Origin of the sequence: Acinetobacter septicus (assembly GCF_019355975.1) — a bacterium.
GTDB lineage: Bacteria > Pseudomonadota > Gammaproteobacteria > Pseudomonadales > Moraxellaceae > Acinetobacter > Acinetobacter ursingii.
The window spans coordinates 1208486-1266156 of record NZ_CP079898.1 but is presented as its reverse complement, the minus strand read 5'-3'; the positions used below and the strand labels follow the sequence as shown (position 1 = coordinate 1266156).

44 protein-coding genes and 3 pseudogenes (2 of these 47 running past the window's edge) are annotated in these 57671 nt (G+C 39.0%); 25 read left to right on the top strand and 22 right to left on the bottom strand.

Features of this window, described 5'->3' with window-relative positions:
* The 15 genes and pseudogenes from tnpC (I6L31_RS06065) to I6L31_RS06005 all read right to left on the bottom strand — a co-directional run.
* Positions 1-1111, bottom strand: the 5' portion of a protein-coding gene (tnpC, locus tag I6L31_RS06065; RefSeq protein ID WP_035271574.1) for an IS66 family transposase. Its footprint begins 473 nt before the window's first position; 1111 of the gene's 1584 nt are visible here — the first part of the coding sequence; the start codon lies at positions 1109-1111; its stop codon lies beyond the left edge, outside the window.
* Between the two features lie 74 nt (positions 1112-1185).
* The gene (gene tnpB, locus I6L31_RS06060; protein WP_005001008.1) at positions 1186-1521 is read right to left on the bottom strand and encodes an IS66 family insertion sequence element accessory protein TnpB; all 336 of its coding nucleotides are present in this window, start codon (positions 1519-1521) and stop codon (positions 1186-1188) included.
* Entirely contained in the window at positions 1518-1979 is a 462-nt protein-coding gene (tnpA, locus tag I6L31_RS06055; protein ID WP_005001013.1) for an IS66-like element accessory protein TnpA, read from the bottom strand. Before tnpA (I6L31_RS06055) ends, tnpB (I6L31_RS06060) begins: the two co-directional genes overlap by 4 nt.
* Positions 1980-2519: 540 nt before the next feature.
* Positions 2520-4217 carry a DUF2326 domain-containing protein gene (locus I6L31_RS06050; protein ID WP_000924974.1) on the bottom strand — a complete coding sequence of 566 codons (1698 nt, stop codon included), beginning with the start codon at positions 4215-4217 and terminating at the stop codon, positions 2520-2522.
* Complete coding sequence (locus I6L31_RS18495) at positions 4208-4444, bottom strand: ABC-three component system middle component 6 (RefSeq protein ID WP_000586128.1); 237 nt, start codon at positions 4442-4444, stop codon at positions 4208-4210. Before I6L31_RS18495 ends, I6L31_RS06050 begins: the two co-directional genes overlap by 10 nt.
* Positions 4441-5028: a hypothetical protein gene (locus tag I6L31_RS06045; protein WP_000372883.1), complete on the bottom strand. Its 588-nt coding sequence runs from the start codon at positions 5026-5028 to the stop codon at positions 4441-4443. Before I6L31_RS06045 ends, I6L31_RS18495 begins: the two co-directional genes overlap by 4 nt.
* Entirely contained in the window at positions 5015-5257 is a 243-nt protein-coding gene (locus I6L31_RS06040) for a hypothetical protein (RefSeq protein ID WP_000104011.1), read from the bottom strand. Before I6L31_RS06040 ends, I6L31_RS06045 begins: the two co-directional genes overlap by 14 nt.
* 135 nt (positions 5258-5392) lie before the next feature.
* The gene (locus tag I6L31_RS06035; protein WP_000642242.1) at positions 5393-7351 is read right to left on the bottom strand and encodes a hypothetical protein; all 1959 of its coding nucleotides are present in this window, start codon (positions 7349-7351) and stop codon (positions 5393-5395) included.
* 99 nt (positions 7352-7450) lie between these two features.
* Positions 7451-7852: pseudogene (locus I6L31_RS18545) on the bottom strand (TniQ family protein); the annotation flags it as partial.
* 15 nt (positions 7853-7867) lie between these two features.
* On the bottom strand, positions 7868-8881 hold the full coding sequence (locus tag I6L31_RS06030) for a TniB family NTP-binding protein (protein WP_001281162.1): 1014 nt from the start codon (positions 8879-8881) through the stop codon (positions 7868-7870).
* A complete protein-coding gene (locus tag I6L31_RS06025) occupies positions 8874-10925 on the bottom strand; it encodes a Mu transposase C-terminal domain-containing protein (protein WP_000100555.1) in 2052 nt (683 codons plus the stop codon). The genes I6L31_RS06030 and I6L31_RS06025 overlap by 8 nt, the downstream gene beginning before the upstream one ends.
* Positions 10922-11584: a TnsA endonuclease N-terminal domain-containing protein gene (locus tag I6L31_RS06020; protein WP_001052041.1), complete on the bottom strand. Its 663-nt coding sequence runs from the start codon at positions 11582-11584 to the stop codon at positions 10922-10924. Before I6L31_RS06020 ends, I6L31_RS06025 begins: the two co-directional genes overlap by 4 nt.
* 387 nt (positions 11585-11971) lie before the next feature.
* On the bottom strand, positions 11972-15157 hold the full coding sequence (locus tag I6L31_RS06015; protein WP_000615758.1) for a type ISP restriction/modification enzyme: 3186 nt from the start codon (positions 15155-15157) through the stop codon (positions 11972-11974).
* A gap of 100 nt (positions 15158-15257) precedes the next feature.
* Positions 15258-16169 (bottom strand): DUF6236 family protein, encoded by a 912-nt coding sequence (locus I6L31_RS06010; protein WP_000503872.1) that lies wholly within the window; start codon positions 16167-16169, stop codon positions 15258-15260.
* Between the two features lie 179 nt (positions 16170-16348).
* Positions 16349-18976, bottom strand: coding sequence for an AAA family ATPase (locus tag I6L31_RS06005; protein ID WP_000251195.1), 2628 nt, complete (start codon positions 18974-18976; stop codon positions 16349-16351).
* A 204-nt stretch (positions 18977-19180) separates the two neighbouring features.
* Between I6L31_RS06005 and I6L31_RS06000 the strand changes: the two genes are divergently transcribed.
* A protein-coding gene (locus I6L31_RS06000) for an IS4-like element ISAba1 family transposase (protein WP_100607965.1) occupies positions 19181-20271 on the top strand; the annotation gives its coding sequence in 2 pieces (ribosomal slippage) (positions 19181-19721 and positions 19721-20271; 1092 coding nt in all).
* Positions 20272-20310: 39 nt separating this feature from the next.
* Here the strand turns inward: I6L31_RS06000 and I6L31_RS05995 are convergent.
* Positions 20311-21336 carry an IS30-like element ISAba125 family transposase gene (locus I6L31_RS05995; RefSeq protein ID WP_171492998.1) on the bottom strand — a complete coding sequence of 342 codons (1026 nt, stop codon included), beginning with the start codon at positions 21334-21336 and terminating at the stop codon, positions 20311-20313.
* Positions 21337-21392: 56 nt separating this feature from the next.
* Here I6L31_RS05995 and I6L31_RS05990 point away from each other — a divergent pair.
* The 5 genes and pseudogenes from I6L31_RS05990 to tnpC (I6L31_RS05970) all read left to right on the top strand — a co-directional run.
* Positions 21393-21653, top strand: a pseudogene (locus I6L31_RS05990) (integrase core domain-containing protein); the annotation flags it as partial.
* Positions 21654-21734: 81 nt separating this feature from the next.
* The gene (locus tag I6L31_RS05985; RefSeq protein WP_000693745.1) at positions 21735-23690 is read left to right on the top strand and encodes an alkyl/aryl-sulfatase; all 1956 of its coding nucleotides are present in this window, start codon (positions 21735-21737) and stop codon (positions 23688-23690) included.
* A 251-nt stretch (positions 23691-23941) separates the two neighbouring features.
* Positions 23942-24403: an IS66-like element accessory protein TnpA gene (gene tnpA, locus I6L31_RS05980; protein ID WP_005001013.1), complete on the top strand. Its 462-nt coding sequence runs from the start codon at positions 23942-23944 to the stop codon at positions 24401-24403.
* Positions 24400-24735, top strand: coding sequence for an IS66 family insertion sequence element accessory protein TnpB (gene tnpB, locus I6L31_RS05975; protein WP_005001008.1), 336 nt, complete (start codon positions 24400-24402; stop codon positions 24733-24735). Before tnpA (I6L31_RS05980) ends, tnpB (I6L31_RS05975) begins: the two co-directional genes overlap by 4 nt.
* Before the next feature lie 74 nt (positions 24736-24809).
* Positions 24810-26393, top strand: coding sequence for an IS66 family transposase (tnpC, locus tag I6L31_RS05970; protein WP_035271574.1), 1584 nt, complete (start codon positions 24810-24812; stop codon positions 26391-26393).
* A 691-nt stretch (positions 26394-27084) separates the two neighbouring features.
* On the opposite strand, the gene I6L31_RS05965 is transcribed toward tnpC (I6L31_RS05970), so the two are convergent.
* The 3 genes from I6L31_RS05965 to I6L31_RS05955 form a co-directional block, all read right to left on the bottom strand.
* A complete protein-coding gene (locus I6L31_RS05965) occupies positions 27085-28368 on the bottom strand; it encodes a ribonucleotide-diphosphate reductase subunit beta (RefSeq protein WP_004987419.1) in 1284 nt (427 codons plus the stop codon).
* A gap of 141 nt (positions 28369-28509) precedes the next feature.
* The gene (locus tag I6L31_RS05960) at positions 28510-28641 is read right to left on the bottom strand and encodes a preprotein translocase subunit YajC (protein WP_171063255.1); all 132 of its coding nucleotides are present in this window, start codon (positions 28639-28641) and stop codon (positions 28510-28512) included.
* A gap of 57 nt (positions 28642-28698) precedes the next feature.
* Entirely contained in the window at positions 28699-31524 is a 2826-nt protein-coding gene (locus I6L31_RS05955) for a ribonucleoside-diphosphate reductase subunit alpha (protein WP_005005227.1), read from the bottom strand.
* 547 nt (positions 31525-32071) lie between these two features.
* On the opposite strand from I6L31_RS05955, the gene bfmR reads away from it, so the two are divergent.
* Positions 32072-32788: a response regulator transcription factor BfmR gene (gene bfmR, locus I6L31_RS05950; RefSeq protein WP_005005226.1), complete on the top strand. Its 717-nt coding sequence runs from the start codon at positions 32072-32074 to the stop codon at positions 32786-32788.
* A 42-nt stretch (positions 32789-32830) separates the two neighbouring features.
* Positions 32831-34492: a sensor histidine kinase BfmS gene (bfmS, locus tag I6L31_RS05945; protein ID WP_005005224.1), complete on the top strand. Its 1662-nt coding sequence runs from the start codon at positions 32831-32833 to the stop codon at positions 34490-34492.
* 31 nt (positions 34493-34523) lie between these two features.
* On the opposite strand, the gene I6L31_RS05940 is transcribed toward bfmS, so the two are convergent.
* Entirely contained in the window at positions 34524-34880 is a 357-nt protein-coding gene (locus tag I6L31_RS05940) for a hypothetical protein (RefSeq protein ID WP_004987409.1), read from the bottom strand.
* A gap of 683 nt (positions 34881-35563) precedes the next feature.
* Between I6L31_RS05940 and ndhC the strand changes: the two genes are divergently transcribed.
* From ndhC to I6L31_RS05860, 16 genes are all read left to right on the top strand, one after another.
* Entirely contained in the window at positions 35564-36115 is a 552-nt protein-coding gene (gene ndhC, locus I6L31_RS05935) for an NADH-quinone oxidoreductase subunit A (RefSeq protein ID WP_004987406.1), read from the top strand.
* 6 nt (positions 36116-36121) lie between these two features.
* Positions 36122-36799, top strand: a complete 678-nt coding sequence (locus tag I6L31_RS05930; protein ID WP_004987404.1) for a NuoB/complex I 20 kDa subunit family protein — start codon at positions 36122-36124, stop codon at positions 36797-36799.
* A gap of 87 nt (positions 36800-36886) precedes the next feature.
* The gene (gene nuoC / locus I6L31_RS05925; RefSeq protein ID WP_004987402.1) at positions 36887-38674 is read left to right on the top strand and encodes an NADH-quinone oxidoreductase subunit C/D; all 1788 of its coding nucleotides are present in this window, start codon (positions 36887-36889) and stop codon (positions 38672-38674) included.
* 12 nt (positions 38675-38686) lie between these two features.
* Entirely contained in the window at positions 38687-39196 is a 510-nt protein-coding gene (gene nuoE / locus I6L31_RS05920) for an NADH-quinone oxidoreductase subunit NuoE (protein ID WP_004987397.1), read from the top strand.
* A complete protein-coding gene (gene nuoF, locus I6L31_RS05915) occupies positions 39193-40524 on the top strand; it encodes an NADH-quinone oxidoreductase subunit NuoF (protein ID WP_005005223.1) in 1332 nt (443 codons plus the stop codon). Before nuoE ends, nuoF begins: the two co-directional genes overlap by 4 nt.
* A gap of 11 nt (positions 40525-40535) precedes the next feature.
* Positions 40536-43217 carry an NADH-quinone oxidoreductase subunit NuoG gene (nuoG, locus tag I6L31_RS05910; protein WP_005005222.1) on the top strand — a complete coding sequence of 894 codons (2682 nt, stop codon included), beginning with the start codon at positions 40536-40538 and terminating at the stop codon, positions 43215-43217.
* A gap of 3 nt (positions 43218-43220) precedes the next feature.
* Positions 43221-44237, top strand: coding sequence for an NADH-quinone oxidoreductase subunit NuoH (gene nuoH, locus I6L31_RS05905; RefSeq protein WP_004987391.1), 1017 nt, complete (start codon positions 43221-43223; stop codon positions 44235-44237).
* 18 nt (positions 44238-44255) lie between these two features.
* Positions 44256-44798: an NADH-quinone oxidoreductase subunit NuoI gene (nuoI, locus tag I6L31_RS05900; RefSeq protein WP_004987388.1), complete on the top strand. Its 543-nt coding sequence runs from the start codon at positions 44256-44258 to the stop codon at positions 44796-44798.
* The gene (gene nuoJ / locus I6L31_RS05895; RefSeq protein ID WP_171063253.1) at positions 44798-45313 is read left to right on the top strand and encodes an NADH-quinone oxidoreductase subunit J; all 516 of its coding nucleotides are present in this window, start codon (positions 44798-44800) and stop codon (positions 45311-45313) included. The genes nuoI and nuoJ overlap by 1 nt, the downstream gene beginning before the upstream one ends.
* Positions 45314-45315: 2 nt before the next feature.
* Positions 45316-45624 carry an NADH-quinone oxidoreductase subunit NuoK gene (gene nuoK / locus I6L31_RS05890; RefSeq protein WP_004987386.1) on the top strand — a complete coding sequence of 103 codons (309 nt, stop codon included), beginning with the start codon at positions 45316-45318 and terminating at the stop codon, positions 45622-45624.
* A complete protein-coding gene (nuoL, locus tag I6L31_RS05885; protein ID WP_005005221.1) occupies positions 45621-47516 on the top strand; it encodes an NADH-quinone oxidoreductase subunit L in 1896 nt (631 codons plus the stop codon). The genes nuoK and nuoL overlap by 4 nt, the downstream gene beginning before the upstream one ends.
* Before the next feature lies 1 nt (position 47517).
* The gene (gene nuoM / locus I6L31_RS05880; RefSeq protein WP_004987384.1) at positions 47518-49125 is read left to right on the top strand and encodes an NADH-quinone oxidoreductase subunit M; all 1608 of its coding nucleotides are present in this window, start codon (positions 47518-47520) and stop codon (positions 49123-49125) included.
* 3 nt (positions 49126-49128) lie between these two features.
* Positions 49129-50625, top strand: coding sequence for an NADH-quinone oxidoreductase subunit NuoN (gene nuoN / locus I6L31_RS05875; RefSeq protein ID WP_004987382.1), 1497 nt, complete (start codon positions 49129-49131; stop codon positions 50623-50625).
* A gap of 106 nt (positions 50626-50731) precedes the next feature.
* Positions 50732-51367 (top strand): uracil phosphoribosyltransferase, encoded by a 636-nt coding sequence (upp, locus tag I6L31_RS05870; RefSeq protein ID WP_004987377.1) that lies wholly within the window; start codon positions 50732-50734, stop codon positions 51365-51367.
* A gap of 262 nt (positions 51368-51629) precedes the next feature.
* Positions 51630-53861, top strand: coding sequence for a TonB-dependent siderophore receptor (locus I6L31_RS05865; RefSeq protein ID WP_004987374.1), 2232 nt, complete (start codon positions 51630-51632; stop codon positions 53859-53861).
* Positions 53862-53999: 138 nt separating this feature from the next.
* Complete coding sequence (locus I6L31_RS05860; protein WP_005005220.1) at positions 54000-55979, top strand: TonB-dependent receptor; 1980 nt, start codon at positions 54000-54002, stop codon at positions 55977-55979.
* Between the two features lie 31 nt (positions 55980-56010).
* On the opposite strand, the gene I6L31_RS05855 is transcribed toward I6L31_RS05860, so the two are convergent.
* Positions 56011-57143 (bottom strand): IS3 family transposase gene (locus I6L31_RS05855; RefSeq protein ID WP_223235881.1). Its coding sequence is split into 2 segments (ribosomal slippage): positions 56011-56891 and positions 56891-57143, totalling 1134 coding nucleotides; the frame shifts between segments, so codons are not numbered across the junction.
* A gap of 86 nt (positions 57144-57229) precedes the next feature.
* On the opposite strand from I6L31_RS05855, the pseudogene I6L31_RS05850 reads away from it, so the two are divergent.
* Positions 57230-57424 (top strand): annotated as a pseudogene (locus I6L31_RS05850) (hypothetical protein); the annotation flags it as partial.
* A gap of 62 nt (positions 57425-57486) precedes the next feature.
* On the opposite strand, the gene gigC reads toward I6L31_RS05850, so the two are convergent.
* Positions 57487-57671 carry the final stretch of a LysR family transcriptional regulator GigC gene (gene gigC / locus I6L31_RS05845; RefSeq protein WP_004987367.1) on the bottom strand. Its footprint extends 703 nt past the window's final position, so only the last 185 of its 888 coding nucleotides appear in the window; its start codon lies off the right edge, out of view; the stop codon is at positions 57487-57489.

The window sequence follows — 57671 nt, the reverse complement described above, 5'->3', positions numbered from 1 at the left end:
TCTGAATCATCAGTAATGCCTGTTCAGCGATCTGACTTTTCCCAGTCACATGTAGCTCATGGAATTTACGACGTGCATGCGCCATGCAGCCCACCTCAATGACCTGGCCTGATTTAAAGCGTGCTTTATAACCACTGTAATCGTCACAGACCAGATGACCCTGCCAGCCATTCAGGAACGCTTCAGCATGCTGACCTGAACGACTATCCTGAAAGTCATAGATCACTGCCTGAACTGGATTGTACTGTGTGGTGGCATAGGCCCAGACATAACCTTTCTTCGGTTTTTTCTCATTCTCACCCATCCGCATAATGGTGACCGGCGTTTCATCGGCATGGATCACCCGCTGTTGCAGCACCACCTGTTTTAAGGCATTGGCCAGAGGTTCCAGTTCTACACCGCAGCGACCAATCCAGTCAGATAACGTGGATCTGGACAGATCAATGCCCGCCCGCTGATAGATCAGGCGCTGACGGTACAGCGGCAAATGATCGGCATACTTCGATACCAGCACATGGCTGAGCAGTTCAGGACTGGCAATACCTTTATCAATCACATAGGCGGGCATCGCTTGCTGAGTCAGGGTGTCACACTGATCACAGACCCATTTGCCACGTACATGCTGTTCCTTATAGAACTGTGCCGGTCTGAAATGCAGTTTTTCACTGATATCTTCGCCGATACGACGTAACTGGCAGCCACAACTGCATTGGGTTGATGCAGGTTCATGCTCAATACGGATGGTGTGTAGATGATCCGGCAGCAGTCGACGTTTAGGTTTGTTGACTGTGGCTTTCTCTGTCGCTGCATCGGTTTTATCTGCATTTAGCCGTTCCAGTTCTAGATCAACCGCGGCAATATCTTCTTCAACCGCTTCATCCCAGAGATGGATTTGTTTTGCCGTTAAGTGTTCATTCTTTTGGGCGAATTTGTGCTGTTTAAATAGTGCGAGTTCATGCTCGTATTTTTGATTGAGAATAGAAAGATGTTGAACTTTGGCATCCAATTGTTGGTTTGATTGTGCTAGAGACTGATGCTGCAGCGCCAACTGCCTGGTGAATTCCAGCAGTTGTGTATGGGTCAGTTGGCTTAAATCAGGCAGCGTATTCATGACCACAGTATGGCTGAGATCATGAATATGTGTAAATAAAACGTTTGGAGAATAGCAGAATGGATGAGCTTGGTTTAGAGCATTGTTACCACTTGCTGCAGTCCGATTCTCTGCCAAGCTAAACCTTGGATCAGTGCCTGTAACTGTTCCGGGCTGATCGCCACGGTTTCACCCTGGTGAACCTGAGCCCAGTGAAATTTACCCTGTTCCAGTCGTCGGGCACACAGCCAGACACCCAGTCCATCATGCACCAGCACTTTCATGCGATGACCACGTTTATTACAGAACAGGTAAGCGCAGTGTGGTTTGATATAGCCAAATGCTCTCAGCACCTGAGCCATGGCAGTATCCATACCTGCACGCATATCCATCGGCTGGGTAGAGAGCCAGATTTCATCGATACGGATCATTTGATCAAGCCCTGAAGTAAAGGCAGTAATTCCATTGCAGATTCCACCGGCCAGTCGATCTCGATCATCTGATCCCTTGCGGAACCTTGTTCCTTATGCAGTGGAATCCTGATATGAGCGACAGCATTCTTCTCCGGCACAGGTGGTGGAGGTGTTTCTTGTTTAGTTGCGTCAGGTGGCAGAGGTGCTTCTTGTCTGACTGGCGTCGGGTGAAGAATGACGGGAAGAAAGTCGGTCTGTGGACTGGGTGGGCTTTTTAATGCCGGGACCATTGATCTGGACTGGCGAATCCATTTATGTAGCAGATTGGCATTGACCTGATGTTGCATTGCCACCTTGGCCACCGATGTGTCTGGCTGCAGGCAAAGCTCGACCAGGTGCTGTTTAAACTCAGTTGCGAAGATTCTGCGGGTTCTTTCTGTCGTTTGTTCAGTGTCTATAAAAGTGTCTAAGGCCATAAACATAATGTCCATTTAATAAATAATGGACACTATCGGGATATTGAGAAAATAAGAAAAGTGGGGTTCAGCGGACGCTTACGTTCAACTGTGGATTCAATCATAAAGTGAAATTTTTTAACTTCTATCTTTGTTTAATAATTAGCGACTTAGAGCAGAAAGCATAATTTTAAAATATATTTATTTAAGTAAAATCTAAAGAATAAATTGAAATAAAATACAATTTATAAACCATAAAATGAAATTTTTATAAATTCAATAAATGAAACACTACATTGATTGATCATGATCAAAAAAAATCTTATTAAATCAATTAATTAATAATTAATAAGGGGTTTTGGGGTGAGTTGATGTTGAGTTAGAAACGTTATACTGGGTGGGGTGATTTAATCAAAAATGCTACATAGCAATTAGATATGTTTTGCTATTTGAGTTACTACAGATAAGATTAACGTGCATGTTTAGGAGGCCTAATTTAAATACAAATAAACTGTCTCTGATAAACCTAGCCCAGTTCAAAATTCTGTTTCAATAATATTGCTAGATACGGAAGAACTTATTATGCTGATCTAGGCACAATATAGTATTTTGGTTTATATAATCATTTCCAAGAAATTTAATTTTGTCTTTAAGTACAGCGACTACATATTGCCCATTAATTTCATTTGCTAGACTAAATAAAGTTTCTATTTGGTTGGCATGAATATCCTCAATACTATCGTGTAGAACAAATTGAGGGAACAAAAGGCCAACTTCATTTATAAATGAAATATATGCTAAATCAAATGCAGCAACTTGCCCCTTTTTCTTACCACCACCAACGTTTCCGCTGATATTGGCTATTTTAAATTTGTAATACTCATCGCTATCTTTCTTTTCATATGAAAATATATATTCCTCTTCATAGAGCTTTTTAGAATACTTAGAAAAAAAAGTATTGAATACAGTAACTTTCTCATTAAAGTCAGCAATGTATCTTTCAATTTTTCCGTTGATTTCTTCTAAATTTGTAGAAATTTTTTGTAATTGCTCAGTCGTTTCATTAATTTTTTGTAGAGAAGCTTCTAATCCACCTTTTTGTTCAAGAAGTCTGTTCAATTCCAGGCGCATAACCTCTAAATCATTCAATGTTCCACTGTTACTGAGGGCTTGCAATAAACTACTTTCTTCAAATAATGCTTTATCTAGATCTTTTTGGAGTTCATTTCTATCTTGTTTCAATTTTGAAAGATATTTTTCGATGAAATTTACTTTATTTTCAACCATTTTTGAGTGAAAATTTAGTACATCATCAAATTTCTTCTGCAAATTTGGTAAATAGATAGCTGCATCATCATAGAAATTTTGAACATAATCAGAATCAATTTCATTAGATGATTCAGTGAGTTCTTCGATCGTTTGTTGGTTGAGATCTATACGTAGATCTACTTCTGATATACTCGTTGAGAGTTTAGATATTTTAGATTTGATTTGTCTAATATTTTCAAGCTCATGATGATAAGCATCACTTAGGCGAAATTCATTGATCTTTATTTCTTCGGATACAATATTTCCATTAACAACATTCAGCATTTGCTCAATTACATTTTTTGAATGAGGTTTTTCATAAACAGATAATCTTTTTTCATAGTCTTTTTGTTCCCTAGATAAGCTGCTTTTGTTAGAAAAAAGAGTAGGTTCTGGAAATCCAAATAAAAACAAAAAAATCGGTTCATATTCACGAGGAGAGGTAGATTTGTGCAAATACATAATTGTATTTGACATTTTTGAGGCATCACTACGTATAAATTTGGGAACTAATTGTCTTAATGATGGTTTTGACGCTTTGTTTTTAAAAATTAACTCAGATAACTTTTCTCTATACTTTGTGATTGAGCTAATTTCTTCATCATTTATTTTATAATATTTCTCACCCTCTATAATAAGATTTCTTTCAAGAATTATATTAGTATTATTTCTCAGAGTTAGCTCAAGCTGTGCTGAAACTTGATTATTTTGGACGAAGTTGTAGACCTCTGTATTATATTCAGTTTTGAACTCTGGATCAGTATAAATATCTTTGCCATCTGAACCTAAACAGTAATCTACAATGCGAAGTAGAGTTGTTTTTCCAATGCTATTACCAGATTCAGTTCCTAATATAGTTTCATTGTCTAAGATTAGGTTAAGACCAGTTTTAAATGGAATATTGCGAATTTCAATTCCATTAGAAAATATCTTAAGATTTTTTAATAACATTTTTTAATATCTCCATTCTCTGTTAATTCAACTAAGTTTAGGAGATATAACCAATCGAGAGTTAACATGAAATAGCCAAAACTAATATCATTGGAAGTTCTTTTTTTAAATGATTCATATAAATATAAAACATCAAATTTCTCTAATGGAGAGTTAGTCAATATACTAATTAAACTTGCTCCAAGTCGATAGATGCTTAAATTTGGATGGGCTTCATTAATGATCATAATTGAGGTCGTTCCAAAACTTTACATTCTATAAAGGCATGACCAACAACATATTTTACTCCAAAAATTAAGTCCTCTTCATCCATATCTTGACCATTTGATGAGTTATTAATTATTTCTATTATTTTATTGATTACATCTTCTATTATTTGGTCGGAGTTTGATTGAATTACCTCTATAATTTCTCTCTTTTGTTTGGAATAAGACTCAATTCTTCTTAAGTTTCCGATGCATTCTTTATAAAAATCATTAATTAATTTTAAGATTTTTTTTTCAGATCCAATTTTTTCTTGATCAATTGTACTTAATATTTTAATGACATTGTGTCCGTATTCACCATACTCTTCAATTAAAGGACGATACTTAAATACATGATTATATTCGAGTTTAGCTTCAATATTATAAGTATGTTCTAACTGATTGGTGAATGCCTCATCTATAAGCGTTAGTGATGAAAGTCTCTTTACTACTTGAGATATTAAAGCTGGCCGTCTTTGAAAATTTGGTGCAACTTGATTGATGGTGACAGTTTGAGCTGTGCCAATATTTGTAGAACGATCAGGACACATATCAGTCTGATCCATGATTAATAGTTATATCATTTGCCTGTTCCACATATGTAGAACGATCATGCGTTTTAACTTGACGTTGGTCGGTATCAGTCTTTTTGCTTGTTTTCAAATTACTAATTTCTTGTGATAGTTTCTTAACACGTATTGTTTGTATTATCCCCCATATTGTTGTGAGGATTGTACATATTGCAGCTACTCCACCAACTGCTGGGTTGCTTAAAAAGTTTATAATAGTGCTCATTAGTTCCCTTAGATCTCATTCTATATAATATTTTAGTGATACATAATGTAACATAAATGATGGTTTCAGCCCAATTTCGTCAACGGCAATTTAAGTTGATAAATATTTAGATCATCAAGTCTCTGCATTCGCAATCTAAAGAAGCTTGATAATGCTTGAGCGATCAAATAAAAAGTTCGGAAAACTATCATAATTGGGTCCTGATATAGGTTGAATTTTTCCAAGGCGGATTGCATTGTTAACATCTTGGCGTGTTTTTCCAGTAGATTCAGCTAGTTCTTGTGTACTTAACGCATATATCCTGAGCTTCTTGATGTTTTCCAAGTCATCCATATGGGCATAGCGCTGGCCTAAGCCATCATCGATTAAGCTCAATCGCCCTGATTTCAGCCAATCAATTTCGAGTCTGCGCTTGTCAATTGATAACCAAGTGGGTATGTCTTGTAGTTTTATAAGACGCGGATTATTCTGGAATTCTGCAAGGTATTGCAGTACTACTTCGGATTTAAAATAACGTTTGTTACCCAATTCTCCATTATGTTGCACCGCTTGTAAAAAACCCTTTTTTACTAAACGTGACACTTTTTGAATATTAGCACTATCTCCCAAAAGTTCAGCAACTGCTTGCGCATCCATATAATCTGTTTTGGCTTTGCTTTTTGTAGTCATTTGTCCTTTTTTGGGCCTACCGGTGCGGGTTTGATAACCTTGTACTTTATCCAATTGTTGTTTGTTGATGCTGATAATATCTTTACGCTCAAAGACATAAACTAAACCATTATCAATGGTTGGTCCTGAAATGGGTTTTATGCCAAGGTGCTTTATACGCTCAGCAATGTTGGTAACATTTGTTTGAAAAAGTTCTGCAATTTCGCTTGGCAAAATGTATTTAGCTTTGAAACGGGCTAATTCCTCTGGTGAAACAAAGCGCTGAGTAGATTTTATATTTATTTTTGCCATTTTATACTTTAAAAGGCCTACTGACATGATTCGATATACTGCATCACGGTAGGTATTTAATGCGACAATAACATCATTGATATCTAATAATTCATTTTTATCTTTATTTTTTGTTTGTATATCAATGAATTGAAGTAATTCATTTTTATCAAAACTAATACCCAATAAACCAGCTTCTTTATCAAAGTTCACTATAGAAAGTCGTCTATCAAGTACAGCTTGAATTAATTCATCCAGTGTCCGCATCGAATGATAGTGATATTTCTTGAAATAAAGCGAAAGAGATATATTTTCATGTATAAATTTTGATTTTACTGATTTGCTAATAGTACTTAATAAGTTATTTAACACCTTAGTATCAATCAAGATATCACGGTAGCCATCAATATCAGGACCACGAAATGCGGTAATAATTCCACTCTTTAACAGGTTCTTTGTATTGTGGGGTGACAGCCTTAAAATTTTAGCTGCTTCATTTAGCGTAACTAACCTCAATAATATATCTCTGAGTTCAGCTACATTATCTAGTGAGTACTTCTCATCCAGCGAAGGTGGTTTTAAATTAGTTTTGATAAGCTGATCAAAGCTAGAATCAGATACGGCTAGCATAGTTTTAACTTCTTTTTTTGATAATAGCTTGTCTTGTTTCAGATTCTCAGTCTTTGGCTTTGGTAATATCGATGGCGTTTGTTCTGTGCGTATAAAACTTTCTAATTCAGACTCTACCGCTTGATAGATGTCAGGTTGTAATTTACGTAATGGAGAACGATCCAAAGCCATACTTAGGCGAAAGAGCAGAGCTGGTTTACTAAATGCTGGATAGATGGCACGATTTCTTGCGACAATTTCTGTTAGAAACTGATGAAAACTTTCTGGCCAATTAGCAAATGGTTTGAACGCATTTAGAGCTTCAATGTGCCTATTACTTATAATTTGATAACTAAGGTCTAATTCTGTATTAGACCAAGAATACCTACTGGATAAAATATAGCCAAGATGAATGACTGCATAAAATGATTGCATATCTTTGACTAGTGGATGTCCTTTGATCGAATCGCCATTGACTGCTTGTGCAGTCATATCTGCTAGTAGTGTTTCAGAGCTTTCAACTTGCAGTGAATCTGCTGCTTTCATTTCAGCACCACAGCGACATTTCAGTAAGTTTGTTCTTGACCAACTAAATACTGAATTACATGTCGAGCATGTATCCTGTAATAGAGATAAGTGTTTAAGGCACACTGTATAAGATGCAACTGTCCATATTTTTCGATGATAAGAAGACTCTGTTAAGCACTGTACACAGATTGCGGGATTTCTAAAATTCATTAACTCATCGGAAATGCTTGCATGACCGACTCTGAAATATTGGCTTTTATTGAGAGTAATCGACTGAAAAATTAGGTTGTTCAAAGTATTTTGAGGTGTATTTGTGAGATGAGACAGTCGTTCTATATTCAATTTACCCATGCAAAGAGCACGTATTTTATGAGCCTTTACCTCAAAATCATTGTCATCCAAAAGCGATAATATTGGATTCAAGGATTCATAACAGTTAGCATCCGATAGGCGTAGTAAGTACCCGATCATACTTTCATCTAGATTAGGTTCTGGACGCTTTAATAGTCGTTTTTTCATACGCTCATCAATCGATTAACGGCGGGTTATGGTATCTCTGATTGTCAATTCTTTTGGCTTGGCTTTGACGCGATTATTAGTGCCAATTTCTGAGTGTGTAATCCTACTTGTTGCTTTCCAAGAAGAAATTACAGAAGTCTCTACTAGGAATGGATTATTGGGGAGGGTGGTGTCGTATTGAATTGAATCAAAAGCTGTGCCTAAATGCGCTAAAGTCAAACATGGATGATTATGTCTAATGGCATCATAGGCAGCGTGCTTTATCAATGACATGATATTTGCTGCCGTTCCCTGACTTGCTACAAAAAGACGGTAAGCAATTTCTTCTGAAGCTAAATTACTATACACATCAAATGGAAGAGATTTATCTACTTCAGCTAAAAATTTTCTAAATTCATTTCGGTTGGCTTCACTATCCCATAAAAAGGGAGTTAGGCGTTTCTTGGTGAGGAATCGGCGGCGTAGTTGAGGGCTTTGATGTAAAATGGCTTCCGATTCTGGCATACCAATTAGTATGACTGGAATTTTAGTAATTTCGATAAACATCTTGATCCAGTCTGCTACCAAGCCAATAACTCTTTGTGTCTTATTATCAATGAGATGCTGAAATTCATCTATAATTATGACTTCTACCTTACATTGATGGACTAAAGCATATAAACGGTTGCTTTGAGTTACAGTGGTTCCATGGGTAGCTGCTAAATCACCTAGATCACTTAGCATTGCGGTTGCTACGCTTTTAATTGTAGCGCTGGCAGGTATAGATGTTTTAAAGACAGGATGGATGTCACCATCAGGCATTTCGATTGACGGCCAACGACTAGAATATTGTCGAATTAGACTTGTTTTTCCTACGCCTGATCCTCCTGTGATAAACATACACTGAGGCTCTTCTGAAAATTTAGACATTTCACGACATTCTTCAATGCAATCAAGAATGCTTGTGAGTCTAGGATATTTTATAAAGATAGATTCAATTTTTCTGATTTTATCTGCATTAGCTGCAACAAATTCTGCTAAATCACTCATTATTAATACCTCCCAAGCTGTAATCAGAAGACCAGTCATCCGCTTCATCATAAAATGATGTGAGTGGTATTTTATCGCTAGAAACAGGGTCTATTTTTTTCTCAACTTCGGTGACCAGATTTTCTGGAGAACGATTCATTTCTTTATAAATAGAGTTTAGTTGTTCATTTGACTTAGAGGATAGTACTGAGTTCTGAGAGATATCTTCGTAGCGTGCAACTTTTTGAGATAATTGTGTTTTCCTGTTTTTGGAAGTATGTTTACTTTTTTCAACAACTTCTTCAATCCTATCAGCAGCTTCCATTAAATTATTCATATTTACCGAAGATTTTGCGTATTCACGGGCATTCCTTCTGATTACTTGATGTTGAAATAAAGTTTTACCCGTTGCATATTTCTGGTTTATTGCTGGAACACTGAAATATTCCTCTTTGATTGGATCAAGAACAAATATATGAGAAATATTGGAAGGATCTATTTTTATAGTCACATTTGGATTGTCTAGAATTTTTTGCCTCAGTAAAGCCAGTTCTGATGAGTTATAGATTAGACCTTCATAGGAGATGCCAGTCCTCACAATTTTTCGTTTGTCATGAAGTCCTAGAGTAATATTCACGTCTAATGCACTCTTGGGAAGTAATGGTGGATATATCAGTACACTTTTACGCCATTTTTCTGCTGGTGTATCACCAATGCGTTCTTTGAAAGTTTGATGAAAAATATCTATCACCCATATATGCATAATTTCTACTAATGATGAGAAATCTATTACTGCATTCTTAATAGGATTGTAATCTGCAAATTTTCCAAGATTTTTTAGACTTTTACCTTCCATACCATTGAGTAATTTTTGATTTATAATTGAGAAATACCGCTCAATGGAAGCTTTAAACCAAGGTTGGAGCGGAGGTGCATATTGAATGTTAATCCCTAGTTGAATACACGCTTCTTCGAGCGCGATGCTATAGAATTCTTTACCGTTGTCTACGATTAAAGTTTCGAATACACCAAAAACATCCCATGTATTTTTAACAGAAGGAAAGATTTTGTTTATTTCAACTTTAGGCAATATAGCTACTTTTAGACACTCCATGACACTAAATGCACTTGGTGGAGTAAAACTAATGTAGAATCCTGTGACAGAGCCGGTATGATGATCTATTGCGGCAGTAATATACGGTTTGCCCAAAGGAAAACCAGTTTGATCATCAATGACGAATAAATCCAATTGGGTATGATCTATTTCAACCCGTTCTAATGGTCTAGTTGTTGAGACACCCATTTGGTAGACTCTAAATTCCATTTCGGCAGCATGTTTTCCTTCTCGATGTAGAGTAACTAATACAGGGTCAAGTGCTTTAATTTTATTGATTAGAGTAGTTAAACTCGGCGCTGTTAAGGCCTCACTAGCTATCCTGAATTTATTTTCTTTCCAAATATTTCTTTTAAGCTCTTCGTAGACTGTTGTTATTGATGGTTTATGGCCCTTCAGGTAAACATCCTTAATAGTCGTATCTATTATATGTTGTACTTCTGGATCAAGGCGCTTACTTCGATTCCCTTTTTTTTGCTCATTCTTGATTAATGAACGTATGTCTTCACTAGCATTCTTATAATTTTTATGCCAACGATATACTGTAATTGCTGAAGGTGGTGTGGGGTCTCCAATTTGAAGAGCAATATTTGCAATAAGTGGATCAAGATATTTTTTTGTGAAAGATGGGACTTTTAGTTCCTTTAGAATATTTAGATATTTTGACCTTCTTACAGCCTCCTTTTTTTGTTCTGATGATTTTGTTGAAAAATCTGCTAAGGCACGTTGTTCTGCCGTAATTAAAGGTTTGGTAGCAGTTTCAGGATCAATAAATTTAAGTTGATTGTTAACTAGGTGACCTAATGCTTCTGAGTATGGTATTGAAATCTTCAGAGCATCAGTTGTTCTTGAAAGTTTTAATATTTTTGTTTTGGGATCAAGGCTTTCAATTTCCCATACTGAACCTTGATAAGCGACATAGTGTCCATAAGAAAATTGATAGCTACTCATAGATCATCGTCTCCAACATACCATGTCATCTCTATTTCGGTATTAATATGAAGAGGCTTCTCCATATCGAATCTAGCGCTACCGTTGTAGAGTAAGAGATACGCAAGTTCCATTTCTGCTCCAAAATCAACGCAATGATTTTGTAGTACTTTTAGAGTATGTTTAGAATGATTTGGTAAGGCTCGTTTGATTTTTAAAAGTATTTCAGGATTAGATGTTAAGCGAGCATATCGGTATAGAAGTCGAATATTATCTAAGTAACTGTCTTTACGGAGATGTTCATCAGTTATTAAATCGTATATATGTCCGTGAAGATGAAAGTGCGCAGCGCGAGCAATATGTTTGCGTTTGAACTCATCTTCCATTGTTTTCTTATATGGTTTAACTTCTAAATATTGATATTGACCTGTTTGTAAGCTATGACGCATGACCTCAAAGTCTGGAGTATGACGCAGCTTTCTATCTTCAAAGATATAGGAAATAATTAGTGGTTGTGAACGGTAGGCAATTACATCTCTATCGAACTCAAGCCAATAGCAACAGTCCCTTTCTATTTGAGACTCCCATTGAATAATCTGCTGCATCTTTAAGCTAGCAAATTTTCCAATTACTCGGTCTCGCCCTCGATTGGTAATACGCCTAACGCCATGCTTAGCCATCTCGAAAACTCCAAGAATTTTCTTTGTTCAGAATTCATGATAGCTTGATTTCATCTTATACTTGAATCAACATTTGTTCGAGAAATAATGTTTTTTGTAAGATTATGATTTTAAAGTCTACCAACTAATAATTGGTGTTTTTTATTTCATCTTATGCTTTGATTTTTCCAATTATTTCATCTTACTTGATATTGTCATTTTTAAAGTTTTGCGACAAAACCAGTGTGATTATCTAAAAAATGAATATTTGATAGGCCCTTCCGCCTAGTGTGATTTTTAACTGTTAAAAGGGGCATCTAGATTATGTCAGGACGTATGTATTGGTTAATTTTGTATACAATGTTAAATGAGCATTTTTAAAGATACTCATTTAACAGTAATGTATTTTTACATAAAATCTATTTGATCTATCTCTTCCATAATTTCAGAAGTTCTTTGAAGCGTGGCAATCATCTTCTGATAATGCTTAATATCTTCAAATTGTAGAGCTTGACCTTTCCTGTCTTTGAGCCATTTTTGTGCAGGTTGATAGCCACCGATATAGAAGTTCCAGGCTACTTCAGGAACATTGGCAAAATACTGTTCATCGTTGATATAGACATTTCCATCTTTGTAAACATGCTTCTCAACAATATTGTCACCGCTTTCAGGATATTGAAAAATAGCTTTTAAAGTGGAGTCTTCCATAAGATGAAGTTTTCTTAATTGATTTCCTAATCCAACTAATTGACCAAATGTATTTTGATCTTTTGGGTATGGAACTCGTGGAAAATCAATTTTGAGAAAATTATTATATTTTTCTCTATAAATTCTTGAATGAAGAACAGCATATACATAATTTAATATATCTATAGGTGAAAAATTTTGACTTTCAGTAGATATTTCATCCGAAAATTTTCTTTTTATAATGCTACTTATTTTGTCTATATATTTTTTTTCTAAGTTGGGTTTCCTACATATTTTACCTTCAGTTGTTAAATCCTCATAATAAATATAAAGAGGCAGATTCATGGCATTTGAGCCAGTTTTTGAAGAAAGAAAAATTGCTTCCGTGATCGTATTAGTAACAAAAATATGAGCAAAAGATTGATCTTTATGTGCTTTAGTGCAAAGCAGACCTAGGTTTCCTTCTGATTGTAAATAGTTTCGCATAATTTTATCTACAGGCCATCCTACAAAACCTCTTGAATTACCTGTGTAGTAAATATATTTTTTATCAAATGGCCTGTAGTTGATATGCTTTACACACGTTTGATCTTTAAAAGAATCTTGGATATCTTTTTTAGCCCAATCATATTTCCAATCTCTTACATCAGCAGGAAGATTGTATTTTTTATAAAAATTAGATTTTTCTAACGTAATTATGTCTAGCGCTGATTGCAAACATTTGTCAGCAGTAGCTTGAATGCATAAATTATCTCTCTTTGTTACTATTCCATTACCCTGAACAGGAAATAAGTCACTTATTTTTATACCTTTCTCATAAATACTTTTTAATGTCATGTCTTGAGGAATGAAGTAATATTGTTTCCCTACTGGTTTAATTTCATTGAAATTTATATCATTTAAGTTTGATTCAGAAAGGAAATTATATTTTTCTTCACGTTTACCAAATACATCATAATGAAAGACTTGACCTAGCTCTGAATTCTTTTTATTTCCTGTTTTAATAAATATATTAATAGATACGCCTTGCATGATATCAAATACATTTTTATCTACACTTCCATCAGGAGAAAATTCTTTTTTCTTCCCATTCCCGTGAAGATCAATGGTATAAATCTTGTCGTAAGTTTTAAGTAGATTCCAGCGCATCCCTCTAAATGTTGGATTATCTAAAAAACCATGAGGATTAATGAAAGCAAGCACACCACTTCCATTTTTTTCAATAAAATGCTGCCCATATCGTAAGAACTTTACATAGTCATCATTAATCCATTTAGAATTTTTTTCTTTTAATTTTTCTTTTCCGCCTGGTTCTTTCTTATAGTCTTCCATTAAACTCATAATCCAGTCACCTTTATTAGCACTTTCACCACTATAAGGTGGATTACCAATAATACACATGACAGGTGTATCACGTTTAATATGGTTCGCTTCATTTGCTTCAGCACTGAGCCAATTCGCAAATAAAGTACCAGTATCAGGATGACTTTCTTCTAAGCTATTAGTTAGATAAACTTTCAGTCTTTGTTGAATATTGCCTTGTGGTTTATATCCTGTTTCTGATAACAGCAAGTTAAGTTGCAAGTGAGCCATTGCATAGCTCGCCATGAGCAACTCAAAACCGTTTAAACGTGGTATCAGATCCTTTTCAACATAGTTACTCCATATCCCTTGCATCCCTTCAAAGTCTTGATGTACGTGTTTGATGACTTGTGAAAGGAATGTGCCTGTACCTGTTGCAGGATCAAGGATCTGAACTTTATGAACTTCTTTTTCTGTTGTGATATAGCCATCTTTATAACGCTTATCTGTTGTGGGGTTTTTAATTTTAATAGTAGTTTTGGCTGTATCGGCTAATCCTGAAGCAAGATTAAACTCAGTTTTTAGAATTTCATCTACAGCTCTGACAATGAAATTGACTACAGGTTCAGGTGTGTACCATACGCCACGTTTTTTACGTTCTTTAGGGTCATATTCGCTCAGAAAAGTTTCATAGAAATGAATAATTGGGTTGTTCATTCGTGTTGAACGCCCATAAGTCTTTAAGATTTCCTCAACATTACAATGTAAGAAAATGTCTGCCAGGCTATCAACAATCCATTTGATACGATCATCAATGTCTGGACCTGCGATATAACCAAATAGTTTACGCAAGAAAGGGTTCGATTTTGGAATCAGTTCAGCAGCTTCTTGTCTTGAGAAAGTCTTGAGGGTTGAGTCATGTAATCGGGCTGCAAACATTCCATAAGCAATGGTCTGAGCATATACATCGGCAAAACCTTTTGGCTTAATGTCATGAATAAGAATCTGCTTAAAGCCTTCGAAGTGAGCCTTTAGAGTACTGTCTTCCTGTGTATCTTCATCATTGGTTACTGCTTTTTCTAATATTTCAGCAAGTAATTTTGCTTTATTTGCCATCATTTTGGCTAATTTCTGCGGACTTTTGATTGTTTGCCCAAGATAGATACTGAAATTTTTAATCAGACTCTCAAACATTGGGAAGTTTTCAGGCAAGGCTTTGATCTGATTTCCTGAAATTTCAGCAATAGAAATCTTAGCAACTAATTCACTTTCTTGATAAAAATAGAAGTCCAGGTAGTTGGTGAATACGATATTGTTTAAAGATGCTTTATAGCGGTCAAATTGTTCTTTGTTACCTGTTTTTTTCTTACCTTCTAGGTCTGTATCACCAATGTCTTTTGCTTCAATAAATCCAATAGGAATACTGTTTTTCTCAATGATATAATCAGGCGCACCACATCTTTGACGTTTAGGCTCGTTAATTACCATATAGCCTGAGCCGATAATTGACTCTACTAAGCTTTGTAGATCCCCTCGAAAGCTGTGTTCGGTTGTTTTACCTGTGACAAATTTTGCATTTACTGCCTGAATATAATTTTGGATCATTTAATGTAGTCTCATGTATTTCACGTTCATTCACTGGGTTTTAAATTTTCATATCTAAAACCTTCAGTCTCTTCGTAATATCTGCAATTTATCTATTTATTCATAAACTATGATCAAACTTCTGTAAGATAATTCCTTTATTGATCGCAGAGCCGATAAATTGAAATTCTGGTGAATTCTTCCTTGCTTCATGAATCTTTTGCTTTGAGCCAAAAATATTAAAGAATGTTTTGCCAAGATTGTAAGTTCCAGATAGGCTAAGGCCACTTACCAAGAGGTCTCCAGCAGCTAAACTGGCTTCTAATAGTTGAAACTTATTACTTTTGATATCACTAATTAATGATTTCATTGAATAATAGGAAAACTTAGAGGAAAAAGCGAATTCATAGTCTCTTATTGCACGTTGAAACTCATCTAATTCATATGATTTGGCTAGATCTCTCCTTTCCAAATTTTCATATGAACTAATTTTATCAAATAGTCTATATTTTGCTAAATGAAGTCTATCAAGTTCATCAATATAATCTTCTCTAAACTTTCTAAGAGTATCTATGGGAACATAGGTACTTGGATAGGGAAGACATTTTGCAATTTCGATTCTAATGGTATGTTGCTCTATCAAATCGTCAGATTCTATAGAATTAAATCCATCTGCAACGTTATTGTAAATAATCCAATCAGAGTCGGTAGTCTGCTTTCTTATGCTTTGACATGCTAATAAAGACTCTAAAGCCAACCTTTGCATTTCGGAAGAATGAATTTGCGGCGGAGGGGCATTTGTATAAAATTCAATAACTCCATTACTTCTAAATTCTTCAATCACATTATTAGTAAAATGAAACATTGGTATTTGAGTAATAACGATATTATCCCAATAAAGACCATAAAACATCAAATCACTATGTGTTAAATCTTTAGCTACAGGTCCATTTTCATTACTAACGCCTCCCAATCCTGAGATTATTAGGCCTTTAGGAATTCTTTTTTTCTTAAATTGGATTATTTCGCCCATTTTTTACTCAATTAGATGTTTGCCTGTAAAAATTACATCTTTTACAGTATTCAATTAATAAAGATTTTTAACTATTAGGATTCTATAAGACTGAAATTATAAAAATTTAATTTTTAATAATTTCATACCTCATGAACCCTCTTTTAAGTTATTTGGTGAAATTTTGTCATAATTGATCATCAATTAAGTGCTGAATCTAGCTGTTCGAGTGATGACACTATCTTGCCAACTATATGCTGGTCGAACTCCGGTAAATTGTCCTCATCATGTGTACCTTTATTTAAATAACGCCAACATGGGGAGGTGCCATTTGGACCCAATAACAATGTTAAAGCGGATACGATTTCTGTTTTTTTAGGGATATTTGCTTGAGACTTATCAATTTTAGATTTTAAATTTTCTGCGAGATTTCTTAAATCCCAGGGTTGATCTGGAGATCTTCTTGATACACTAATTAAACCGTCATTCCTATCACAATGTTTTCCATAATGAAACCAAGTTTTATCACATAAATTTTCTAAAGCTCGTCTTGATGACATAAGAGCATCTCTATATTCTCCTCTAGAATACAATTCTCGTGCTACTAACACATGATTTCGAGGGCGTTGTAATGAAAGTACATATATATGGTTATCAGGCTTATGGGGAGAGAATATATAAGACTGCGAAATAGCGGCTCTCTCTTTACCTAACATTTGATGAGTATTATTGAAGAACTCTTCACCATGGATAGCGAGAATGATTTGAGTTTGTTCGAAAAATGAGTCCTTGAATAAGGTTTCTCTTATTGCGGCTCTATGCTCATCATCTATTGCATTGACTGGATCATCAAAAATTAAAATAGGGCAATTTTCTTTAATATTTTTTGCTAGCAAGATTGCTAATCCAATACATCTAATATGTCCCTCACTGAGAATGTGAAGGGCATCAAAAAATGTTGTTGGATCTTTTTGAAATGATATAAGTAATTTCTGCGACTGTGTCAAAGGAAGTTTGACCGAAGCTAACTTTTCATGAGAAGCATCATAACGGTTGAATGCGTTGTATAGGGTAGTAACTGTTTCACCTAAATCAGCAACTAATTGTGATGGTAAAAGTCTGCTATATGCATTTATTTTAGTTACGAATTCAGTATATCCCTCTAAGATAGACTGATTTCTTTGTAGGATAGATTCTTCTAGGGTCACCTCGTTGATTAATTGTGCATTTTGAGTATTGAAATTTGTAATGAGTAATTCTGCTTTTGAAATTTCCTTTAAAGCTGTATTACGACGAGTCTGTAAGATTGTAATTTGACGTTCAAATTCACGTAATCTATTTAATTCTTCTAGTGTTGAATTTCTTGTTGCTTGAGCTTGGCTAGATAGAAGATCTGTATTTTCGAGATGTTTTACCTGCGCGACTATATGTTGATAAGGGGTATATCCATCTGCTAAATATTGTAGTAAAGAGTTCCACCAAGAGAGAGTTGGTTGTATACCATTAGGGATTTGATATGCAACAAGTTGATTATTAGTTGATAAAAAATGTAAACAAGTATTTACTATTTGAGAAAGACTAAATAATTGTTGGCCTATGGTTTGCTGAGTGTCCTGTATTCTTTTTTGTATTTTAGCCAAATGTTGAAGTTTTTCTAATTCTTCTTGCGAATGCAGGTACGGATTGATTGTAACTAGATTTAAGGGCGTATGACAGGCTGGGCAACTTTCAGGATTACTTGGTTGAATCTGTATAACCGCTTCATATAGTTGTTTAAATGATATTTGCTGGCTATACGATCCCAATTCTTGTTGTTGACTATTAAGTTGATTAATATTAACTTGAATATTATTTATCAATATGTCTAAGGCAGAAGTTGTTAAATTACTTTTTAAAGGAACAGGTGTTTGTAACTCTTTTTCTAGTTGATGAATGGCACCTAAAGAATCTGTTGTTCCAATAATTTCGCTAACCATTAGATTAAAGCTGAAATTATTTTTATATCGCTGAGCGAGCGCTAGTTCTTCCTGTGTAATAGTTTCTAACTCAGCAATATTGTTTATCTTGATTTGTTCTGCAGATGATAATTCAAGACGTTTTTGTGCAAGTAATTTGGTTTTTTCTCCTTGAATATCTATATATCTTTCATCAATTTCGGTAGTAAAGTTACGAACATAATCTGTAAATGCCTCTAATCCGAATAATGTTGAAATAAGTTCAGTCTGTTTAGAAGGGGCTTGGGCTGCTATTCTAGAAAAGTTATCGATTCTATTCTTTTCTACAAAACAAAATCTGTATTTAGATGCATTGGGTTCAACAATTACATCGTCCTCATTTGCATCTTTAGCAATAATGTGAGGGGGAGTAAATTGATTAACATGAGCATTTTTTAAATATTCAGCCTGATCTCGAAAACGCTTAGTTTCAGCCTCGCTAACACTCCCAAGCAGGCCATATTCGAGTGCTTCGCAGAAACTTGATTTGCCAGTACCATTTGGTCCGTAAATTAATACACATTGACTATCTAAATTGAATTCTTCTGCACGTGCAAATCCTCTAAAGGGACCAACCACCATATGTTTTAATTGTTTAATACGTTGATAATCATTTGAATTAGCCGAATTAATGATAGTTATGTCCGTTCTGATTTCATTCCATTGAGGCTGAGCTAAAGCAATTATTCTTCGGATTCTTTGACCTTGATGTGTTGATAACTGAGTTAGCTCTTCTAAATTATCTAAAACAATATTAGCAATTTTTTTAGCATTTATTGATGTAGAATCCACATTAAACGTTTGTAAAAAACGCAAATATTCCTCTCTTACCACAATTACCCCCTCCAGAATTTTTTAAAAATCTAATTTATAAAATAATGTAATTTATAGATATTTATCATTTTTTTGTCTTTTTGACTAGCTGAATTTTACATTGTATAGGGGGCAATATTTTTATATGAATGATCTCTGTACACGACAAAAATAGATAACTCATTGAAATAATGTCACAATAATTGTTTTCTAACGACGAATACTATGATACATCTCAATGAGTTATATCTTATCTTAAACAAATCTCTAAAATGGAACAAGTCACATTTAAAGTGCTTTGCGCTCATCATGCTTGTGATTATTTTAAAGCAAACATGTAATCTTTCTTCTGCATCTAAAGCCTTGCCCATCAAGTGCTTACCACAATCATTTTATCGACGTATGCAGCGCTTCTTTGCAGGTCAGTATTTTGATTATCGTCAAATTTCTCAGTTGATTTTCAATATGTTTTCATTCGACCAAGTGCAACTGACTTTAGATAGAACCAATTGGAAATGGGGAAAACGAAATATTAATATCCTGATGCTCGCAATCGTTTATCGTGGAATAGCGATACCTATCCTTTGGACATTGCTTAATAAACGTGGAAATTCAGATACGAAAGAGCGCATTGCTTTGATTCAACGCTTTATAGCCATTTTTGGTAAAGACCGTATTGTGAATGTGTTCGCAGACAGAGAGTTTATCGGTGAGCAGTGGTTTACATGGTTAATTGAACAAGACATCAACTTCTGCATTCGTGTTAAAAAAACTTCATTGTCACCAATCATTTAGGAAAGAATCATAAAATTAGTGATTTATTTCGCCATCTTAAAGTTGGTCAAATTGAATGTCGTAAACGACGGATTTTGGTTGGTCGGGTGAAACTATATATAAGTGCACTACAGTTAGAAAATGGAGAGCTTTTACTCGTCGTTTCTCCTCAGTTTAATGCCAATGCTATTCAGGATTATGCATTACGCTGGGAAATTGAAACCTTATTCAGTTGTCTCAAAGGACGCGGGTTTAATCTTGAAAATACGCGCTTGACAGACCCTAGACGAGTGAAAAAATTGATTGCGGTGTTAGCTATAAGCTTCTGTTGGTGTTACTTAACGGGTGAATGGCAACATGATCAAAAAAAAGCGATAAAAATAAAGAAGCATGGACGACTCTCAATGAGTTTATTTCGCTATGGTTTAGACTATGTTCAAATGGCGATTCAGCGTTTAATTGGTTTTGGGAAAAAAGAAGAGTTTAAGGAAATTTTGGCAATTTTAAGAAGGCAGAATCCTGATAGGATAAGGGTTCTGTGAAATTTGTCGTGTACAGAGATGAATGATAAAGGGGCGAATTCAAACATGAGGTGCGACAGTTTCAAAAGCCATATGATAATCAACAAGCTGAGCAAATTTCTCTAATGGTGTAAGCCAATCTAACGCCTTTCTAGGACGAGTATTCAGTGACATGGCAACTTGATTTAAATAATGCTGATCTGCCTGATTTAAATCAATCCCTTTAGGTAAATATTGCCTAATTAAACCATTCATATTTTCGCATGTGCCTTTTTGCCAAGGTGAATGTGGGTCACAGAAATATACATCTATGCCTAAATCTTCTTCGAGTATTTTATGTTCTGACATCTCGCGTCCACGGTCATAGGTCAACGTTTTACGCAGTTCTGCAGGTAAATATTTCAGAGCTTCAGTTAAAGCCTTGCGCACTGATTCTGCCTTTGCATCAGGTAATGTTGCCAAGATACAGAGCCGTGTATTTCGTTCAATAAGTGTTGCTATCGAACTTTTATTGTCTTTACCTTTAATTAAATCAGCTTCCCAATGACCCGGTATTTTTCTTTCTTGAACTTCGGCTGGGCGCTCATGAATAGTTTTAATATCCTGTAATATAGAATTTTTTTTAGGTTCACCGTTAGCTTTTCGCTTTTTATTTTCATGACGCAGACAGGATAATAAGTCTTTTTTCAACTCACCCTTGGGTAATGCTCGTATCGTTGAATAAATCGTTGTATGGCTTACATTCATTGTTTGATCCAAATCAGGAAATGTCTTTAAACGCTTTGCTATTTGCTGAGGAGACCATAAACAACGGATCGCTTCAACAATAAATTTCCAGAGGATTGAATCGATTTTGAGTTTTCTGTGACCACGTCTACGTCTAGCGAAGGTGTTATCAGAAGCATATCGAGCTTGATAAACGTCATTGATGCTATTTCTTTTAAGCTCACGATAGATCGTACTAGGATGTCTTTTAATGAGTTCAGCAAATTTTCTGGCTGAAAAGCCTTCTTTTCTTGACTCAAGCATTAATGCAGTACGATCTTCAAAGTTAAGATGATGGTATGACAATTTTATATACTCCATAAACCCTTTAAATTAATTAGGTGGTTTATGTCGCACTTCAAGTTTTACTCTGCCATGTATTGAAATCAAATGACATCCAAATCAGCATGGATGGTAAAGGTCGATGGGTTGATAATGTGATGGTTGAACGATTATGGCGGAGCGTTAAATATGAAGAGGTGTATCTCAAAGCCTACAGCAATGTTTTGGATGCGAAGAAGCAATTAAACGCATATTTTGAATTTTATAATTTGAAACGACCTCATTCGAGTCTGGACAAAATGACTCCAGATGAGTTTTACTATGACCAGCTACCACAACAAAATAAGGTAGCTTAACTAGAGCAGAGTATCACTTATAAATAAGCTTTTAGTTGTTCAAACATGTGGGACCACCTCTATTTAAAAAAAGGAAAGAAGATGAAAATTAAGTTTTTAACAGTTTCATTGATGCTTATTCTGCCATTTTCTGTTTTTGCAGCAAATACTGTAGTAGAAAAAGCGGTCATTGAATCAAATAATACATATAAGGCGAAGTATAACTTAGAGGATATGACTGAGTTTAATCAGGCTCAAAAGGGCTTTATTGCCAAGCCAACAGGTCAAATTAAAAGTGAGAAAGGCAATGTTATCTGGGATTTTGATGCATTTAGTTTTTTACAAGATCAAGCACCAAATACCGTTAATCCCACTCTATGGCGACAAGCAAAATTAAACAACAATGTTGGGCTATTTAAAGTAACAGATCGAGTTTGGCAAATTCGTGGTTTTGATTTGGCAAATATGACCATCATTCAGGGTGATACTGGCTGGATTATTGTGGATACATTAACCTCTAAAGAAACGGCTGAAGCAGCACTTAAATTTGCTAGACAGCATTTAGGTGAGCAAAAAATTTCAGCCATTATCTTTACCCATAGCCATATCGATCATTTTGGTGGTGCATTAGGCGTTCTTTCTAGCGAAGAAATTAACGCTAGAAAAACTCCAATTATTGCGCCAAAAGGCTTTATGGAAGAAGCGACCAGTGAAAATGTGATGGCAGGTTCAGCCATGATACGTCGTGCGACTTATATGTATGGAACTTTTCTACCTAAAAATGCGGAAGGATTGGTGGATACAGGTTTAGGTAAGGCTGTTGCTGTGGGAAAAATGGGCATCCTTGAGCCTACACAACTGATCACTCAACCAGAACAGAAAATGACGGTTGATGGCTTGGATTTTGTGTTTTATAACGTGCCGGGTTCAGAAGCACCAGCAGAATTAACGTTCTCTATCCCATCATTGAAACTTTATAACGGCGCAGAAATTCTATCTCATACCATGCATAATCTTTATACCCTTCGGGGTGCTAAAGTCCGTGATGCCTTAAAATGGGTGGGCTATCTAGACCAAGCAATGCAGCATGCCAAAGCATCCGATGTATTGATTGCACAGCATCATTGGCCTGTCTGGGGCAATGACAATATTCAAGATTTTATTAAAACCCAGCGAGATGTTTATAAGTTCACGCATGATCAGACGGTGAGATATATGAACTCTGGTTTTAATGGCGCTGAAATTGCCGAAAAAATTAAGCTTCCAGCGGCACTTGATCAAAAACTATATGCTCATGGCTATTATGGAACCCTAAAACATAATGTAAAAGCAGTATACCAATATTATATGGGATGGTTCGATGCCCATCCTTCCAATTTAGATCCATTACCCCCTAAAGCTGTTGCAAAAAAATATATTGAGTTAGCAGGTGGGGAGAACAATGCATTGAAAAATGCGCGGGATGCCTACGCTCAAGCTGACTATAGATGGGCTGCCGAGATTTTAAAACATATTGTGTTGAATAACCCTCAAAACCAACAAGCAAAAGACTTATTGGCGAATACTTATCGTCAATTGGGCTATGCTGCTGAGGCTTCAACTTGGCGTAATTTCTTTTTGGTGGGCGCTCAAGAGCTACAAAATAATGTACCCCTACAAAATACTTCTGATCCGAGTGATTTATTGATTCATACACCAACTGAAAGATTTCTTGAAGCTATGGCGACAAATTTAGATGTGGAAAATTTAAAAAATGAAAACCAGTGTATCAATCTGGTTTTGTCGGATACCAAAGAGCATTTTTCATTATGGGTTGAAAACTCAGTCATGCAGTTTAAGCGTTATGATGAAAGTAAAGATTTGGCATTGGATTGCCCTACATTAACCTTAACCAAGCCCTTATATCTAAAAATGATTACAGGTCAAATAGAAGGGGTAAAAGTCCTGCTTTCTAAAGACAGTAAAGTCAAAGGTAATCCACTGAAAATTGGAAAATTCTTTGCAATGTTTAAACGTCCAGATTCAATTTTCCCGATTGTGACTCGACCAAATGGCTAAGCTCAAATAAGTAAAGTCGAAACTTAAATTAATAGATCCAAAGAAATGGGTGAAATTATCAACTTGGTTCTCCCAATCTTATAACAGGAATACAAGAAATTATTTCTTGTATTCCTCTTTAAAATTAAAAGTAAGCTATATGTATTTTAACTCTATTGATACTTTATTAGTAAGCGTCCGCTGAACCCCACTTTTCTTATTTTCTCAATATCCCGATAGTGTCCATTATTTATTAAATGGACATTATGTTTATGGCCTTAGACACTTTTATAGACACTGAACAAACGACAGAAAGAACCCGCAGAATCTTCGCAACTGAGTTTAAACAGCACCTGGTCGAGCTTTGCCTGCAGCCAGACACATCGGTGGCCAAGGTGGCAATGCAACATCAGGTCAATGCCAATCTGCTACATAAATGGATTCGCCAGTCCAGATCAATGGTCCCGGCATTAAAAAGCCCACCCAGTCCACAGACCGACTTTCTTCCCGTCATTCTTCACCCGACGCCAGTCAGACAAGAAGCACCTCTGCCACCTGACGCAACTAAACAAGAAACACCTCCACCACCTGTGCCGGAGAAGAATGCTGTCGCTCATATCAGGATTCCACTGCATAAGGAACAAGGTTCCGCAAGGGATCAGATGATCGAGATCGACTGGCCGGTGGAATCTGCAATGGAATTACTGCCTTTACTTCAGGGCTTGATCAAATGATCCGTATCGATGAAATCTGGCTCTCTACCCAGCCGATGGATATGCGTGCAGGTATGGATACTGCCATGGCTCAGGTGCTGAGAGCATTTGGCTATATCAAACCACACTGCGCTTACCTGTTCTGTAATAAACGTGGTCATCGCATGAAAGTGCTGGTGCATGATGGACTGGGTGTCTGGCTGTGTGCCCGACGACTGGAACAGGGTAAATTTCACTGGGCTCAGGTTCACCAGGGTGAAACCGTGGCGATCAGCCCGGAACAGTTACAGGCACTGATCCAAGGTTTAGCTTGGCAGAGAATCGGACTGCAGCAAGTGGTAACAATGCTCTAAACCAAGCTCATCCATTCTGCTATTCTCCAAACGTTTTATTTACACATATTCATGATCTCAGCCATACTGTGGTCATGAATACGCTGCCTGATTTAAGCCAACTGACCCATACACAACTGCTGGAATTCACCAGGCAGTTGGCGCTGCAGCATCAGTCTCTAGCACAATCAAACCAACAATTGGATGCCAAAGTTCAACATCTTTCTATTCTCAATCAAAAATACGAGCATGAACTCGCACTATTTAAACAGCACAAATTCGCCCAAAAGAATGAACACTTAACGGCAAAACAAATCCATCTCTGGGATGAAGCGGTTGAAGAAGATATTGCCGCGGTTGATCTAGAACTGGAACGGCTAAATGCAGATAAAACCGATGCAGCGACAGAGAAAGCCACAGTCAACAAACCTAAACGTCGACTGCTGCCGGATCATCTACACACCATCCGTATTGAGCATGAACCTGCATCAACCCAATGCAGTTGTGGCTGCCAGTTACGTCGTATCGGCGAAGATATCAGTGAAAAACTGCATTTCAGACCGGCACAGTTCTATAAGGAACAGCATGTACGTGGCAAATGGGTCTGTGATCAGTGTGACACCCTGACTCAGCAAGCGATGCCCGCCTATGTGATTGATAAAGGTATTGCCAGTCCTGAACTGCTCAGCCATGTGCTGGTATCGAAGTATGCCGATCATTTGCCGCTGTACCGTCAGCGCCTGATCTATCAGCGGGCGGGCATTGATCTGTCCAGATCCACGTTATCTGACTGGATTGGTCGCTGCGGTGTAGAACTGGAACCTCTGGCCAATGCCTTAAAACAGGTGGTGCTGCAACAGCGGGTGATCCATGCCGATGAAACGCCGGTCACCATTATGCGGATGGGTGAGAATGAGAAAAAACCGAAGAAAGGTTATGTCTGGGCCTATGCCACCACACAGTACAATCCAGTTCAGGCAGTGATCTATGACTTTCAGGATAGTCGTTCAGGTCAGCATGCTGAAGCGTTCCTGAATGGCTGGCAGGGTCATCTGGTCTGTGACGATTACAGTGGTTATAAAGCACGCTTTAAATCAGGCCAGGTCATTGAGGTGGGCTGCATGGCGCATGCACGTCGTAAATTCCATGAGCTACATGTGACTGGGAAAAGTCAGATCGCTGAACAGGCATTACTGATGATTCAGAAACTGTATGCGATAGAAGCAGAACTCAGGAAAAAGACCGATAGTACAGCAGAACACCGCCGCGAATATCGGCAAAAGCATAGTCAACTGGTGATGCAACAACTGTATGAATGGCTCAACCAACATTATCTGACGGTGCCATCGAGTTCTCCAACTGCCAAGGCGATCAATTACAGCCTAAAACGTTGGCAGGCACTCTGCCGCTATCTGGATGATGGTAATCTACCCATTGACAATAACTGGGCAGAGAACTCAATGCGCCCCTGGGCCTTGGGACGAAAGAACTGGCTATTTGCAGGTTCGCTGCGCAGTGGTCAACGAGCAGCCAATATCATGACTTTAATCCAGTCAGCAAAGCTGAATGGGCTGGATCCGTATGCCTATCTAAGTGATGTGCTGAAAAGGCTGCCGACACATAAAGCGACCCAGATTGAAGAGTTACTGCCACACTGCTGGAAACCTAAATCGAATTAAAAATTGGTATGGGGTTCAGCGGACGCTTACCTTTATTAAATGGTTTTTGAATTTTTATACTTTATTTTCGATGGAGATATTTTTATTAGTAGCTTGTTTAAAAAAGATTTGTTTATTTTTCTATTAATTGCTTCTAAATAATAACTTCAATATTTTTGTGGTTAAAAGGCAAGGGGGTATTATGATGTGTTTTTTATTGAAAATAAGCTTTTATATTAGGTTTCTTCAAAACTGATTATTAGGGAGGTAAGTTTTATTTCTCTATCTATATAAAAGGAGACTAATTAATAGGCTCCTTTTATATTATCTGTCGATAACATCCATTTGTAGAAAATAGCATTAAATGGATCACTTTACGTTAATGTAATAATTTCGAAATATGTGTCAAAAATCTCATAGCAACTATCATTTACTGCTTATATGTCACATGAGGTGAGTGAAATATTTTGGTGGCATAAAATTAAAACCATAAGATGAAATAATTTTTAACTATGGCTTTCTTAGAAGTTTTTTACGAAAATTACTTATATTTGTTGGGATTATTTCATTAATATTTTGAAGTGAAAGATAATGCCATAATAATTTATGACATTATCTTTTTGTTTTTTCTGGATTTCAGCTTATAGTTTAATTTATTTCAGCTTATGCTTTATAAATTTCAACTTATGCTTTAATTTAGAGAGATTTTAACTTACCAGCTCAACGCCCCACCGGTCTGATAATCTGTCACACGAGTCTCGAAGAAATTCTTCTCTTTACGCAAATCCATCATCTCAGACATCCATTGGAATGGATTGTTCACACCTGGATACTGTTCAGGTAAGCCAAGCTGAGCCAAACGACGGTTACAGATGAATTTTAAGTATTCTTCCATCATCGCTGCATTCATGCCTAGTACGCCACGTGGCATTGTGTCACGCGCATATTCGATTTCAAGCAAGGTACCTTCAAGAATCATTTGAATGACTTCTTGTTGGAACTCGGCTGTCCACAAATGCGGATTCTCGATCTTGATTTGGTTAATCATATCGATACCAAAGTTCACATGCATGGATTCATCACGCAAAATGTACTGGAACTGTTCAGAAACACCGTTCATTTTATTACGACGACCCATACTCAAAATTTGACTAAAGCCGCAGTAGAAGAAAATTCCCTCAAGTACACAATAAAATGCAATCAGATTACGTAATAATTGCTGATCAGTTTCAGGTGTGCCTGTTTCAAATTTTGGATCACTCAAAGATTGCGTATATTTCAAGCCCCAAGCTGCTTTACGCGCCACACTTGGAATCTCATGATACATATTGAAGATTTCACCTTCATCCATACCCAAAGATTCAATACAATATTGATAGGCATGCGTATGAATCGCTTCTTCAAACGCCTGACGTAAAATGTACTGACGACATTCAGGATTGGTAATTAAACGATAAATCGCCAGAACCAAATTATTGGCAACTAAAGAATCCGCAGTCGAGAAAAAGCCAAGATTACGTTTAATAATAATACGTTCATCTTCAGTCAAACCATTTTCAGACTTCCATAATGCAATATCATGGTTCATGTTGACTTCTTGCGGCATCCAGTGGTTGGCACACCCATCCAGATATTTTTGCCAAGCCCATTCATATTTAAATGGCACTAACTGGTTTAAGTCCGCACGACAGTTGATCATGGCTTTATCATCAACTTGTACGCGATTTGCACCCGTTTCAAGCTCTTCCAGACCCACTGTAATATCCAGATTTTTTAAGGATTCAGATGCTCGAGCCACCGAATCGGTTGAATCTGTTGATCGGCTGGTAGCGGTTCCAGCGGGTTGTACATTTGCCACACGCGGCGATGATGGCTCTGCATCAGATACCAGCGGCGCAGTTGGCGCTTTTTGCGGTTCGACGGGCGCAGACTTGTGTTCAGGTGCAGCCGGTTTTTGCGAATCATCTTCGAAATCGTCCCAACTCAGGATAGACATAATCAAATTCTCTCTTCGTTGTTAATATCTTTATTGACACCTTTCTACGAAGATGCCATTACTATACGCTTATTATGTGTAAGCAAAATTAAGTTTTGTCGATAGATGTTCTAAAATTATTCAATAGAACCTATATCCCCACTACTTATTTTGATTACGCTGTTGATTACGAATCTTAAAAAAAGCGTAAACCATAGGCGCGTAAAAGAATAAAAAGGCAAAAATCAGTACAGCTAGACCTAATGTGTAGTTATGACTGAGATGTAACATGATCTTTACCTTTTATTGTGCAAGGAAATATTGTTCTGATATTTCCTTGCGTATTCGTCATTACTGACAAGCTTCACAGTCTGGATTGTCGATTGAACAAGCCATTGGTACTGGTGCTGCCGTCGTGAAACCATCTTCTGCTGTCACTTCAGGCTTTACTTCCTGAGCAATTGCTGCAACAGGGGCTGCAACCGTAGTTGCTTTAACTGCGTTTAATGCGCCAGTATTGATGGTGGATTTCTCAGCCGAGGTTGCACCTAAAGCTCGGAGGTAATACGTAGTTTTTAGACCACGTAACCATGCCATTTTATAAGTGATATCCAGTTTCTTACCGTTGGCACCTGCAATATACAGATTCAGCGACTGTGCCTGATCGATCCATTTTTGACGACGTGAGGCAGCATCCACAATCCAGCGTGGCTCAACTTCAAATGCAGTGGCAAAGATCGCTTTCAGTTCTTCTGGAATACGTGAAATCTTTTGTACTGAACCTTCAAAATGTTTCAGATCATTGACCATCACGCTATCCCAAAGACCACGATCTTTCAATGCGCGAACAAGGTAAGGGTTGATCACGGTGAATTCACCAGAAAGGTTAGATTTCACATACAGGTTTTGGAATGTCGGCTCAATCGATTGAGACACGCCACAAATGTTAGAAATCGTAGCAGTTGGTGCAATCGCCATGACATTTGAGTTGCGCATACCATCTTTTTGCACTTTGGTACGTAAAGTATCCCAGTCCAAACGTTGAGTACGATCCACTTCAAACATACGTTCAGGGCGTGTTCTACCAACAAGGTCTAAAGAGTCGATTGGTAAAATACCTTGATCCCAGAGTGAACCTTTAAAGGTCGAGTAAACACCACGTTCAAGCGCAAGATCACTTGAAGTTTGAATGGCGTAGTAACTAATGACTTCCATCGACTCATCAGCAAAATTAACTGCTTCATCAGAGCCATACGCCAGATTCATTTCGTATAAAGCATCTTGGAAGCCCATGATACCCATACCAACAGGACGATGTTTTAGGTTTGAATTTTTGGCTTGTGGTACAGCATAGTAGTTAATGTCGATGACGTTATCGAGCATACGCACGGCTGTTTTGATGGTACGTGCCAATTTTTCACGGTCTAAAGCGCCGCCTTGTACGTGTTGTACAAGGTTGATCGAACCTAAGTTACAGACTGCAATTTCATCCTGATTAGTATTTAGGGTAATTTCAGTACATAGGTTTGATGAGTGAACCACACCCACATGTTGCTGTGGTGAACGCAAGTTACATACGTCTTTAAATGTAATCCACGGATGACCTGTTTCAAACAGCATCGACAGCATTTTACGCCATAAGTCCTGAGCACGAACTTTCTTGTAAAGGAAGTTTTGCTCTTTAGCAATCGCTTCATAATGCGCATAGCGTTCAGCAAAAGCTTGACCTGTTAGATCATGCAAATCTGGAACTTCGGACGGGGTAAATAATGTCCATTCACCATCTTCAAACACACGTTGCATAAAGAGGTCAGGCACCCAGTTAGCGGTGTTCATGTCATGGGTACGACGGCGATCATCACCTGTGTTTTTACGTAATTCCAAAAACTCTTCGATATCTAGATGCCATGTTTCAAGATACGCACACACCGCACCTTTACGCTTACCACCCTGATTTACGGCAACCGCAGTATCATTGGCGACTTTCAGGAAAGGAACAACACCTTGAGATTTACCATTGGTGCCTTTGATGTAAGAGTTCAGGGCACGTACAGGTGTCCAGTCGTTACCTAAACCGCCTGCCCATTTTGATAGCATTGCATTGTCACGCATGGCTCCATAAATGTTGTAGAGGTCATCACCAATAGTGGTTAAATAACAGCTAGATAACTGCGGACGCAATGTGCCTGAGTTAAATAGGGTCGGCGTAGATGCCATGTAGTCGAAGCTAGACAATAAGTCATAAAACTCGATGGCACGTTCTTCACGATTGGCTTCATTAATGGACAGCCCCATGGAAACACGCATAAAGAACAATTGTGGAAGTTCGTAGCGTATGCCATCTGAGTGAATAAAGTAACGGTCGTATAGTGTTTGTAAACCTAAATAAGTAAACTGATTTGATCGCTCTGGTTTGATTGCTGCTGCAAGTTTGGCAAGATCAAAGTTTAATAATTCTGGATCGAGTAACTCAAGTTCAACCCCTTTTTTCAGGAAGATTTCAAGCGCATCACTTTCAAGCGTATCTTCAGGTAAACCTAAAAATTCAAGACCTTTGGCAACCAGTTCATTACGCAATAAACGCGCAGTGACATAGGTATAATTTGGCTCATGTTCAATGCGGGTACGTGTTGCCATCATCATTGTCGTGGCAATATCGCTCGCTTTCACGCCGTTATATAAGTTTTTAACTGTTTCATCAACAATCGCTTGAACATCAATCCCTTCCAGACCTTCAGCCGCTTTCTCAACTTCTGCTGATAGCGCATCGAGATCTAATGGTTGGAGCTGACCATTGGCATCCGTAATCTGTAAAGTCGGGTGATGATTTGCACCGGCCTGTTGACGAGCGTTAGCGCGTTGTTCACGATAGATGACATAGGCACGCGCAACTTTTTGTTCGCCTGTACGCATCAAGGCCAGTTCAACCTGATCTTGAATTTCTTCAATGTGAATCGTACCGCCAGAAGGTAAGCGACGATTGAAAGTATTCATGACCATTTCTGTAAGTTGAGTAATACGGTCGTGAATACGGCTTGAATCTGCACCTTGTTGTCCTTCGACCGCCAGAAATGCTTTACCAATCGCAACGGAAATTTTCTCTGCATCAAATACAGCAACTTCCCCAGTGCGTTTAATCACCTGAAGTTGGCCAGGAGTTGAAGTGATTACGCTCATGTCAGCATAGCTCCATTGTCATCTATAGTTATGTTCATTGGACCGTTTCAATCGGGCAAAAAAGGTGGCTCGATATTTGAGGAATAAACACAAGACTTAGTGGTTAGTGTTTGTTTTAAACACAAGATACGGGAATTTTAATCTGATATCAATCTTGACATTTTATTAATTTTTTATTCATTCATTATCTGTCTGATTCTGCGATGCATAGCTTAGCAAAGTCCTAAAAAATTACGTATAGATAACTATGTGGATAACTCAAAAAACAGACATTTACAGGCTTAAAAAGCGGCTATAGAAATAATTTGTTTAATATTTATACGTACTATTTAGTGAATTAAGATAAGTGGTAATTTTTAAACCAAAATAATAAAATCACTGAAAATTCAACAGCTAATAAAATTGCAACAAAATACAACTGGCGTGTATCAGTTTGGTGAACAAGGACTTGTTTACAATGTAAACGTGTGTATATTGCTTTCTATGAAGCATGTCTATCTGTCGGATTTTAAACAGATACACTTAAATATATAAATAGGGGCATTGTATGAGCCAGGAAGAAAAGTTACCTAAGATTCTGATTGTTGAAGATGATGAGCGTCTTGCACGTCTAACACAGGAATATCTGATTCGTAATGGACTAGAGGTTGGGGTTGAAACAGATGGTAATCGTGCAATCCGTCGTATTATCAGTGAACAGCCTGATCTTGTTGTACTCGATGTGATGTTACCTGGTGCCGATGGTTTAACCGTTTGTCGAGAAGTACGTCCTCACTACCATTCGCCGATCTTGATGTTAACTGCGCGTACCGAAGATATGGATCAGGTTTTGGGTCTGGAAATGGGCGCAGATGATTATGTGGCTAAACCAGTACAGCCTCGTGTATTATTGGCGCGCATTCGTGCTTTGTTACGTCGTACTGATAAAACGGTTGAAGATGAAGTAGCACAACGCATCGAATTTGATGATTTGGTCATCGATAATGGTGGACGCTCAGTGACCTTGAATGGTGATCTAGTCGATTTCACTAGTGCGGAATATGACTTACTCTGGCTATTGGCTTCAAATGCAGGTCGTATCTTGTCTCGTGAAGATATTTTTGAGCGTCTGCGTGGGATTGAATACGATGGACAGGATCGTTCGATTGATGTGCGTATTTCACGCATTCGTCCAAAAATTGGCGATGATCCAGAGAACCCGAAACGTATCAAAACTGTACGTAGTAAAGGCTATTTATTTGTAAAAGAAACTAATGGTATGTGAAACATCCATTGTTAGTAAAAATCTCCCAATAAGGTTGATCGAGTGTTTAAACACAGTATCTTCTTACGCATTTATGCGGGTTTGGTGGTCTTGGTTATGTTGGTGGCTTTATTTGGCTACTTGCTGGTTCAGATCATCAATTACCAACGTGCTCAGGAATATCGTGAATCCCTGACGGATGGTATTTCTTTTGTCATCAGTGAAGGTGTTGCTCGACAGCCGGGAGAACAACAAAAACTGGACTGGATTTCAGATGCCTCTGATTTACTTGAACTGCCGATTTATTATGTGGCGTCAAATAAAATTGAGCTTTCCAGAACAGAAAAGAAACGTATTGAAGAACAAAAATCAGTTGTTCGTTATGATGCTGAAAATAGCATTGCTTACGTCATTATTGGTTTGCCCGAAGACAATCAACATTTCCTCTATGTCAAAGTAGATAAAATAGGTGAGCGCCAAATGAAAGCGCTTCCCATCTTTATTTTGGACTACTTGATTTATTATCCAGGTCAGGAAAAAGAATACATTAATCGTATTCAAAAGCATTTTTCTTATCCAATCACCATTCAGGATGTTAAAGATATCCAGCTGGATTCTGAGCAAATTGGTCGTTTGCGTCAGGATCAAAGTGTGATGTTGTATAAAGACAGCGCTACGGTACGTGGAACCACAATCTCTATTGTTTCTCCGATGCCGAATAATCTGACTGAGGTTTTGGTTTTAGGTCCCGTGCCTATGTTTAATTGGATGCCATTTCAGTTGTCGGCAGGAATTACCCTATTTAGCTTATTTCTGTTGAGTTTGGGGGTTTATGGACTGATCTTGCCGCTAGAGAGAAAAATCAGACAGGTACGATTTGCTCTAAATCGTATGAAGTCTGGCGATTTATCTTTGCGGGTGCCTATTGATGGTAGTGATGAGATGGCCAATCTGGCATCGAGCTATAACAATATGTCAGATCATATCCAGCGTTTGATTGAAGCGCAGCGCGAATTGATGCGCGCAGTTTCGCATGAGCTACGAACGCCTGTGGCACGCGTCCGTTTCGGGATGGAAATGCTGGCTGAAGAAGATGATTACAATTATCGGATTCAGCAAATGGAAATGATTGATAAAGATATTGAGGCCTTAAATACCTTAATTGATGAGATCATGACTTATGCCAAGCTAGAGCAGGGGACACCTTCGCTGGATTTTGAGGAAATTGCTCTGATTGATGTGTTGGATCAGGTCGCCGTTGAAACCGAGGCGCTAAAAACTCAAAAAGAAATTGAGCTGATACCGCCACCGAATTATGTGATAGCAGATGCAGAACGTCGTTATTTGCATCGTGTTGTACAAAATCTGGTGGGTAATGCAGTACGTCATTGTGATCATAAAGTTCGCTTGAGTGGTGGTATCCGCGCAGATGGAAATGCTTTTGTCTGTGTAGAGGATGATGGTTCTGGTATTCCTGAAGAAGATCGGAAGCGTATCTTTGAAGCTTTTGCTCGTCTGGATGATAGTCGTACACGAGCTTCAGGTGGTTATGGTTTAGGGTTATCTATTGTGAGTCGGATTGCCTACTGGTTTGGTGGAACCATTAGTGTGGATGAAAGTCCTGATTTGGGTGGTGCACGTTTTATTATGCTTTGGCCAGCAAAACGCTTTAATCAAAAGCTTAAACAAAAAAATCTGTCAAAACAAAAAGAAAGCACTCATTAGAGTGCTTTCTTTTTGCCTGATTTGAATCAGTTTATTCTTGTAAGGTCGCATCTGGTGCAATCAGGGCTTTGCCTGCGCGTAAACTCGTTAAAGCATCTTGATCAAAATCGATTAAGAGAAAGTTATTTTCCGCATCGATTTTATAACCACTAATAATTTTTTGATCACCATTGATGGTTTCAATACGATACTCGTCCGTTATGTTAAGAATACCTTCTAGATTGGTTGTGGTTGATGCGAGATCCTGACGAAACAGATCATAAATATCACGTAAATCAAAAATTGCATTGTCTGCATCGGGATGCTTTTGCACATATTCTTGAATATGTCGAATGAGCAATTGAGCATAAAGAAAGTAGTTAGGCTTATGTGTATAGTGCAGACTCATTGATTTTACTCCTTATTCTTTGTTTTTAGCATACACATTGGCTCAAGGTTGATGTGTATAAAGTTAATTAAAGCATGTAACTGAATTGCAAAGATTTATAGATCTAATTTTATATATTTTCCTCATTTAGAAATTCTGCTTGTTTAATCAGTTTTATTTCAATCCAAATTTGAATTGAAGTAAAAAATACCACTCGAGTTCAGCATGATCTACTTCTTAAAATAGCATGCTCTTTTGAACTTGAGATAGTCTTTTAGAGCTTTAATTTTCAGCAAAATCACCGTTTAATGTAGGCTGATTTTAAGCTAAGTTTGAGATTGAGAGTATTTCTTGAGAAAATAGCAAAATAATTCAAAAAAATACAGGATAAGTGATGGTTAAAGGTGTAATCATGATTTAGGACAAAATTGTCCGAAATATTGGTTAAAATGTAAGAAAATGAAAAAAATAATCATAATATGAGAATTGATTTGATAAACCGATAAATACCAGTGGATTTAGCGTTCAAGCCCTATATTTTCTAAAATTGTCCAAAAAATCATCCTAAAGACTAAGGTACTTCACCTAGCAACAGAAATTAGAAATCAGGTACAATTGGCGGGATTAATTTTATGTTTGGTGTATTTGAAGGCCAATACATACATTCTTTGTTAAATAATAGGCCTGCCAGGAGTTATCCCCGCATGAGTGCCATTACTCCATACGAATGGGCAACTATTGCCTTCGTGATCGGTGTTACATTTCTGTGCGTTTTTATGCTTACCGTTCCCTTGCTCCTAGGGGGTAAATCGTGGGGGCGCGCGAAGCAAGAGCAATTTGAATCAGGTGTTGTGAGCGCAGGTGGGGCACGTATCCGCTTGTCTGCAAAATTTTATTTGGTCGCGATTTTCTTCGTTGTTTTTGACCTTGAAGCACTTTACTTATACGCATGGGCAACCTCTGTCCGTGAAGTGGGTTGGCTTGGTTTTACGACGGTTGTAATTTTTGTTGTCGATTTATTGATTGCTTTAGTTTATGCATTTGCTGTAGGTGCATTGAACTGGGCACCAGCAGATCGTCGTAAATCAGCAGGAATTAAGGCCAAAGTGGGTTCTGCACAGATGAATATTGCTGATATTACCCGCTTCAATTCTATTGAGGAGTTGGTGATGGACCCTACAGGTCACATTCCAGCTCAATCCTCAGGTCGTATGAAGTCTATTTCAGCGACTCAAACCTCATCTGAACAGGAGTAACTCGGGATGAAATATACATTAACCCGTGCGAATCCGAGTGCTGATCAATATCCTTTGCAAGAACGCCAAATTGTCACTGATCCGCTTGAAGAAGAAGTCAATAAAAATGTCTTCATGACCCGTCTGGAAGATGTGATGCATAATGTGGTCAACTGGGGACGTAAAAACTCAGTCTGGCCATTTAACTTTGGGACTTCATGCTGTTACGTTGAGTATGCAACCACCTTAACAGGTGTGCATGATTTATCACGTTTTGGTGCCGAGGTTATTCGTGCTTCACCGCGTCAAGCTGACTTGATGATTGTTGCTGGAACCTGTTTTGTCAAAATGGCGCCCGTTATTCAACGTCTTTATGAGCAAATGCTTGAGCCAAAATGGGTCATTTCCATGGGGGCTTGTGCAAATTCAGGCGGTATGTACGACATTTATTCGGTTGTACAGGGCGTCGATAAAATTATTCCTGTTGACGTGTACGTCCCAGGTTGCCCGCCTCGTCCTGAAGCATTAATCCAAGCATTAATGCTACTCCAAGACCAAATTCAATTAGAGCGCCGTCCACTTTCTGCCGTAATCGGTGATGATCTTAAGCCAGTGTATAAGCCAAAGATGATGCCAGAACGCGATCGCAAAAATGCTGAGCGTATTGCGGTGAAAAACCTACGCTCTATGGATGAAATTAAATAATTATTCATGATGAAGTTTTGATATATCGATTGGATATGTTTCATCAGAAAAATTGACTGAATTTGTATTAAATAGGAAGCCAAGCCAATGGCTGAAACTGACATTGCTATGCCAGAATCGACTCCAGTTGATTCACGCCCAGCATTTGCAATTGTAGAGGAACTCCAAACCAAGTTTGGTGAAAACTTCTACGTGCAACCGACTTGTGAAGAGTTTCCGACTGTCTGGGTTGAGCGCGCACGCGTACAAGATGTACTGATGTTTTTGCGTAAAGTAGAACGTCCTTATGTGATGTTGTTTGATTTATCTGCGGTGGATGAGCGTTTACGTACCCACCGTGATGGTTTGCCTGCATCTGATTTCACGGTGTTCTATCACTTATTATCATTAGAACGTAATAGTGATATTCGTATCAAAGTAGCGCTGAATGAGAATGATATTAACATTCCAACAGCCACCAATATTTGGCCAAATGCCAACTGGTACGAACGTGAAGCTTACGATATGTTCGGGATCAATTTCGAAGGGCATCCGATGCTGCGTCGAATTTTGTTGCCAACTTATTGGGAAGGGCATCCACTGCGTAAAGAATATTCTGCACGTGCGACCGAATATACCCCGTATATGCAGAACAAAGCCAAGCAGGATTTTGAACAGGAACATTTGCGTTTTGTCCCAGAAGATTGGGGACTAAAACGTGGAAATGCCGATGAGGATTTCATGTTCCTGAACTTGGGTCCTAACCATCCATCTGCACATGGTGCGTTCCGTGTGGTGTTACAGTTAGATGGTGAAGAAGTCAAAGACTGTGTGCCTGATATCGGTTATCACCATCGTGGTGTGGAAAAGATGGCTGAGCGTCAAACTTGGCACTCGTTCATTCCTTATACCGACCGTGTCGACTACTTGGGTGGTTGTGCGCAAAACATGCCTTATGTCATGGGCGTTGAGCAGCTTGCGGGTATTAAAGTGCCTGAACGTGCGCAATGTATCCGTGTCATGATGTCGGAATTATTCCGTATCAATAACCACTTGTTGTATATCGGTACGGCGATTCAGGATGCGGGTGGTATGACCCCTGTCTTCTATATGTTTGCCGACCGTCAAAAAATCTATGATGCGATTGAAGCGATCACAGGTTTTCGTATGCATCCTGCGTGGTTCCGTATTGGTGGAACAGCGCATGATCTTCCAAACAACTGGCAAAAACTGATTCGCGATATTCTCGAATGGATGCCAAAACGTTTGAAGGAATATCATACCGCAGCGCTTAAAAACTCAGTATTTGAAGGTCGTACCCGTAATGTTGCTCAATATGATGCAAAATCTGCATTGGCTTGGGGGATAACAGGCACTGGTTTACGCGCCACAGGTATTGACTTTGATGTGCGTAAATATCGTCCATACAGTGGTTATGAAAATTACGATTTTGAAGTGCCGCTTGAATACGAAGGCGACGCCTATGCTCGTGTCATGGTGCATTATCGCGAAATCGAAGAATCGCTCAAAATCGTGAAACAATGTCTGGATAATATGCCATCTGGTCCGTATAAAGCAGATCATCCTCTGGCAGTTCCACCACCGAAAGATAAAACCCTGCAAGATATTGAAACCCTGATTACGCACTTCTTAAGTGTGTCATGGGGACCTGTCATGCCAGCGGGTGAAGCATCTGTGATGGCGGAAGTGGTGAAAGGCGCGTCTAACTATTATTTGACGTCTGATAAATCAACCATGAGTTATCGTACTCGTATTCGTACACCGACCTTTACCCATCTACAGCAAATTCCATCGGTGATTAACGGCAGTCTGGTTTCAGACTTGATCATTTATCTGGCAACCATTGATGTGGTTATGGCCGACGTGGATCGCTAAGGGGTACGCATTATGATGATTTTGACTGATAAAAAGCCACGTGTGAATGTTGAAGGGATTTTGACTGCGGATGAAATCCATGAAATTGAGCATCACATTGATCACTATCCGTATCCACGTGCTGCATCATTGGATGCACTGAAGTGCGTACAACGCCGTAATGGTTGGGTAGATGATGCACAGATGAATGCAATCGCGCAGTTATTAACGATTAGCGTTGCAGATTTGGAAGGTGTGGCGACATTTTATAACCGTATTTATCGCCAACCTGTGGGTCGTCACGTAATTTTATTGTGTGACTCGATTGCCTGCTTCTTGATGGGTGCTGAAACTTTGGCTGAAGCGTTCCAACGTGAGCTGGGTATTCAATATGGTCAAACCACGCAAGATGGCCGTTTTACCTTATTACCAATCTGCTGTTTAGGTAATTGTGATAAAGGCCCAACACTTATGATTGATGAAGATACCCATGGTTTGGTAGATGTATCTTCGGTCAAACAGTTATTGGAGAAGTATGTATGAATACTGAACCAAAACCGATTTATGGCGAAGGTAATCCAGAAACTCATCCGCTCACTTGGCGTTTGAGTAAACAGGAACATGTCCGTAATGCTGATGATTATGAAGCTTTAGAGGGTTACGCAGGCTTCAAAAAAGCCATTGAGTTGAAACCCGCAGAAGTTTTAGAAGTCATTAAAGCGGCAACGGTCAAAGGTCGTGGTGGGGCAGGTTTCCCAGCAGGAATTAAATGGTCGTTGATGGCACCGAATGATGGTGGCCCACGCTATCTCATCTGTAATGCCGATGAAATGGAACCGGGCACATTCAAAGACCGTTTGTTGATGGAGCGTCTTCCGCATCAATTGATTGAAGGCATGTTGATCGCTGCGTATACCCTAGAGGCAACGCAGGGTTATATCTTCATTCGCGGTGAATATATTGAAGCGGCTCAATACTTAAATGAAGCTTTGGAACAAGTTCGTGCCAAAGGTTATTTGGGTGACAATATTCTGGATACAGGCTGGAATTTTGAGCTGTTTGTACACACAGGTGCGGGGCGTTATATCTGTGGTGAAGAAACCGCATTGATTAACTCGCTGGAAGGTCGTCGTGCTAATCCACGGACTAAACCGCCATTCCCTCAAGTTGCTGGGGCATGGGGTCGTCCAACTATCGTCAATAACGTCGAAACTTATAACAACTTACCCGCGATCATGTTACGTGGCCCTGAGTGGTATATCGGTTTGTCTGCGGGTAAATCTAAAGATCCAGGTACTAAAATTTATGGTGCCTCAGGTAAAGTTAAATTCCCGGGACTTTGGGAGTTACCATTTGGTACGACTGCGCGTGAAGTGATTGAAGACTACGCGGGTGGTATGCGTGATGGACTTAAACTTAAAGCATGGTTACCGGGTGGTGCATCCACTGACTTTTTAGCAGCTGAACATATTGATCTTCCGATGGATTCTGAAAGCATCATGAAAGCAGGTTCGCGTTTGGGTACGTGCTTGTTGATGGTGGTGGATGAAACCCAATGTATGGTTTCTGCGGTACGTAACCTTGAAGAGTTCTTTGCGCGTGAATCATGTGGCTGGTGTACACCATGTCGTGATGGTTTACCTTGGGCGGTCAAAGCACTGAAAGCACTTGAAAATGGTGAAGGCAAGATGGAAGACATCGAGCATTTGTCTGAACTCACCAAAAAGTTGTGGATCGGTAAGACCTTCTGTGCCCACGCACCGGGTGCGATGGAGCCGCTTATGGGCGCACTCAAATATTTCCGTAGCGAGTTTGAAGCAAAAGTGACCAATCGTCCTGTTGCCCAAGCCAGCCACGTAGAACAAGTTTAAGGAATTCGACTATGGCTACAATTCATGTCGATGGAAAATCATATGAAGTCAATGGGTCAGAAAACCTGCTACAAGCATGTTTGTCCCTAGGCATCGACATTCCATATTTTTGTTGGCATCCATCCTTAGGTTCTGTGGGTTCATGTCGTCAATGTGCGGTGACTCAGTATGCAAATGCTGACGATACCCGTGGACGTTTAGTGATGTCATGTATGACACCCGCGGCTGACAATACGTTTATTTCAATCGAAGATAAAGAAGCGGTTGATTTTCGTGAGTCAGTGGTTGAATTTTTAATGACCAACCACCCGCACGACTGTCCAGTTTGTGAAGAAGGTGGTCACTGTCATTTACAAGATATGACCGTAATGACAGGTCATGACCGTCGTCGTTATCGTTTTACTAAACGTACGCACTATAACCAAGAGTTGGGTTCGTTTATTGCACATGAAATGAACCGTTGTATCGCGTGTTATCGTTGTGTGCGTTACTACAAAGACTACGCAGGCGGGACTGACTTTGGTGTCTATGCCAATGCTTCACGTGTGTATTTTGGTCGTCCAGAGTCTGGCACTTTGGAGTCTGAATTTTCAGGTAACCTGACAGAAGTTTGTCCAACAGGTGTATTTACCGATAAAACTCACTCTGAACGTTATAATCGTAAATGGGATATGCAGTATGCACCAAGCGTGTGTCAGGGCTGTTCTTCAGGTTGTAACATTTCTCCGGGTGAGCGTTATGGTGAATTGCGCCGTGTAGAAAACCGTTTTAACGGTGAAGTCAATCAATACTTCCTCTGCGATAAAGGTCGCTTTGGTACGGGTTATGTGAACCGTGCAGATCGTCCGCGTCAGCCACAGTTCCGTGTCGGTGAAGCAGTCAGTTCAGTTTCGGTTGATCAGGCACTGGATGAAGTCATCTTAAAACTTCAAGGTAAAAAAGTACTGGGAATCGGTTCTCCACGTGCCAGCCTTGAATCGAACTATGCATTACGTGAGCTAGTCGGACAAGACAACTACTCAACAGGTTTGTCACAAAAAGAGCAAAATCTGGTTGAGCTTGCGGCTTCAATCATGCAAACCGAGGGTGTTTACAACCCGAATATGCGTGAAGTTGAAAGCTATGATGCAGTGTTAATCTTGGGTGAAGACCTCACTCAAACTGCACCACGTATGGCATTATCTGTTCGTCAAGCAGCGAAAAATAAAGCCAAACAAATGGCGGCGGATCGTCGTACTCCAGACTGGTTAGCAGAACCTGTACAACGTATTGGTCAGGATGAGAAATCTCCGATTTATATTTTGGCAGCGACTCAAACTCGCTTAGCGGATGTAGCAACAGGTGAAGTAGTTGCATCTCCAAACGACATTGCGCGTCTTGGTTTTGCTATTGCGGCAGCCGTGAAAGGTGAAACCCTCAATGGTCTAGATGATGATGCCAAAGCCTTTGCTCAAAGCATTGCTGACAGCTTAAAAGCTGCGAAAAAACCTTTGGTGATTTCGGGTACTAGCTTACAAGATCCTGCGATTATGGAAGCGGCTGCGCAAGTCGCACAAAATCTAGGCAATGCTGGTCTTACACTGACTGTGCCTGAAGTGAACTCAATGGGTCTGGCATTGTTTGGTGGTCAAAGCTTAGAACAAGTCTTTGCACAAGATTATGACACTGTCGTGATCGTGGAAAATGACTTATTCCGTCGTTTACCTGCACCTCAAGTCAAAGCTGCTCTTGTCAAAGCGCAAACCGTAATTGTGTTGGATCACAGTGAAACTGAGACTGTGAAACAGGCCGATATCGTGCTTTCAGCGGCAAGTTTTGCTGAGGGTGATGGTACAGTGGTGAGTCAGGAAGGTCGTGCGCAACGTTTCTACCAAGTTTATGATCCAAGCTATTACAAGCCAGAGTATGCGATCAAAGAATCATGGCGTTGGTTACATGCTATTGAAACAGGACTCAACGGTAAAGTGATTAACTGGACTTTACTGGATGATGTGATTGAATCTGTGGTGAAAAATGTTCCTGTGCTTGAAGCGATTCAGGACGTTGCACCAGATGCAGGCTACCGTGTTCATGGTTTAAAAATTGCGCGTGAACCGCGTCGTTATTCAGGTCGTACCGCACTTCGTGCACCAATTTCTGTACATGAACCAAAACAACCTGTGGATGTCGATTCAGCTTTAACTTTCTCGATGGAAGGTTATGTGGGTCCACAAAAAGCATCATCATTGGTTCCATTTGCATGGGCACCGGGTTGGAACTCGCCACAATCTTGGAATAAATACCAAGATGAAGTCGGTGGTCACTTGAAAGGTGGCGACTCAGGTATTCGTTTATTTGATCGTTTACCAAAACGTCCTGCACGTAGCTTTGTTGCACCAGCAGCGATTACGGTCAATCCTGAAAGTTTCCGTCTGGTTCCAATGCATCACATTTTTGCATCGGGTGAATTTACCATTAAGACACCTGCCATGCAGTCTCGTATTCCTGAAGCCACTTTTGCTTTGGGTGAACAAGATGCAACTCGTTTGAATCTCAAAGATGGTGAACGTATTTCATTACAAGCGGGTGAAACCACAGTGAGCTTACCTGTTCAGGTGATTGAATATTTACCAACGGGTTATATCGGTTATCCAATTGGTTTGGCACCGACGGTGTCTTTGGCTGAACCTGTATCAGTCGCGGTAGGAGTGTAATTCATGCAACAAGAAATTATGCGTCAAACACCGCTTTGGGCTGAGAACTGGCCAATTGCTTATGCTGTGGTTCAAGCGATTGTGATTATGCTGGTAGTGGTTGTGATTGCAGCTTTAATGTCATTTATTGAACGTCGTCTTTTGGCACTCTGGCAAGACCGTTATGGTCCTAATCGTGTAGGGCCAGGCGGTATGTTTCAGATCGTGGCAGATATGCTGAAGATCATGTTCAAGGAAGACTGGACACCAAAGTTTGCCGATAAATTGACCTTTCGTATGGCACCAGCAGTGGCAATGGCAACTGCGGTACTGTCATTTATGGTGATTCCAATCAGTCCGACGCTTGGCGTTGCGGACATGAGTATTGGTCTATTGTTCTTTATGGCAATGGCGGGTATTGCAGTTTATGCCGTGCTGTTTGGTGGTTGGTCATCAAACAACAAATACTCGTTACTGGGTGGTTTACGTTCTGCGGCTCAAACCATTTCTTATGAAGTGTTTTTGGGTATTTCCCTGATGGGCGTTGTTGCCATCGCAGGTTCATTTAACCTGCGTGAAATTGTGGAAGCGCAACGCGATGTTTGGTTTATCATTCCGCAGTTTATTGGCTTTATGGTATTTGTGATCGCGGGTGTTGCGGTCACGCATCGTCATCCATTTGACCAACCAGAAGCTGAACAAGAATTGGCTGAAGGTTATCACGTTGAATATGGTGGTATGAAGTGGGGCATGTTCTTCGTTGCAGAATATGTGAATATCGTACTGATTTCTGCCTTGATCGTGACCTTATTCTTTGGTGGTTGGCTTGCGCCATTTAACCTTGAAATTCCGTTTGTTCCGCCTGTGTTCTGGTTCATTATTAAAACAGCGTTTTTTATGATGATGTTTATTTTGGCTCGTGGTTCTTTAATGCGTCCGCGTTATGACCAAGTCATGAATTTTGGTTGGAAAATTTGTTTGCCGCTGGCGTTAGTCAACTTACTCGTGACTGGTGCTGTGATTCTGATGAATCAGGCCTAAGACAGCAGGGAGTACAAAATGTATAAAGTTCTAGCTGGAGTTGGGTCAATCGTTCGTACCTTGTGGATGGTATTTACCCACATTACGCGTAAACGAGACACAATTCTTTATCCTGAAGTCCCAGCAGAGGAAATTGTACCGCCTCGCTATCGTGGCCGTATTATTCTGACTCGTGATCCAGACGGTGAAGAGCGCTGCGTGGCATGTAACTTGTGTGCAGTGGCTTGTCCAGTCGGCTGTATTTCACTGCAAAAAGCAGAAAAAGAAGACGGACGCTGGTATCCAGAATTTTTCCGTATCAACTTCTCTCGTTGTATTTTCTGTGGCATGTGTGAAGAGGCGTGTCCAACGACCGCGATTCAGCTTACTCCTGACTTTGAGTTAGGTGAGTACGTGCGTCAGGACTTGGTTTATGAAAAAGAAAATCTATTGATTTCTGGTCCAGGTAAATATCCTGACTATAACTTCTACCGTGTTGCGGGTATGGCAATTGATGGTAAAGGTAAAGGTCAAGCGCAAAAAGAAAGTGCACCTATCGATGTACGGAGTTTATTACCATGATGTGGCCATTTTATTTGATGGCTCTCGTGGCCATTGTCTCTACGATTCGTGTGGTGACCAATGCGAATCCTGTACATGCTTTACTCAGTCTGATTGTTTCATTACTTGCAGTAGCGGGTATCTTCATGATCGTGGGTGCGCCATTTGCTGGTGCGCTTGAAGTGATTGTTTATGCTGGTGCAATTATGGTTCTGTTCGTCTTTGTGGTGATGATGCTGAATTTAGGTCAGCATACTGTGGAACAAGAACGTAAGTGGTTGAGCTCTGAAACATGGGCAGTTCCAGCACTGATGAGCTTTCTGCTCGGTTTGACTTTGGTCTGGATGTTATCAAGTGATTACACGGTACCGGGACAAGTCATGGGTCGTGAAGTGATCGGTCCAAAAGCAGTCGGTCAAGCTTTGTTTACTCATTATTTATTATTGGTTGAAGTTGCCGCGATGTTATTGCTTGCAGCATTAGTTGCAGCATTCCACTTAGGTAAACGTGAACCAAGTGCAGAAGGGGAACTATAACAATGGGCAATATCCCTTTAGAACATGGTTTGATTGTTGCAACCATTCTTTTTGCACTGGGTTTTTACGGTGTAATGGTGCGACGCAATCTTCTCTTTATGTTGATGAGCCTTGAAATCATGATGAATGCTGCGGCATTGGCATTTGTTTTAGCAGGAAGTGCATGGGCACAACCTGATGGTCAGATTATGTTTATCCTGATTTTGACTCTTGCTGCGGCAGAGGCTTGTATTGGTCTTGCGATTGTCCTTCAGTTTTACCATCGCTTCCACCATCTGGATGTGGATGCTGCTAGTGAGATGCGCGGATGAGTACTTTATATTTAACGATTCTTTTTCCGCTGATCGGTTTTATTTTATTAGCGGTAGGGCGCGACAAGCTCTCTGAAAATGTCGCAGCCATTATTGGTGTCGGCTCGGTTGGACTCTCTGCATTGTTTGCTCTCATTGCCGGACTTGCATTTACCAGCAGTGGACAACCATTTTTTGTCCAACATTTGTGGACTTGGTTTAATGTCGGTGGTTTTGCACCGGATATTACGCTATATCTCGATGGTTTGTCATTACTGATGACAGGCATGATTACGGGTGTGGGTTTCCTCATCCATATCTTTGCTTCATGGTATATGCGCGGCGAAGAAGGCTATGCGCGTTTCTTCTCATATTTCAACCTGTTTGTTGCCAGCATGTTGGTGTTGGTGCTTGGCGATAACTTGGCGTTATTGTTCTTGGGTTGGGAAGGCGTCGGTCTGTGCTCATATCTATTGATTGGATTTTATTATTCAAATCCAGACAATGGCTGGGCTGCGATCAAGGCATTTACAGTGACACGTGTTGGTGACGTATTTTTACTTATTGCATTGTTCCTGCTTTATCAACAGTTTGGTACGTTAAATACGCATTATATCGTTGAAAATGCGGCGACAGTGATGACACAAAGCTCATCGCTTTCAATCTGGACCGCTTTAATGTTGTTCTTGGGTGCGGCAGGTAAATCTGCGCAGATTCCATTACAAACATGGTTGGCCGATGCGATGGCAGGCCCTACGCCTGTTTCAGCACTTATCCACGCTGCAACGATGGTGACAGCGGGTGTCTATCTGACCAGTCGTATGCATAGCGTGATTGAAATGGCGCCAGCAGTGATGCAATTCATTTCAATTACAGGTGCTGTAACTTTGCTCGTCGCAGGTTTTGCAGCATTGGTTCAAACCGATATCAAACGTATTTTGGCTTACTCAACGATGAGTCAGTTGGGTTATATGTTTATGGCAGTGGGTGCAGAAGCCTATCAGGCAGGTCTGTTCCATATGTTGGCTCACGCATTCTTTAAAGCGTTATTGTTCTTATCTTCTGGTGCAGTGATTTTAGCGTGTCATCATGAACAAAACATTTTCAAGATGGGTGGTTTGCGTAAAAAGATTCCATTTGTATTCTGGTGTTTTGTCATCGGCGGCGGTGCACTTGCTGCGCTTCCAATCGTGACCATTGGCTTCTTCTCTAAAGATGCGATCTTAGGCGCAGTTTATGCACAATCTGTGATTGCAAACTTACCACTTTACAATACCTTGTATTGGGTCGGGGTTGCAGGTGCATTCTTAACGTCTATTTATACTTTCCGTTTAATCTGGGTGGTATTTTTTGGCGAAGAAAAAACAGAAGCACATGCTATTCATGGTGTGACTTACTGGGGACCTTTGGCTATTCTTGCATTCTTATCGACAGGTTTCGGTTACTTCTTACAAGCTCCAGTTTTGAAGCTTTTAAGCAGTGCTAATATTCCAAGTTTTGTGATTCCAGAAAGTTTGGAAGCTGCGGTTTCTCACGCAGAACATTTGGCAAGCGGTATTGCGATTGCGGGTTTAATCGTAGGAATCTTGTTGTTTGTATTTGCTTACGCGGCAGTTAAATCTTTTGCTCAAAGTGGTTTGGGTTCAGGTTTAGTGCATATTTGTCGTACTGCATTTGGTTTTGATGCCTTGTATAACATCGTGTTTGTAAAACCTTATTTGTTTATAGCAAGACTTTTAGGTCGAGATCCAATCGATAGCATGTGGCTGGTATTGCCTGCCTTAGTGAAAGGCGGCAACAAATTTACGAGTTCACGTCAAACTGGTTTAGTGCGTGAATACGCTTCCAGTATGTCGCTTGGTGTCGTCGTGCTGTTGATGATCCTTATCGTTATTCAGGTGGTGGGGAAATAAAATGGAAAACAATTTAATTTTACCCGCGCTGATTTTAGTTCCTTTCATTGCTGGTTTTGTTTGCTGGTTGGTCGACAAGCTCGATCAGCATTTACCGCGCTGGATTGCCTTAATTGGTATGCTCGTGACTTTGGGATTGACACTTGCACTATGGCAAAGTGGTCAATTTCATTATGAGCTTGGTGCTCGAGTTCCAACGTGGTCAGCAGAGTTTAATCTTCCTTGGATTCAGACTTTAGGGATTAATATCCATCTTGCTATTGATGGTTTATCACTCTTGATGGTTGGCCTGACTGCACTACTGGGTGTTTTGGCAGTTGGTTGTTCATGGGGTGAAATCCAGAAAAATGTCGGTTTCTTCCATCTAAACCTTTTATGGTCTTTGGGTGGCGTGATCGGGGTTTTCCTTGCAGTTGATTTGTTCTTGTTCTTCTTCTTCTGGGAGATGATGCTGGTTCCAATCTACTTCCTGATCGCACTATGGGGTCACCGTGGTGCAGACGGAAAATCACGTGTCTATGCGGCTACCAAGTTTTTCCTTTATACCCAGATTGCAGGTTTAATCATGCTGATTGGTATTCTGGGTCTGGTGGTCTATGGCTACATGATGACAGGTTCGATCGGATTTGATTACAACTACTTGCTTGCAGTCGCCAATACACTTGATCAGCAAGCACCTGCGGTTGCTTATGCCTTTATGATCTGTATGTTTATTGGTTTTGCAGTGAAATTACCTGTATTTCCACTGCATGGCTGGTTACCCGATGCGCATGCTCAGGCACCGACCGCGGGTTCAGTAGACTTGGCAGGTATTTTGATTAAAACTGCTGCGTATGGTTTACTCCGTTTTGTGATTCCATTCTTCCCAGCGGCTTCGGCACAATTTGCAGATATCGCGATTATTTTTGGTTTGATTGGTATTTTCTACGGTGCTTGGTGTGCCTATCAGCAAACCGATATGAAACGTTTGTTGGCGTATACCTCAATTTCGCACATGGGCTTTGTGCTTCTTGCGATTTATGCCGGTAATATCCTGACCTATCAGGGTTTAATGATCATGATGCTGGCACATGGTTTATCTTCTGCTGCACTCTTCATTATGTCTGGTCAAGTCTATGAGCGTCTACATACGCGTGATTTACGCCTGATGGGTGGTTTGCGTGGACAGCTTCAATATTTACCATTCTTCCTGATGTTCTTTGTGGCTGCTTTGGTGGGTATACCAGGACTAGGTAACTTTATTGGTGAATTCCTGATCCTTATGGGTTCATTTAATAAATATCCTGCGTTCACGATTATCGCTGCGGTGAGTTTGGTCTTTGCAGGACTATATGGTTTGATTTTGATTCATAAAGCATTGTTTGGTGAGCCAAACCCTGAACAAAAACAGCACTATGTTCAACCGCTTAAAGATTTGAATTTACGTGAGCTTGTTATTTTGATGGTGTGTCTGATTGGTTTGGTCTGGTTGGGTCTTTATCCTCAAACCTTCCTCGACGTATCGCACTCAAGCATGCAATGGTTAGCCAATAGCTATAGTCCTGTACAACCTGTGGTTGACTTGACTCAGCAAGCAGCGACTCAGCTTAGTAATGTGGAGATCCAATAAGCCATGAACTTCACAATGTCTTTTTCTCAGCTTATGCCTTTGGCACCCGTGATGATTGTGGCGTTGACCGCAGTCGTTGTGATGATCCTGATTGCAATTAAACGTAATCATAATTTAATTGCAACCGCTTCAGTGGTGGGTCTAAACCTTGCCGCAGCTTATATTCTCATTACGATGTTTGGTGGTCATTTTGTACCATCGAATGTCATGGGAATGTTTATGATCGATCCGTTTACGCTGATTTATCAATTACTCATTATTGTGGCTTCACTTGCGTGCTGTACTTTGTCACATGCGTATATTGAAACCTATAAAGATAATCGCGAAGAACTTTACTTATTGCTTCTGATCTCGGTATCAGGGGCAATGCTGATGGTTGCAAGCGCGCATTATGCTTCTTTCTTCATTAGCCTTGAGTTAATGTCGATCCCAGTTTATGGCTTGTTGGCTTATACCTATCAGCGTAGTCGTTCACTTGAATCTGGTGTGAAGTATCTTGTACTTTCTGCAACTGCTTCTGCAATGCTTTTGATGGGCATGGCTTATATCTATGCCTATACAGGTTCATTGTCTTTCTATGATTCTGTACAAGCATTATTTAATGCGATTCGCCAACCAATGGTGATTTTAGGGCTTGCACTGGTCATTTTTGCGGTTGCATTCAAACTTTCACTGGCGCCATTTCATAAATGGACACCTGATGTTTATGCAGGTGCGCCAGCGCCAATGGCGACCTTTTTGGCGACTGCGGCTAAAGTGGCAACAATTGGTCTATTTGTACGTTATATGCTGACTTCTGGTGCGATCCTTGTCGATTCACTAGTAACGATTTTAACGATCATTGCCGTGTTATCTATTTTAGCGGGTAACTTGCTTGCAGTTCGTCAGGTCAATTTAAAGCGTATTTTGGCTTATTCATCGATTGCGCATTTTGGTTATTTGTTGATTGCTTTAATCAGCATGACCTACGCAAGTTTAGGTAGCGTTACGGTGTATGTCGTGACTTATGTACTGACTACCATTGGTGCATTCGGTGCGGTTGCGTTGATGTCTAGTCCTTATAACAATGTCGATGAAGCTGAAAGTCTTGCGGATTATCGTGGTTTATTCTGGCGTCGTCCTGTTTTAACTGCGACTTTAACCGTAATGATGCTGTCTTTGGCGGGTATTCCATTAACTGCGGGCTTTATTGGTAAATTCCTTGTGGTAATGGCTGCGGTAACGACTCAGCATTGGTTCCTTGCAGCCATGATTATCGTGGGTAGTGGTATTGGTTTGTACTATTACCTACGTGTGATGGTGGTCATGTATATGACTCCGCCTGAGGTTCCTCGTATCGATGCGGATAAGCATTGGGGACAAAAAGTAGGTGGAATCATGGTCTTGGCTGCGGCTGCATTGGTTTTAATTATTGGTATCTATCCAGATCCAGTGATTAAACTAGCCTTAGAAGGCGAGATTTTATCACCTCTGCATTTTGTGTTATCACAACAGCATTAAGCTTGTGTTTTAACAAAAAAAACCTCCATTCGTGGAGGTTTTTTAATTTTCGTCACTAAAACTATTTATAATATATCAAGTTTAATGTTGTTTTAGGTGTTCTCCCGTGCCCATTCAAGAAATCCGTCATCCTCTGATTCGTCATAAACTTGGCTTATTGCGACGTTCGGATATCAGCACAAAAAATTTCCGTGAACTTGCTCAAGAAGTCACAATGCTTCTGACTTATGAAGCGACAAAAGATTTGCAACTGGTCGATCATGAGGTTGATGGTTGGGCGGGCAAAGTCACGACCCAGCGTATTGCAGGTAAAAAAATTACCATCGTTCCGATTTTACGAGCAGGAATCGGCATGTTGGAAGGCGTACTTAACCTGATTCCTAGTGCCAAAGTCAGTGTACTCGGTTTGGAGCGTGATGAAGAAACCTTACAGGCGCGAACGTATTACAAAAAATTAGTTCCTGATGTAGCGAATCGTATCGCGATGATTATTGATCCAATGTTAGCGACGGGTAGTTCACTTGTTGCTGCGATTGATGTTCTTAAAGCCAGCGGATGTAAAGATATTCGTGTCATGATTTTGGTTGCTGCACCTGAAGGCATTAAAAAAGTGCATGAATTGCACCCCGAAGTGGAAATTTATACCGCATCGATTGATGATGGATTGAATGCGCAAGGTTATATCGTGCCTGGCCTTGGTGATGCAGGAGATAAGATTTTTGGTAGTGTCCAAAAAGATTAAAAGACTCCTTTAAAAAGCTGCCAATTTGGCGGCTTTTTTTTTGCAAAAAAGGGATGTGCATTCCAGCTAAATTACTGTTTAAGTTTTTTAAAAAATTAAAATAACCTTAAATTTTTTATAAATATTAAATGGAAATAATTATTTACTAGCTTAGGTGAATAAAAAAATACAATTACAATTATGGAGATAGTATGAATAATGTTAGTGATAATTATTATCAATTGAGATAGGATTGCGCTAATTTTATACAGGGGTACATTTAATGTTTAATACTCAACCCAAAATATTAGCCCGTACAATTTCAGTGATGATGTTTATGGCGGCTGGTAGTAGTTTTATTCACGCTGAAGATATATTACCGACCATCAAACTGAAAGCTGACGATCAAGATCAGCAAGGTTATACCGTTAAAAAATCTAAATCTGCAACCAAGATGGATTTGGCGCTGAAAGATACACCTCAGTCTGTGAGTGTAATTACAAAAGAACAAATCGATGATCAAAACTTAACAACTGTTGAAGATGTATTGAATCAGACCCCGGGTGTATATGTACAGCGTTTTGGTGCGCAAGGTGCAGTAGGCAATGGGGGAGAATATGTATTTTATTATGCTCGCGGTAAACAAATCGTAAATTATCAAGTTGATGGTGTTATGACAGCGCCAGCGATTGATGGCAAAAATGGATCATCTCTGAGTAATTTTGACCCCGCTGTTTTTGAAAACGTGACCGTAATTAAGGGTGCTACTGGCTTGACTAATGGTGCGGGTTATCCAAGCGCAAGTGTAAATTTTAATAGAAAACATGCCAATAGTAGTGTCCCAACTGGAGAGGTTAAACTGAGTGGTGGCTCATGGGATACTTACCGATCACAATTTGATGTACAAGGTGGTTTAAATAGTGCTGGTTCTATTCGTGGTCGCGCTGTGGCATCGTATGGTCAGGGTGATTCATGGAAAGCTTGGGGAGATAATCAGTCAGGGACACTCTATGGCATTATCGATGCTGATATTGACCCTAAAACAACGGTTTCTGTTGGTGGTATGCTAAGTCGTAACAAAGTGACGGGTCTTGGTGTGCATGGTATTGATATGTATGGTATTGACGGTGGTATTAATCCATACACCCCTAGCTTTAATGCCAATGCAAAATTGGCATATAGTCGGGTTGATACTATTAATCTATTTGCACAAGCAAAACATGAATTTGAAAATCGTTGGAATTTGCAGGCAAACTATAACTATACACAACAGCAAATTAAGTCGCTGTTTGGGGTGATCGGTGTAGCCTCAGTCAATTATTCTGATCAGGATGTCATCAAAGGTACAACAACTTATAAAGCACATTATGCATCTCTCGCCGCCTCACAAAATAATTTCAATCCCGAAGAACATAGTTTAGATGTTTCTGCGTCAGGGCCGTATCAATTATTTGGTCGTGAACATGAGTTGATGTTGGGTGCAAGTTATCAGCATATTGAAAATAATAATAACAACTTTTCAGGTTCTAACAGTGCTAATGCGGTTGATTTGAGAACGTGGAATGGCGATGTTGCATTACCTAACGCGGCGACTCAAGTAGTGGGAGTAAATAACAAGAAATATGAGCAAGTCGGATATTATTTGGCTACACGCTTGAATCCAATTGATCATTTACATGTCATTGCTGGTGCTCGTTTATCCGACTATGATTATGAAACATTAGTCACGACTGCAACCAAAAATACACCTACCCATTTTAGTACTTATGCAAAAGTTACTCCTTATGCAGGTATTACTTATGACATTGCTCCGTGGTTAACTGCTTATGCAAGCTATACTAATATTTTCATGCCACAAAGTAACCGTGACTACAATTATGCTTTATTGGATCCGCAAGAAGGTGATAACTATGAAGGTGGTTTTAAAGCGACATTCTTTGAAAATCGCCTGAATCTAAGTGCTTCATATTTTGAAGCCAAGATGGATAATGTAGCGGATGCTGGTACAAAATATGGAAATAATATTCCTTCTGATTTAGTTGGAATCGTCTTACCAACTGATAACTATTATACTGAAATGGATGGTGTAAAAACTAAAGGCTATGAGATAGAAGCAAGTGGTGAAATTCTAGATGGATGGAATATTCAAACTGGTTATACTCATGCAAAATCAAAACAAAATGGTGTAAAAGTAAATACAACGATCCCAGAGGATCAATACAAGCTATTTACCACGTATAACCTACCTGTATTAGATAAAAAACTTACCATTGGTGGTGGTGTAAATTGGCAAAGTGCTTTCTATAATGGCAATGTCACAGGTGTAAATTATATCGCCTATAAACAAGATCAATTTGCACTTGTTAGTTTAATGGCAAAATATCAGATTAATCGTGATTTAAGTGTTGCTTTAAATGTGGATAATATCACAAATGAAAAGTATCGCCTCAATACTTGGGCAAATACTTATGGTGACCCAACTAGCTATACAGGCTCTCTGACCTATAAGTTCTAAATTATCTAATCTAAACAGCAGATACTTTGTTTGCTGCTGTTTAGAAAAATAGAAAAGATAATTTAATTTATAATTGTTTTTATTCTCATTTGAGAATTTATCTTATATAATTAGCCCGATTTTTAATGGGGAAATTTCGTGAAAAAGAACATATTATTTTTATCTCTCATTGCACTACCCGCTTTTGCCTTTGCAGAAGAAAATGTTGTGCTACCTACTATCACTGTTAAAGCGGACTCACAAGCAACCGATGCAACGGGAAAACTTAAAAAAGATGCTAATTTAGGTATTTTGGGTGAAAAATCATTATTAAACACTCCTTTTAGTATTCAGTCTTATACAGAGCAGGCGATACAAGATAAACAAGCTGATTCTGTAATGGATGTTTTAAAAAATGATCCAAGTATACGCACAACAACCAACAGTGGGCATTTAAATGAAAACTTTAAAATACGTGGTCTGAGCGTTGGTTGGGAAGATGCGAATATAAATGGTTCTTATGGTATGGGGCCAACAGGTCGTACACCAACTGATATTTTAGGTTCTGTTACAGTATTAAAAGGGCCGAACGCCTTGGTCGCAGGCATGCCTCCGAGTGGAGGGGTAGGTGGTGTTATTATGGCAACCACTAAACGTGCAGATAGGGATTTAACGCAAGTCTCTGCCATGTATGAAGATGGTGGATACTATAAATCTGGTTTTGATGTAGCTCGCCGTTTTGGAGAAAATAAAGAATTTGGCGCTAGAGCTAGTGCAACTTATGGACAAGGCGAACATATCATTGATGGTATGGATGATAAAAATACTGCTGCGGTAATTGGACTGGATTACACAACAGATAAAGCAAAAATTAATCTTGATGCATATTCTGTTCGTGACGAGCGTGATGGTGGTTCGCCAGCAATGGTATCGTTTGCGACTTTGAAAAGTGTACTTGCAGCACCAGATGGTAAAACAAATTATTTTCCTAAACTTCAAGGGGAACAAGAAAGTCAATATGTAGGTTTATCAGGTGAATATAAGCTTTTATCTAATTTAAAAGCTTATGCAGGAATTGGTTACGCTCAAAAAGAATATGTAGGTCATTTGTTTGGCACACGAATGATTGTCACAAATGCGGCAGGAGATGCCTCAACACAATATTATCGTGTACATGCTAAATATGATAATAGTACAGCTAACATAGGTTTGGAAGGTCAATTTAATACAGGACTAGTTTCACATACCGTTGGCTTACGTGCAGATTATCTATCGAGCCATTTAAAGCAACATTATGCTGCAACATCATCATCATTTAAAACTAATCTATATAATTCAGATGTGGGTAGTTATGGTGAAATGCCAACAACATATCCTGTCTGGGGGCCATATAATCATAGTGAGTTTCTCAGTTATAGCTTGACTGATCAAATGTCTATGTTAAATGACAAGTTGCAAATAATACTAGGTGCACGTTATCAGGATATGGATATTGATTCAATTAACGCGACTACTAAGACATGGAGCAATTATAGTAAAGATAAGATTTCACCAAGTATTGCATTTGTAGTGAAGCCATTTGGAGATAGCTTATCGTTCTATACCAGTTATGTTGAAGCATTAGTACAAGGATCGACGGTTACTTCTACAGCGGATGCAAACTACGGTAATACTTTTGCGCCATTTGAAACTAAACAGTATGAGATTGGTGCGAAATTTCAAGGTGAGCGTTGGTTGCATACTTTAGCAATGTATCAGATTGAAAAACCAAGCACTATGACATTAAATTTGTCGACAAATGATTCACGCTATGTAGCAGGTAAAACTACTACAGTAACAACAGATGGTGCCGAAACTAAATCTAAAGGAATTGAGTATGGTGTATCTGGCAAAGTAACTGATGACTTAATTGTTTATGGGAACTTGGCTTATATTGATACTAAGTATGAAAAAGCTGCATCAAATCAAGGGAATACAGTTGAAGGTACACCAGAGTTTACCGCAGGCTTAGGTTTAGATTATCAAATTCCTTTGATTGAAGGATTAAGTGTTAATACTTTTGTTACTTACATTGATGATCAGTATTTAGATTCAGGCAACACATTAAAAAGAGGTGGTCCCACATGTTTGAACAACTAAAAGCTTATTTATAAGTGATACTCTGCTCTAGTTAAGCTACCTTATTTTGTTGTGGTAGCTGGTCATAGTAAAACTCATCTGGAGTCATTTTGTCCAGACTCGAATGAGGTCGTTTCAAATTATAAAATTCAAAATATGCGTTTAATTGCTTCTTCGCATCCAAAACATTGCTGTAGGCTTTGAGATACACCTCTTCATATTTAACGCTCCGCCATAATCGTTCAACCATCACATTATCAACCCATCGACCTTTACCATCCATACTGATTTGAATGCCATTTGATTTCAATACATCAATAAATGCATCACTGGTAAACTGACTGCCTTGGTCTGTATTAAATATTTCAGGTCGACCATATTTTTCAATAGCTTCATTTAATGTTTCTATGCAAAATGTAACCTCCATACTAATCGATACTCTATGCGCAAGTACCTTGCGGCTATGCCAATCAATCACAGCACATAAATAAACAAAGCCTTTTGCCATAGGGATATACGTTATATCCGTAGACCACACTTGATTACTGCGCTGAATAGCCAATCCTTTGAGCAGATATGGATATTTGCGGTGAGCTTGATTAGCCTGGCTTAAATTTGGTTTGCAATATAACGCATTAATGCCCATTTTCTTCATTAAAGTACGTGTATGACGTCGTCCTATATGATGTCCTTGACGATTCAACAAATCACGCATCATCCGGCTACCTGCAAAAGGGTATTGCATATGTAACTCATCCATACACCGCATTAGCTTCAGATCTGATGCACTCACAGGTTTTGGGCGATAGTAATAACAACCACGGGAGACTTTCAGCAGCTGAGCTTGCTTAGATACTGAAATCTGAAGTGAGTCATCGATTAACTTTTGTGGTTGAAGCGGCCCAGTTTCTTCAACACACCTTCTAAAAAATCAATTTCTAATGCCTGCTCACCGATTTTTGCATGTAGTTTTTTTAGATCGATGGGTGGTTCTGTTGGAGCTTTTGATTGATCGAAAGCTTGCGAGGAAGCTGAAATCAGTTGATTTTTCCAGTCGATAATTTGGTTTTGATGAACATCAAATTCAGCACTCAATTCAGCAAGTGTTTTTTCTGCTTTAATCGCAGCAAGTGCTACCTTAGCTTTAAAATCATTTGAATGATTTCTTCTTGGTCTACGTGCCATAAAATACTCCATATATTGATGTTTATAACATCATTTGGGGAGCAAAATATCACTTATAAGTGTTGTTCAAATTTCCTGATCCACCTCTAAAATTACCAGACTATACTTTGGTTGATTTAGGCGCTAAATATGTAACTAAACTAGGCGGAGTAAATACAACTTTCCGTGCCAATGTTGATAATGTAACAGATAAAAAATATTGGGATGGTGTATTTCAAAGTGGTTTTGCCACAATTGGAGCTGGTCGCACTTATAAACTTGGTGTAACATTTGATTTCTAAATAATGCTTCCTATAAAAAAACCTTTCATATGAAAGGTTTTTTTATTTATGTTTTTAAATTCTCAATTCACACGATTTTCACAGAAATTCATAAAGGCTTTTAAACCTGGTCCCTGATATTTCTGACGATGTACCAATACGTGCAGTGGGCGAGTCAATTCCCAAAAAGGCGTTTCTAAAATTACCAACTGTCCTTTTTCAATTAAAGGTTCAATGGCAAGTCTAGAAATACAAGACATTCCTAAAC

Coding starts and splice junctions, on each gene's coding strand:
- nuoK (WP_004987386.1), top strand. CDS start 45,316: ATGGGCAATATCCCTTTAGAACATGGTTTGATTGTTGCAACCATTCTT.
- nuoE (WP_004987397.1), top strand. CDS start 38,687: ATGATGATTTTGACTGATAAAAAGCCACGTGTGAATGTTGAAGGGATT.
- I6L31_RS06015 (WP_000615758.1), bottom strand. CDS start 15,157: ATGATCCAAAATTATATTCAGGCAGTAAATGCAAAATTTGTCACAGGT.
- nuoH (WP_004987391.1), top strand. CDS start 43,221: ATGCAACAAGAAATTATGCGTCAAACACCGCTTTGGGCTGAGAACTGG.
- I6L31_RS05995 (WP_171492998.1), bottom strand. CDS start 21,336: ATGGAGTATATAAAATTGTCATACCATCATCTTAACTTTGAAGATCGT.
- I6L31_RS18495 (WP_000586128.1), bottom strand. CDS start 4,444: ATGATCATTAATGAAGCCCATCCAAATTTAAGCATCTATCGACTTGGA.
- nuoL (WP_005005221.1), top strand. CDS start 45,621: ATGAGTACTTTATATTTAACGATTCTTTTTCCGCTGATCGGTTTTATT.
- I6L31_RS06020 (WP_001052041.1), bottom strand. CDS start 11,584: ATGGCTAAGCATGGCGTTAGGCGTATTACCAATCGAGGGCGAGACCGA.
- I6L31_RS06040 (WP_000104011.1), bottom strand. CDS start 5,257: ATGAGCACTATTATAAACTTTTTAAGCAACCCAGCAGTTGGTGGAGTA.
- nuoC (WP_004987402.1), top strand. CDS start 36,887: ATGGCTGAAACTGACATTGCTATGCCAGAATCGACTCCAGTTGATTCA.
- tnpA (WP_005001013.1), top strand. CDS start 23,942: ATGGCCTTAGACACTTTTATAGACACTGAACAAACGACAGAAAGAACC.
- tnpB (WP_005001008.1), bottom strand. CDS start 1,521: ATGATCCGTATCGATGAAATCTGGCTCTCTACCCAGCCGATGGATATG.
- nuoF (WP_005005223.1), top strand. CDS start 39,193: ATGAATACTGAACCAAAACCGATTTATGGCGAAGGTAATCCAGAAACT.
- tnpA (WP_005001013.1), bottom strand. CDS start 1,979: ATGGCCTTAGACACTTTTATAGACACTGAACAAACGACAGAAAGAACC.
- I6L31_RS05955 (WP_005005227.1), bottom strand. CDS start 31,524: ATGAGCGTAATCACTTCAACTCCTGGCCAACTTCAGGTGATTAAACGC.
- ndhC (WP_004987406.1), top strand. CDS start 35,564: ATGAGTGCCATTACTCCATACGAATGGGCAACTATTGCCTTCGTGATC.
- I6L31_RS06050 (WP_000924974.1), bottom strand. CDS start 4,217: ATGTTATTAAAAAATCTTAAGATATTTTCTAATGGAATTGAAATTCGC.
- I6L31_RS05940 (WP_004987409.1), bottom strand. CDS start 34,880: ATGAGTCTGCACTATACACATAAGCCTAACTACTTTCTTTATGCTCAA.
- I6L31_RS06010 (WP_000503872.1), bottom strand. CDS start 16,169: ATGGGCGAAATAATCCAATTTAAGAAAAAAAGAATTCCTAAAGGCCTA.
- nuoG (WP_005005222.1), top strand. CDS start 40,536: ATGGCTACAATTCATGTCGATGGAAAATCATATGAAGTCAATGGGTCA.
- tnpC (WP_035271574.1), top strand. CDS start 24,810: ATGAATACGCTGCCTGATTTAAGCCAACTGACCCATACACAACTGCTG.
- I6L31_RS05965 (WP_004987419.1), bottom strand. CDS start 28,368: ATGTCTATCCTGAGTTGGGACGATTTCGAAGATGATTCGCAAAAACCG.
- I6L31_RS05865 (WP_004987374.1), top strand. CDS start 51,630: ATGTTTAATACTCAACCCAAAATATTAGCCCGTACAATTTCAGTGATG.
- tnpB (WP_005001008.1), top strand. CDS start 24,400: ATGATCCGTATCGATGAAATCTGGCTCTCTACCCAGCCGATGGATATG.
- nuoI (WP_004987388.1), top strand. CDS start 44,256: ATGTATAAAGTTCTAGCTGGAGTTGGGTCAATCGTTCGTACCTTGTGG.
- I6L31_RS06045 (WP_000372883.1), bottom strand. CDS start 5,028: ATGGATCAGACTGATATGTGTCCTGATCGTTCTACAAATATTGGCACA.
- I6L31_RS05930 (WP_004987404.1), top strand. CDS start 36,122: ATGAAATATACATTAACCCGTGCGAATCCGAGTGCTGATCAATATCCT.
- I6L31_RS06030 (WP_001281162.1), bottom strand. CDS start 8,881: ATGAGTGATTTAGCAGAATTTGTTGCAGCTAATGCAGATAAAATCAGA.
- I6L31_RS05985 (WP_000693745.1), top strand. CDS start 21,735: ATGAAAATTAAGTTTTTAACAGTTTCATTGATGCTTATTCTGCCATTT.
- I6L31_RS06035 (WP_000642242.1), bottom strand. CDS start 7,351: ATGAAAGCAGCAGATTCACTGCAAGTTGAAAGCTCTGAAACACTACTA.
- nuoN (WP_004987382.1), top strand. CDS start 49,129: ATGAACTTCACAATGTCTTTTTCTCAGCTTATGCCTTTGGCACCCGTG.
- bfmR (WP_005005226.1), top strand. CDS start 32,072: ATGAGCCAGGAAGAAAAGTTACCTAAGATTCTGATTGTTGAAGATGAT.
- I6L31_RS06025 (WP_000100555.1), bottom strand. CDS start 10,925: ATGAGTAGCTATCAATTTTCTTATGGACACTATGTCGCTTATCAAGGT.
- nuoM (WP_004987384.1), top strand. CDS start 47,518: ATGGAAAACAATTTAATTTTACCCGCGCTGATTTTAGTTCCTTTCATT.
- nuoJ (WP_171063253.1), top strand. CDS start 44,798: ATGTGGCCATTTTATTTGATGGCTCTCGTGGCCATTGTCTCTACGATT.